Origin of the sequence: Hominiventricola aquisgranensis, assembly GCF_040096225.1 — a bacterium.
GTDB lineage: Bacteria > Bacillota > Clostridia > Lachnospirales > Lachnospiraceae > Hominiventricola > Hominiventricola aquisgranensis.
In genome coordinates this window covers 1-57,671 of sequence record NZ_JBBMFC010000018.1, presented here as the reverse complement: position 1 = coordinate 57,671, position 57,671 = coordinate 1, and the positions used below count along the sequence as shown (strand labels likewise).

At 44.9% G+C, this 57,671-nt stretch carries 49 protein-coding genes, 1 tRNA gene, 1 pseudogene and 1 riboswitch (1 of these 52 running past the window's edge); of the genes and pseudogenes, 5 read left to right on the top strand and 46 right to left on the bottom strand.

The genetic code is table 11. The features are described 5' to 3' along the window. Nucleotides 1-488 carry the 3' portion of an RNA polymerase sporulation sigma factor SigG gene (gene sigG, locus WMO62_RS10820; protein WP_118439368.1) on the top strand. Its footprint begins 289 nt before the window's first position, so the window shows 488 of its 777 coding nt (coding positions 290-777); the start codon falls outside the window, past its left edge; the stop codon is at nucleotides 486-488. 13 nt (nucleotides 489-501) lie between these two features. On the opposite strand, the gene sigE is transcribed toward sigG, so the two are convergent. From sigE to mraY, 10 genes are all read right to left on the bottom strand, one after another. Beyond that, entirely contained in the window at nucleotides 502-1,242 is a 741-nt protein-coding gene (sigE, locus tag WMO62_RS10815) for an RNA polymerase sporulation sigma factor SigE (protein ID WP_118509843.1), read from the bottom strand. Further along, on the bottom strand, nucleotides 1,239-2,033 hold the full coding sequence (locus WMO62_RS10810) for a sigma-E processing peptidase SpoIIGA (RefSeq protein WP_349144637.1): 795 nt from the start codon (nucleotides 2,031-2,033) through the stop codon (nucleotides 1,239-1,241). Before WMO62_RS10810 ends, sigE begins: the two co-directional genes overlap by 4 nt. 80 nt (nucleotides 2,034-2,113) lie before the next feature. Continuing rightward, on the bottom strand, nucleotides 2,114-2,872 hold the full coding sequence (gene aroD, locus WMO62_RS10805) for a type I 3-dehydroquinate dehydratase (RefSeq protein ID WP_118717495.1): 759 nt from the start codon (nucleotides 2,870-2,872) through the stop codon (nucleotides 2,114-2,116). Between the two features lie 10 nt (nucleotides 2,873-2,882). Next, nucleotides 2,883-3,752: a shikimate dehydrogenase gene (gene aroE / locus WMO62_RS10800; RefSeq protein WP_349144636.1), complete on the bottom strand. Its 870-nt coding sequence runs from the start codon at nucleotides 3,750-3,752 to the stop codon at nucleotides 2,883-2,885. Nucleotides 3,753-3,857: 105 nt separating this feature from the next. Then, a complete protein-coding gene (gene ftsZ, locus WMO62_RS10795) occupies nucleotides 3,858-5,012 on the bottom strand; it encodes a cell division protein FtsZ (RefSeq protein ID WP_349144640.1) in 1,155 nt (384 codons plus the stop codon). Nucleotides 5,013-5,137: 125 nt separating this feature from the next. After that, nucleotides 5,138-5,875, bottom strand: coding sequence for a cell division protein FtsQ/DivIB (locus WMO62_RS10790; RefSeq protein WP_117497144.1), 738 nt, complete (start codon nucleotides 5,873-5,875; stop codon nucleotides 5,138-5,140). A gap of 4 nt (nucleotides 5,876-5,879) precedes the next feature. Further along, the gene (murA, locus tag WMO62_RS10785) at nucleotides 5,880-7,130 is read right to left on the bottom strand and encodes a UDP-N-acetylglucosamine 1-carboxyvinyltransferase (RefSeq protein ID WP_349144635.1); all 1,251 of its coding nucleotides are present in this window, start codon (nucleotides 7,128-7,130) and stop codon (nucleotides 5,880-5,882) included. A 96-nt stretch (nucleotides 7,131-7,226) separates the two neighbouring features. Continuing rightward, the gene (locus WMO62_RS10780) at nucleotides 7,227-8,336 is read right to left on the bottom strand and encodes an FtsW/RodA/SpoVE family cell cycle protein (RefSeq protein ID WP_118596049.1); all 1,110 of its coding nucleotides are present in this window, start codon (nucleotides 8,334-8,336) and stop codon (nucleotides 7,227-7,229) included. After that, nucleotides 8,333-9,694, bottom strand: coding sequence for a UDP-N-acetylmuramoyl-L-alanine--D-glutamate ligase (gene murD / locus WMO62_RS10775; RefSeq protein WP_349144634.1), 1,362 nt, complete (start codon nucleotides 9,692-9,694; stop codon nucleotides 8,333-8,335). Before murD ends, WMO62_RS10780 begins: the two co-directional genes overlap by 4 nt. 9 nt (nucleotides 9,695-9,703) lie before the next feature. Then, a complete protein-coding gene (mraY, locus tag WMO62_RS10770) occupies nucleotides 9,704-10,663 on the bottom strand; it encodes a phospho-N-acetylmuramoyl-pentapeptide-transferase (RefSeq protein WP_435390484.1) in 960 nt (319 codons plus the stop codon). A 142-nt stretch (nucleotides 10,664-10,805) separates the two neighbouring features. Between mraY and WMO62_RS10765 the strand changes: the two genes are divergently transcribed. Then, nucleotides 10,806-10,876 (top strand) — tRNA-Gly (locus WMO62_RS10765). Nucleotide 10,877: 1 nt separating this feature from the next. Here WMO62_RS10765 and WMO62_RS10760 read toward each other — a convergent pair. From WMO62_RS10760 to WMO62_RS10660, 21 genes and pseudogenes are all read right to left on the bottom strand, one after another. Then, entirely contained in the window at nucleotides 10,878-12,605 is a 1,728-nt protein-coding gene (locus tag WMO62_RS10760) for a peptidoglycan D,D-transpeptidase FtsI family protein (RefSeq protein ID WP_349144633.1), read from the bottom strand. A 51-nt stretch (nucleotides 12,606-12,656) separates the two neighbouring features. Continuing rightward, nucleotides 12,657-14,837 (bottom strand): peptidoglycan D,D-transpeptidase FtsI family protein, encoded by a 2,181-nt coding sequence (locus WMO62_RS10755; RefSeq protein ID WP_349144632.1) that lies wholly within the window; start codon nucleotides 14,835-14,837, stop codon nucleotides 12,657-12,659. A 9-nt stretch (nucleotides 14,838-14,846) separates the two neighbouring features. Then, on the bottom strand, nucleotides 14,847-15,344 hold the full coding sequence (locus tag WMO62_RS10750; protein WP_118509853.1) for an FtsB family cell division protein: 498 nt from the start codon (nucleotides 15,342-15,344) through the stop codon (nucleotides 14,847-14,849). Between the two features lie 45 nt (nucleotides 15,345-15,389). Then, a complete protein-coding gene (gene rsmH / locus WMO62_RS10745; protein ID WP_349144631.1) occupies nucleotides 15,390-16,325 on the bottom strand; it encodes a 16S rRNA (cytosine(1402)-N(4))-methyltransferase RsmH in 936 nt (311 codons plus the stop codon). 11 nt (nucleotides 16,326-16,336) lie between these two features. Next, nucleotides 16,337-16,768 (bottom strand): division/cell wall cluster transcriptional repressor MraZ, encoded by a 432-nt coding sequence (mraZ, locus tag WMO62_RS10740; protein WP_117497160.1) that lies wholly within the window; start codon nucleotides 16,766-16,768, stop codon nucleotides 16,337-16,339. A gap of 191 nt (nucleotides 16,769-16,959) precedes the next feature. After that, nucleotides 16,960-17,100 carry a hypothetical protein gene (locus WMO62_RS10735; RefSeq protein WP_349144630.1) on the bottom strand — a complete coding sequence of 47 codons (141 nt, stop codon included), beginning with the start codon at nucleotides 17,098-17,100 and terminating at the stop codon, nucleotides 16,960-16,962. Further along, complete coding sequence (lgt, locus tag WMO62_RS10730; protein ID WP_147600923.1) at nucleotides 17,093-17,971, bottom strand: prolipoprotein diacylglyceryl transferase; 879 nt, start codon at nucleotides 17,969-17,971, stop codon at nucleotides 17,093-17,095. Before lgt ends, WMO62_RS10735 begins: the two co-directional genes overlap by 8 nt. 103 nt (nucleotides 17,972-18,074) lie before the next feature. Beyond that, complete coding sequence (gene ychF, locus WMO62_RS10725) at nucleotides 18,075-19,175, bottom strand: redox-regulated ATPase YchF (protein WP_117497164.1); 1,101 nt, start codon at nucleotides 19,173-19,175, stop codon at nucleotides 18,075-18,077. After that, nucleotides 19,123-19,623 carry a site-specific integrase gene (locus WMO62_RS10720; protein WP_349144629.1) on the bottom strand — a complete coding sequence of 167 codons (501 nt, stop codon included), beginning with the start codon at nucleotides 19,621-19,623 and terminating at the stop codon, nucleotides 19,123-19,125. The genes ychF and WMO62_RS10720 overlap by 53 nt, the downstream gene beginning before the upstream one ends. Nucleotides 19,624-19,799: 176 nt before the next feature. Beyond that, nucleotides 19,800-20,226 (bottom strand): annotated as a pseudogene (locus WMO62_RS10715) (P-loop NTPase family protein); the annotation flags it as partial. 507 nt (nucleotides 20,227-20,733) lie between these two features. After that, nucleotides 20,734-21,495: a nucleotidyltransferase domain-containing protein gene (locus WMO62_RS10710; protein WP_349144628.1), complete on the bottom strand. Its 762-nt coding sequence runs from the start codon at nucleotides 21,493-21,495 to the stop codon at nucleotides 20,734-20,736. Then, on the bottom strand, nucleotides 21,464-22,735 hold the full coding sequence (locus WMO62_RS10705) for an RtcB family protein (protein ID WP_349144627.1): 1,272 nt from the start codon (nucleotides 22,733-22,735) through the stop codon (nucleotides 21,464-21,466). The genes WMO62_RS10710 and WMO62_RS10705 overlap by 32 nt, the downstream gene beginning before the upstream one ends. 170 nt (nucleotides 22,736-22,905) lie before the next feature. Beyond that, nucleotides 22,906-23,817: a WYL domain-containing protein gene (locus WMO62_RS10700; protein ID WP_349144626.1), complete on the bottom strand. Its 912-nt coding sequence runs from the start codon at nucleotides 23,815-23,817 to the stop codon at nucleotides 22,906-22,908. A 2-nt stretch (nucleotides 23,818-23,819) separates the two neighbouring features. Beyond that, nucleotides 23,820-25,055, bottom strand: a complete 1,236-nt coding sequence (locus WMO62_RS10695) for a WYL domain-containing protein (RefSeq protein WP_147600929.1) — start codon at nucleotides 25,053-25,055, stop codon at nucleotides 23,820-23,822. A gap of 159 nt (nucleotides 25,056-25,214) precedes the next feature. Further along, the gene (locus WMO62_RS10690) at nucleotides 25,215-25,634 is read right to left on the bottom strand and encodes a hypothetical protein (protein WP_349144625.1); all 420 of its coding nucleotides are present in this window, start codon (nucleotides 25,632-25,634) and stop codon (nucleotides 25,215-25,217) included. Between the two features lie 367 nt (nucleotides 25,635-26,001). Further along, on the bottom strand, nucleotides 26,002-26,523 hold the full coding sequence (locus WMO62_RS10685; protein ID WP_349144624.1) for a nucleotidyl transferase AbiEii/AbiGii toxin family protein: 522 nt from the start codon (nucleotides 26,521-26,523) through the stop codon (nucleotides 26,002-26,004). A gap of 92 nt (nucleotides 26,524-26,615) precedes the next feature. Then, complete coding sequence (locus tag WMO62_RS10680; RefSeq protein WP_349144623.1) at nucleotides 26,616-26,897, bottom strand: nucleotidyl transferase AbiEii/AbiGii toxin family protein; 282 nt, start codon at nucleotides 26,895-26,897, stop codon at nucleotides 26,616-26,618. Beyond that, a complete protein-coding gene (locus WMO62_RS10675) occupies nucleotides 26,894-27,481 on the bottom strand; it encodes a hypothetical protein (protein ID WP_147600932.1) in 588 nt (195 codons plus the stop codon). The genes WMO62_RS10680 and WMO62_RS10675 overlap by 4 nt, the downstream gene beginning before the upstream one ends. 193 nt (nucleotides 27,482-27,674) lie before the next feature. Next, on the bottom strand, nucleotides 27,675-28,418 hold the full coding sequence (locus WMO62_RS10670) for a recombinase family protein (RefSeq protein WP_349144622.1): 744 nt from the start codon (nucleotides 28,416-28,418) through the stop codon (nucleotides 27,675-27,677). A gap of 797 nt (nucleotides 28,419-29,215) precedes the next feature. Further along, on the bottom strand, nucleotides 29,216-29,632 hold the full coding sequence (locus tag WMO62_RS10665) for a hypothetical protein (protein WP_349144621.1): 417 nt from the start codon (nucleotides 29,630-29,632) through the stop codon (nucleotides 29,216-29,218). 374 nt (nucleotides 29,633-30,006) lie between these two features. Next, complete coding sequence (locus tag WMO62_RS10660; RefSeq protein WP_349144620.1) at nucleotides 30,007-30,927, bottom strand: TIM barrel protein; 921 nt, start codon at nucleotides 30,925-30,927, stop codon at nucleotides 30,007-30,009. An 86-nt stretch (nucleotides 30,928-31,013) separates the two neighbouring features. Here WMO62_RS10660 and WMO62_RS10655 point away from each other — a divergent pair, with 86 nt between their 5' ends. The 3 genes from WMO62_RS10655 (at nucleotide 31,014) to WMO62_RS10645 (ending at nucleotide 34,247) form a co-directional block, all read left to right on the top strand. Beyond that, a complete protein-coding gene (locus WMO62_RS10655; RefSeq protein WP_349144619.1) occupies nucleotides 31,014-32,123 on the top strand; it encodes an adenosylcobinamide amidohydrolase in 1,110 nt (369 codons plus the stop codon). Between the two features lie 149 nt (nucleotides 32,124-32,272). Further along, nucleotides 32,273-33,406 (top strand): AAA family ATPase, encoded by a 1,134-nt coding sequence (locus WMO62_RS10650; protein WP_349144618.1) that lies wholly within the window; start codon nucleotides 32,273-32,275, stop codon nucleotides 33,404-33,406. Then, nucleotides 33,393-34,247 (top strand): hypothetical protein, encoded by an 855-nt coding sequence (locus WMO62_RS10645; RefSeq protein WP_349144617.1) that lies wholly within the window; start codon nucleotides 33,393-33,395, stop codon nucleotides 34,245-34,247. The genes WMO62_RS10650 and WMO62_RS10645 overlap by 14 nt, the downstream gene beginning before the upstream one ends. A gap of 165 nt (nucleotides 34,248-34,412) precedes the next feature. On the opposite strand, the gene WMO62_RS10640 is transcribed toward WMO62_RS10645, so the two are convergent. From WMO62_RS10640 to WMO62_RS10570, 15 genes are all read right to left on the bottom strand, one after another. Beyond that, on the bottom strand, nucleotides 34,413-34,559 hold the full coding sequence (locus tag WMO62_RS10640) for a DUF6548 family protein (protein WP_349144616.1): 147 nt from the start codon (nucleotides 34,557-34,559) through the stop codon (nucleotides 34,413-34,415). Between the two features lie 92 nt (nucleotides 34,560-34,651). Further along, nucleotides 34,652-35,518: a leucine-rich repeat domain-containing protein gene (locus tag WMO62_RS10635; RefSeq protein WP_349144615.1), complete on the bottom strand. Its 867-nt coding sequence runs from the start codon at nucleotides 35,516-35,518 to the stop codon at nucleotides 34,652-34,654. Then, a complete protein-coding gene (locus WMO62_RS10630) occupies nucleotides 35,508-36,353 on the bottom strand; it encodes a leucine-rich repeat domain-containing protein (RefSeq protein ID WP_349144614.1) in 846 nt (281 codons plus the stop codon). The genes WMO62_RS10635 and WMO62_RS10630 overlap by 11 nt, the downstream gene beginning before the upstream one ends. A 118-nt stretch (nucleotides 36,354-36,471) precedes the next feature. After that, entirely contained in the window at nucleotides 36,472-40,149 is a 3,678-nt protein-coding gene (locus WMO62_RS10625; RefSeq protein WP_349144613.1) for an SGBP N-terminal domain-containing protein, read from the bottom strand. Between the two features lie 21 nt (nucleotides 40,150-40,170). Further along, nucleotides 40,171-44,085, bottom strand: a complete 3,915-nt coding sequence (locus tag WMO62_RS10620) for an SGBP N-terminal domain-containing protein (protein WP_349144612.1) — start codon at nucleotides 44,083-44,085, stop codon at nucleotides 40,171-40,173. Between the two features lie 55 nt (nucleotides 44,086-44,140). After that, nucleotides 44,141-45,400, bottom strand: a complete 1,260-nt coding sequence (locus WMO62_RS10615; RefSeq protein ID WP_349144611.1) for a DUF4430 domain-containing protein — start codon at nucleotides 45,398-45,400, stop codon at nucleotides 44,141-44,143. Nucleotides 45,401-45,489: 89 nt separating this feature from the next. Further along, nucleotides 45,490-45,906 (bottom strand): hypothetical protein, encoded by a 417-nt coding sequence (locus tag WMO62_RS10610; RefSeq protein ID WP_349144610.1) that lies wholly within the window; start codon nucleotides 45,904-45,906, stop codon nucleotides 45,490-45,492. Between the two features lie 16 nt (nucleotides 45,907-45,922). Continuing rightward, nucleotides 45,923-47,590, bottom strand: a complete 1,668-nt coding sequence (locus WMO62_RS10605; RefSeq protein WP_349144609.1) for an ABC transporter permease — start codon at nucleotides 47,588-47,590, stop codon at nucleotides 45,923-45,925. A gap of 2 nt (nucleotides 47,591-47,592) precedes the next feature. Further along, nucleotides 47,593-49,608, bottom strand: a complete 2,016-nt coding sequence (locus WMO62_RS10600) for a COG1361 S-layer family protein (protein WP_349144608.1) — start codon at nucleotides 49,606-49,608, stop codon at nucleotides 47,593-47,595. A 147-nt stretch (nucleotides 49,609-49,755) separates the two neighbouring features. After that, nucleotides 49,756-50,439: an ABC transporter ATP-binding protein gene (locus WMO62_RS10595; protein ID WP_349144607.1), complete on the bottom strand. Its 684-nt coding sequence runs from the start codon at nucleotides 50,437-50,439 to the stop codon at nucleotides 49,756-49,758. Beyond that, the gene (locus WMO62_RS10590) at nucleotides 50,436-51,416 is read right to left on the bottom strand and encodes an ECF transporter S component (RefSeq protein ID WP_349144606.1); all 981 of its coding nucleotides are present in this window, start codon (nucleotides 51,414-51,416) and stop codon (nucleotides 50,436-50,438) included. The genes WMO62_RS10595 and WMO62_RS10590 overlap by 4 nt, the downstream gene beginning before the upstream one ends. Beyond that, nucleotides 51,386-53,092 (bottom strand): ABC transporter ATP-binding protein, encoded by a 1,707-nt coding sequence (locus tag WMO62_RS10585; RefSeq protein WP_349144605.1) that lies wholly within the window; start codon nucleotides 53,090-53,092, stop codon nucleotides 51,386-51,388. Before WMO62_RS10585 ends, WMO62_RS10590 begins: the two co-directional genes overlap by 31 nt. Further along, the gene (locus WMO62_RS10580) at nucleotides 53,065-53,943 is read right to left on the bottom strand and encodes an energy-coupling factor transporter transmembrane component T (RefSeq protein ID WP_349144604.1); all 879 of its coding nucleotides are present in this window, start codon (nucleotides 53,941-53,943) and stop codon (nucleotides 53,065-53,067) included. The genes WMO62_RS10585 and WMO62_RS10580 overlap by 28 nt, the downstream gene beginning before the upstream one ends. Nucleotides 53,944-53,960: 17 nt before the next feature. Beyond that, entirely contained in the window at nucleotides 53,961-54,890 is a 930-nt protein-coding gene (locus tag WMO62_RS10575) for a DUF4430 domain-containing protein (protein ID WP_349144603.1), read from the bottom strand. Nucleotides 54,891-55,209: 319 nt separating this feature from the next. After that, nucleotides 55,210-55,394: riboswitch (cobalamin riboswitch) on the bottom strand. Between the two features lie 112 nt (nucleotides 55,395-55,506). Continuing rightward, the gene (locus WMO62_RS10570) at nucleotides 55,507-56,613 is read right to left on the bottom strand and encodes a tyrosine-type recombinase/integrase (protein ID WP_349144602.1); all 1,107 of its coding nucleotides are present in this window, start codon (nucleotides 56,611-56,613) and stop codon (nucleotides 55,507-55,509) included. Nucleotides 56,614-57,671 lie beyond the last annotated feature (1,058 nt).

The following is a 57,671-nucleotide window of genomic DNA, read 5'->3' as shown; positions in this document are numbered from 1 at the left end:
TGATCGTGGGCGAGATCCGCCGGTATCTTCGGGACAACAACAGTATCCGGGTCAGCCGGTCTCTTCGGGATACAGCCTATAAGGCCATCTACGCCAGGGAAATGCTTATGAAAGAGCATGCTTCCGAACCGACCATTCAGGAAATCTCCGCTGCCACCGGCATCGCTGCCGAAGATATTGTATATGCACTGGATGCCATTCAAAGCCCGGTGAGCCTCTTTGATCCAGTCTATACAGAAGGCGGAGACACCCTCTATGTGATGGATCAGATCAGCGATAAAAAAAATAAAGAAGACAACTGGGTGGAAAATCTGTCCTTATCCGAGGCCATGAAGCGGCTGACCCCAAGAGAACATCACATCATCGATCTTCGCTTCTTTGAAGGGAAGACCCAGATGGAGGTGGCTGAGGAGATCCATATCTCCCAGGCTCAGGTCAGCCGTCTGGAAAAAAATGCACTGAAGACCATGCGGAACTATCTGAAATAATCCCCTATTCCATCTACTCGTATCTTACAATCTCTTTTTTCAGTCTTCCGATGATCTTCTTCTCCAGCCGTGAAATATAGGACTGGGAAATTCCCAGAAGATCCGCCACTTCCTTCTGGGTCATCTCCTGCCCGGAAGGATGATTAAGTCCAAACCGCAGTTCGATGATCATCCGCTCCCGTCTGGATAATTTTCCCAACGCTTTTCTTAGAAGCTTTCGTTCCACTTCATTTTCCAGATCTCGGTAAATAATGTCTTCATCCGTTCCCAGAATATCCGAAAGCAGCAGTTCATTTCCATCCCAGTCCACATTCAGCGGCTCATCAATAGATACTTCCATCCGAAGCTTGCTGTTTCTTCTCAGATACATCAGGATCTCATTTTCAATACAACGGGACGCATAGGTAGCAAGTTTGATATTCTTTCCACTGTTAAACGTATTGATTGCTTTGATAAGTCCTATGGTTCCAATGGAGATCAGATCCTCCACACCCACTCCGGTATTGTCAAATTTTTTCGCTATGTAGACTACCAGCCGCAGGTTATGTTCGATCAGCGTGGCTTTTGCCTGCTGTTCCTGTTCTGTTGAAAGATTGTGTATCGCTTCCGACTCCTCCACCGGATTCAAGGGCGGTGGAAGGATCTCGGAACCTCCTATATAATGGATTTCTCCTTTCTGAGCCAGAAACATACTTTTGAATCTGGGTACGACTTTCAATTGGATCTGATTGGGTATTGCTACCTTGATGATCATGTTGCCTCCTCCCGGGAGGACAGAAGCTCCTGATGAAGAATCAGCTCATACTGTCTGCTGGTCATAGGCATGCCTGCAAGGATCGGATGCCTGCACACACAGATTCCTGTATTTGTGGTAATTTCCATGCGATCCAGCACATACGCTTTTAAAAGTCCATGCTCCGCAACGGTCTGATAAGGAATGAGTCTCGGAAAAAGCTCTTTTCCAGACTTCTTCACAAGTGCCTGCAGCACCGGTTCCGTACAGACGCTGACCGGCCGACCGCTCACAGGATCCCGCAGGGAATTTCCTGTATCCACAAGTCCCTCGGTGCTGATCGATGCCTCCCCCAGATACAATGCCACCGGACAGATGATATCTTCTCGCTCCCGAAGCTTCACCAGCACCCACTCGACAGCCAGCAGGATACCTGCAAGCACCATCGAACCTCCTGCCATCATAAGCCCCGCCGGCACATAGAACTGTTCCAGATACCGGATCGTACCGCCAAGCAGCCATCCTTCCAGATATAACACGACCAGACACTTTATGTATGTGTTCCTTTTTCCGTATGCGGTCCGGATCATGACTGCCGCCGTAAGAATCGTCCCCAGAAACCATCCTGCTGTTGTCAGATAAGCCGAACCTGTTTCCAGCAGACAGGCTCCCATGCTTCCCAGTGCTGCTCCGGCTGCGATCCGTTTTCTGTCTGTCTGATACCCCATCAGTCTGGATGTGAGAAGCAAGAGACACACGTTGACCCACAGATTTTCCACAAACAGTACATCTACATAAACTTCATAATACACTTGCTGTCCTCTCTCTTATGATAGACAACATTATAAAAAAAGTAGGCCGCGAACCGTGTCAAACGGTGCAGCCTGCTTTTCTATTTCATAGACAAAAGCTGACAAAATACTCTCATCTGCTCGATGGGAATCTGACCCGGTGCGGATGCTTCTCCCACACTCGCAAAGGTCATAGCTGAACCTGTCAGGGTTCCTGCCAGACGACTTAAGACTCCCAGACGACCCATGGACATGGTCACTACCGGAATATCCAGAGAATGGTCTGCCTCCATGGTTGCTTCCATCAGTGTCATCACATCTTCCCGGCTCTGTGGCATCACTGCGATCTTCGCCACATCTGCTCCCATCTCCTGCATCCTGGTCAGACGGCGGATCAGTTCTTCTCTGTCCGGTGTCCGGTCAAAATTGTGAAAAGATGCGATCACATGAACACCTGCGCTTTGAAGTTTTCTGATCTCTTCTGATGTCCGTTCTTCCTCCCGGAATGCTTCCACATCTACCAGATCCACATAGCCGGATCTGGCAGCCCGTTCATTCAACTCATAGTAAGTATCTTTCATCACTGCAAGCTGTCCACCTTCATAGACTGTCCGGAGCGTGAAAAGCAGTGCTTTTTCTCTGATCCGTCCGCGGATTCCCTGTAGCACTTCGAGCAGTTCATCCCTGTCTTCCACACGGTCGAACCAGTCTCCCCGCCATTCCACCACATCCGCTTCTGTCTTTGCAATAACCTCTGCAGCCTTAAAAATATCTTCTTTTGTCCTGCCTACGATAGGCGCACAGATTTTCGGATCTCCTTCTCCAAAAACACCTGTACTTAATTTGAATGTCCGTTTCATCTCTTTATCCCTACTTAAAATACTTATTTTTTACCAGTTCTACCGGCATCGGTTTACCGGTCCACAGTTCAAACGCATAGGCTCCCTGATAGAGCAGCATATACATGCCGTTGAATGTCGGGCATCCAACTGATTCTGCCATCTGAAGAAGTCTGGTCTTCCTCGGCTGGTAGATCACATCCGATACGATCAGTTCCGGATGAAAGTAACTTACATCCGGCACCAGGCAGCCCTCTTCATGGGGACTCATGCCTACAGAGGACGCATTGATCAGAATGGCACTCTCATCGATGCTCTTTTTCATCTGCACCTCATCCTTCAGTTCATACATACAGACCTTACAGTCTGTCCGGCTGTTCACCCGATGGATGACCTGCTCCACTGCGTTCCATGAATTACCTTTTCTGGCAATCACATCGATTTTCGGCACTCCATCCAGCGCCGCCTGAGTAATGATCGAAGCCGCTGCCCCTCCGGTCCCCAGAAGCGTCATCTTCTTTCCGATAATATCGAAGCCTGCATCTGTTACCGCAGTCATATATCCTTTTCCATCCGTATTAAACCCGGTCAGAACACCATTTTCCTGCACTACCGTATTGACTGCCCCGATCAGTTCCGCTTCTTTGGAGAGCTTGTCTACCCGTTCAAACATCCGCCGCTTGTGAGGCATGGTACAGTTCCATCCTCTGGCATTAAAGGTAATGAGCCCATCCACTGCTGCCTCAAATTGTTCCGGTGCCACATCAAATGCCAGATATACATAGTCCAGTCCGTGATAACGGAAGGATTCATTGTGCATCTCAGGCGAAACGCTGTGTGCCACCGGCTGGCCCAGCAGACAGGTCAGTCCCGTATGTCCTGTAATCGGTATTGTTTCCATATAGTCTATCCTCTTCCCATATATCTATTCAAAGAAACACCCATTACATGCCCACGCCTCAGGCGTTTTCGGCACATAGTGGGTGTCTGATATATCCTTTATTATCTATCTGTTTTTCTGAAAGAACTGCGGAATCTTGATCTCCTGTTCTTCTATGGTACTCTCCGGCTTCTTAAACGTCTTCAGTCCCGGAAGCGGCTGTACCGGTTTGGTCTTGAACTCCGGTTTTACCGGATTCTGTGCTGCTGTTGAAGCGGCTGCAGTCGGCTGCGGAGTTTTCTGAGTTACCGGACGATAATTCGGCAGGACAGACTTGTTGGCATTATCCTGCAGACCTGTTGCAATTACAGTGATACTTACTTCATCAGAATTGGTGGAGTCATACATTGCACCAAAGATCACGTTTGCATCCTCGCCTACCTGCTCCTGTACATAGCTTGCTGCCTCGTTGGCATCAATCAGAGAAATATCTCCGGATACATTGATGATCACATGAGATGCTCCTGCGATAGTTGTCTCCAGAAGCGGACTGGTGATTGCCTGTTTTACTGCCTCCAGAGCCTTGTCGTCTCCTCTTGCAGTACCAATACCAATATGTGCGATACCCTTGTCTGTCATGACGGTCTGTACGTCTGCGAAATCCAGATTGATCAGTGCCGGCAGATTGATCAGATCAGTAATACCCTGTACTGCCTGCTGCAATACTTCATCTGCTTTCTTCAGTGCCTCCGGCATGGTAGTTCTGCGGTCCACAATCTCCAGAAGCTTATCGTTCGGGATCACGATCAGAGTATCTACGGAAGCTTTCAGCTTCTCGATACCTGCCAGTGCATTGTTCATTCTCTGCTTTGCTTCAAAACGGAACGGCTTGGTCACAACACCAACCGTCAGGATCCCCATCTCTTTAGCTGCTCTTGCCAGAACAGGAGTTGCACCGGTTCCGGTTCCGCCACCCATACCACAGGTTACAAATACCATGTCTGCACCCTGGATCGCTTCTTTGAGCTCTTCAATACTCTCTTCTGCCGCCTTTTCACCGATCTCAGGCTTTGCACCTGCTCCCAGTCCTTTGGTCAGCTTCTCGCCGATCTGGATCGCCGTCGGAGCCTTGCAGAGCTTCAGTGCCTGCTTGTCCGTGTTCACACCGATAAATTCTACTCCGCCGATCTGTTCCTCTACCATTCTATTTACAGCATTATTTCCTGCACCACCAACGCCGATCACAATGATCCGTGCAGCTGCTTCTGTTTCATTCGTCATGATTTCCAACAAGGCTATATCCTCCTTCAAATAGCGATTTCCCACGCCATCTTACATTACTTTATATCATAGCTTCTTTTCTTAAAATGCGCAACAAATTTTTGAAAAAAATCATAATTACTGCTTTACTTTGCCGACTCCAGGGAAATATGCGTTGTCTCGTCTGTATAGTTTTCCATATGAAGCGTACCGGACTTGTCCTTAAGATCTCCCTCCAGCTGTTTGAGTCTGGAAATCTTCTCATCCAGATTCTCCCCGGTTCCCAGTGCCACTTTCACATCTCCCAGTTGAAGGAACAGTTCACCTCCTGCTCCAAACCGGATCTCATCCGGATCCAGATCATATTTGGTCAGAAGCTTTGTAATGCTTAGAATCGTATCAAAAATCGTCGGATCTTCCACGCTTAATGGCTGATGTATGGCAAGACTGTCAAAGGTCACACCGCTGATCTGTGGGATTCCCTCCAGTTCCTGGGTAGAACTCTCCACCACGATGCCATCTTTGTCAAAATACACATCCTGCCCCAGATAGCGCACATAACCTACCATATTTTTCTCATAGACCCGGATCTTCAGGCTCTGCCAGGAATCCATGGTCACTTCAAAATCGTCGATAAACGGAATCTCCGGATGCTCCTGATATTTATACCGAAGATATACCAGAAGCGTATTCTGAAGACTTCCTTCATCCAGCAGCAGATCCACTACTTCTTCCTTGGTATAGTAGGCATTTCCGGTCACAGTCACCTGCCGCACCCGGAAAACACCTGCAAAAGATAATCCCAATATGAACAGTACTGCCAGTGCCGCCAGTACCACGATCAATTTTTTTACTGTCTTTGTTTTTGTTTCTTTTTTCCACATGCGTTCAGTATATCACGATTCCCAGTGATTTCAAATCCCCTTTTATATCTTCATAGCCCCGGCGCACATATTCCATGCCTTCCATAACAGTCTCCCCTTCTGCTGCCAGTGCCGCCATAATAAGACCCGCGCCTCCCCGCAGTTCTCTTGCCTGCACCTTCGCTCCCGAAAGTCCCCGGACTCCCTCGATCAGCGCAAAACTGTCCTGATTTACAATGGATGCCCCCATCTTCACAAGTTCCGGCACGATCTGAAACCGGGCTTCAAATATTTTTTCTTCTACAAAACTGATGCCATCCGCCGTGGACAACACTGCCATCAATGCCGACTGAAGATCGGTGGAAAATCCCGGAAACGGAGCTGTCACAATATTCGGGATCGGGCGGCAGCGTTTCTCCATCTGTACATGGATCCAGTCCTTCCCGCTCTCTACGACTGCTCCCATCTGTTCCAGCAGATGGGGCAGTGTCCCCAGATGCTGCACTGGCAGATGAAGAAGCTTTACGTCTCCTCTGGTGATCAGCGCACCAAGCAGATAGGTTCCTGCCACGATTCGGTCAGACGGAATGATATATTCCACTGCATCCAGCTTTTTCACTCCTTCAATGGTCACACAAGGTGTTCCATCTCCCCTCACTTTTGCTCCCATTTTCCGTAAGAATTCTGCCAGCACACAGATCTCCGGTTCCATGGCCGCCCCATGAATCACTGTCACACCCTCTGAGAGTACCGCCGCCAGCATCAGGTTCTCCGTAGCTCCCACACTTGGAAAATGAAGACAGATCTGCGCTCCGTGAAGCCGGTCCGCTGATCCGCACAGGGTATGTTCCTCCTGGCGAAAATCCGCGCCCAGCAGTCTAAGACCGCTTAGATGAAGATCAATGGGCCGCTTTCCAATGGTACAACCACCTGGATAAGGGATTTCTACCTGATGAAGCCTTCCCAGCATACTTCCAAGCAAGGTGATGGTGGAACGCATCTTTCCCGCTCCTGATCCTGTGATTCTGTGATTATCAAGACTTCTGGTGTCCAGAATCACCATATGACCTTCCCGTCTGACCCGGCAGCCCGCTGTCTGCAGCAGTTCCAGCATATGATCCACATCGGAGATTTCCGGGCAGTGATGCAGAACAAAGATTCCGTCAGCCAACACTGCTGCCGCCAGGATCGGAAGCGCCGCATTTTTGGAACCCTGTACCAGTAATTCTCCCTGCATTCTCTGTGGTCCGCTGATCACAATTCTGTTTTCGTCCACATCCCTCTCCTTTGGACCCGCCTTCAGGTCATCCGTTATATACCAGTATATGCAAAAAATGCCTGTCAGTGTTCCTGCTCTGTAACGCTGCCACTATCAGTGTTCCTTCCGCACACCCCTGGACACGCTTAAAGCAATCCCCATCTCCAGCAGCAAAAAAACGACAGATGTGCCACCATAGCTGACAAACGGAAGAGTGATTCCCGTATTCGGGATCGTATTGGTCACCACTGCTACATTCAGAATCACCTGGATCATAATATGCCCCATAACTCCTGCCGCCAGGAGAGCTCCAAACAAATCCTTCGTCCAAGTGGCGATCACCATGAGCCGCCAGATCAGAAGCCCGAAGATCACCAGCACTGCCACTGCACCTGTAAGCCCCAGTTCCTCACAGATGATTGAAAAGATCATATCGTTCTGTGCCTCTGGCACAAAGCCCAGCTTCTGCATGCTTTCTCCCAATCCCACACCGAAGAGTCCACCAGAACCGATAGCATAGAGTCCCTGCATGGTCTGATATCCTTTTTCGTATAATTCCGGATTCCGCCAGATGGCCAGCCGTTCCAGCCGGTAGGATTCCAGACTCAGGAAAATACCGATGAATCCCACTCCTGTGCCGCCGATCCATAGAAAAGGTAAAAACTGTGGATTTGCAACAAAGATCAGGATTACTGCGATTCCAAGAATAATAATTGCCGTACTCAAGTTGTTGGATCCTACCAGCCCCACAACCGGAAGGATCAGAAGGATCACAAGAAACATATATTTCCATGATTTCATATGAGATGCATTACGGCTTACAATAGCAGCCAGCAGAACGACCACCGCCAGTTTTGCGTACTCAGAAGGCTGGAAGGACAGAGGACCCAGTGCCAGCCACCGTTTGGATCCATTATATTCCCGTCCGACAAACAACACGGCTGTGGACAGCATCAGTGCAATTCCATATCCGATCCAGGCATAATTCTGAAGCCTCCGATAATCCATACAGGACACCAGATACATGGAAAAGAGTCCGATACTGGTCGCAAAAAACTGTTTACGTAAATAATAGGCAGGGTCAGCAAATTTGACCCTGCCATTGTAAGCACTGGTACTGTACAGCACCACAAGCCCGAACACCACAAGAAGCAATACCAGAATCAGAAGTACATAATCAATGGATTCTTTTGTATCACCATTTCTTTGATGCAGGTCTGTCATGCCATCAGATCCCTCACATATTTTTTAAATAATTCTCCGCGCTGCTCAAAGCTTTTGAACATATCCCAGCTTGCACAGGCCGGAGACAGAAGCACAGCGTCACCGGATCCGGCTCTTGCCGCACACTCTTTCACCGCATCTTCCAGAGAATCTGCAAACACAATATGCTCAAATCCGTGCTTTCTTGCACAGTCAGCAATCTTCTGCGCTGTCACACCGATCAGCACCAGTTCTTTCACTTTTCCATCAAATGCCTCGATCCACTCATCATACTCCGAACCCTTATCGTAACCTCCGCCGATCAGATAGGTAGGACGGTTCATGGCCTGAATCCCTTTGATCGCCGCATCCGGGTTGGTTCCCTTGGAATCATTATAATATGCCACACCAGCAATTTCTTCCACGAATTCGATCCGGTGTTCCACCGCACGGAACTCCAACAGTGTCTTACGGATCACGTCCACAGGCACGCCCATTCGATGGGTAATGGCGATGGCTGCCATGGCATTTTCATGATTGTGTCCACCGAGAATATGAAGCTCATCCACATGGCAGATCTGTTCTTTTCTTCCATCATCTTTCAGCACAAGATAACCATCTTCCAGGTCTACGCCCTGTTCCAGTTTATGCAGTCGGCTGAAAAACAGAACATCTGCCGGACAGTTTTCCCCATATGCCCGCAGCAATTCATCGTCATAGTTCAGCACGCAGGTATCTGCCTTCGTCTGATTCTCTGCGATCCGTTCCTTGGCCGCAATATAATTATCCATAGTATGATGACGGTTCAGATGATCCGGCGTAATATTAAGGATCGCACTGACTTTCGGATGAAACTCTACAATACTCTCCAGCATAAAGCTGCTGATCTCTGCTGCCGTCATAGCATCCGGCTCCATACCGTCCGCCACATCTGCATATGGCATGCCGATATTTCCCACCACATAGGTATGCGGATTATAATTTTTCAGGATCTGCCCCACAAGGGTTGTCGTCGTGGTCTTTCCATTCGTTCCGGTGATCGCTGCAATACTCCCCTGTCCGCAGCGATATCCAAGTTCGATCTCACCCCAGACTGGAATCTCACGCCTTCTGACCTCCAGCATCATTGGAATATCCATCGGGACTCCAGGACTTGGGATCACCAGATCCACCGTGTCCAGCAAGCCTTCCGGCAGAGTTCCGATCAAGATCTGTGCCTGACTGTCTGCTTTTAATTTTGCTTTTACATCTGCACATTTCAGTTTTTCATTGGCATCAAACAGGATCACCTGAGCACCTTTTCGTTCCAGCAGAGATACCGCTGACAATCCACTGATCCCGGTTCCAATGACCAGCGCCTTTGTGTCTGTAAATTCCATAGTGCCTCCTTACATTGCTGCCAGTGCGATCAGACAGCAAAATGCTTCTATAATAGAAAATACTGTTACCACACGAGTCTCAGACCATCCGCATTTTTCAAAATGATGATGGATCGGAGCCATCTTGAAAAACCGCTTACCATGAGTCGCTTTGAAATAAGTGACCTGAATGATCACAGATAGCACCTCAACCATATAGATCAGTCCAACCAGCAGAAGGAACAGTGGCATATTCAGCATATATGCCACCGATGCCACGAATCCGCCCAGTGCCAATGAACCGGTGTCTCCCATGAATACACTTGCCGGATATACATTAAACAGAAGAAATCCAAGAAGTCCACCTGCAACTGCCAGTGTCACCGGTGCAATGCCTGTTCCCGTTCCCAGTGCGACTACAGAGAAAAATACAGCAACGATCACCGTAACACTGGAAGCCAGGCCATCAAGTCCATCCGTAAAGTTGGTTCCATTGACTGTTCCGATCACGACAAAGAACAGAAGCGGAATGGAAAGCCAGCCAAGATCAATGGTCAGTCCCGGGCAGAACGGTACCAGCATCGTCAGCCCTGCTTCCGAATATTTCACCATATAATATGCAAATACAGCCGTCACCACCAGCTGTCCTGCCATCTTCTGTCCTGGTGTCAGCCCTTCGGAACGCTTCAGGACCACTTTAATATAGTCATCCAAAAATCCTACAATACCAAATCCTACAGTCATAAATAATACCGGAATGATCTTTGGATAATCTTTTACATAAAACAGGCAGGTCACCACCACACCCAGCAGGAAAATAATACCTCCCATGGTAGGAGTTCCATTCTTCTTCAGATGAGTCTGCGGACCATCGTCCCTCACCGTCTGTCCTGCTTTCAGCCTCCTAAGGATTCCGATGATCTTCGGACCTGCAGCCGCACTGATCACAAAAGAGATCAGCAATGGGGCAATCACACCAAAATTCAACATAATCAACACCTCATATTCATTTGTTTCTGTTCAGAGTCCCATTCCCACGACTCTGAACAGTAATCAGTATACGTCTTTCAGGCGAATTTATCAACCATCGGTCTTGCATTTTTATCAGTACAGGTGTAAAATAATCTTATATGCGGATATAGTTCATCGGTAGAATGTCAGCTTCCCAAGCTGAACAGGCGGGTTCGACTCCCGTTATCCGCTTTCAAAAAGTCTTCTCAATCCCCAGATAAGGTAAAATATTTTCAAATATTGTCCGCACCACAGGTGCACAGACAGTTCCACCGTAGTAGATGCCCTGAGGATCATGGACAATGCACACGGCCAGCACCTGTGGATCATTGGCTGGTGCAAATCCAAGAAATGAAGAAATATATTTATGGGCACTTCTGGGCAAGGTCTGAGAAGTTGCTGTCTTTCCACCGATCCGGTAGCCTTCCAGATAGGCTTTCTTTCCTGATCCTTCTGCTACTACTTTTTCCAATATTTCCCGCATCTGCTCAGACACCTTTTCTGTAACGATTCCTTTCTTCACTGGATAAGAAAATTCCTTCAAGATCTTTCCTTCCTGATCCTGTACTGCTACTCCAAAATGCGGTGTGATCCGACGTCCTCCATTGACCACCGAGCTTGCCATCACCGCCAGTTGTACCGGTGTGATCTGAAACGACTGTCCAAAGGTCATGGTCGCCAGTTCTACTTCGCCGATGTTATCAAGCTTATGCATAATGGTGCCTGCCTCGCCCGGAATATCAATGCCGGTCAATGACAGAAGTCCATAATCTGAAAAACACTGATAAAACCTGTCAACGCCCATGCGAAGCCCCATTTCCATCAAAGCCGGATTACAGCTGTTCTCCAAAGCTTTGGTAAAGTCCTCACTCCCATGTCCACCTGCTTTATGACAGCGGATCCGCCGGTCTTCCACGATCTTATAACCTGGACAGTAATACTGGTCTGTCAGCTTGGATGTACCCGTCAGCAAGGCCGCCGAAGAAGTAAATATTTTGAAAGTGGATCCCGGCTCATAGGTATCATTGACGCACTGATTTCTCCACATCTGGTTCAAGGCATCCTGCTTTTGCTGATCTGTCATGGCCGAAGCATCCACTCCCGTATTCAATGTAAAAGGATCATTCAGGTCAAATTCCGGCACATTGGCACAGGCATAGATTTCCCCATTCTGGGGGTTCAGTATCAGAATCGACACATAGTCTGCCCCTTTGGCTTCCATGACCTTCTCCGCCTCCTGCTGGGCATACATCTGAATATTATAATCCAGACTGATCACCAGATCGTTACCCGGCACCGGTTCTACCCGGTCTTCCTTTGTATTTTCAAGTTCAATCCCTCTTGCATCAGTCAGCGTAAGAATCGTGCCCGGGATTCCTTCCATATATTCGTCATACTTCACTTCCAGTCCGATGATTCCCTGATTATCGCTTCCCGTAAATCCAAGTACTTTGGACGCCAGTTCTCCATAAGGATAATATCGTTTGAAATCTTCATCTACTTTTACACCGTCATATCCACAGGCGCGAATAGCATCCCCTGTTTCCTTCTTCACATTGGATTTGATTCGTTCAATAGAACTGATCTTTTCCACCCGTTTGCGTACAGTCTCTTCCGGAAGCTTTAGTTCCTCACAGAGCATATCGATCACACCTTCCGGGTCTTTGATCTGACTGTGGATCACAGAAATGGTGCAGACTGTCTGGTTATCTGCAAGAACTGTCCCGTTCCGATCCAGGATCCGTCCTCTGGCCGCCTTAATACTTCGTTCTCTTTCGTGAAGATCCTTCGCCAGATTCTGATAATACTCTGCCTCAAAGATCATCAGATACACCAGTCTTCCTGCCAGGATCGACAACAGAAGCAGGCAGATGCCAAATACGATCACGATCTTTTTTCTATGAAAAGTCCTGCAATGCAAAAAAACACCCCATCATATGGTTTTCTCCATTTTATGAGGTGTTTTGCATTCTTATTCAGTAGGATTGGCGTCTGCCGTATCTTCCGTAGCATCTGCCGGTTCCACATTTTCCAGATTTTCATTAACCGGTGCGTCTCCCAGCACGGAGTCATCACTCTGATCCACACTGTCCGGGTCAGGCATCTGTACAGTCTCCCCTGTCTGCGGATCCACTACCGTTCCTTCCGGAAGGGCACTTTCCTCTTCCGAAGATTCCTCCTCAGAAGCTGCCGCCTCCGCAGCTGCTGCCTGTTCTGCCTCCACTTCAGCCTTCATATCCTCCGGAATCTCCTCTGTCGGATAGATATTCAGGTATGGAAGTGCCTGTTTCATAATATTTTTCCAGATCTCCTGTGCAAAGGAGCTGGTAGACTGCTTCGGTGCATTCGGTTCATCTACAACCACATAAAGCACCACCTGCGGGCTGTCCGCCGGTGCAAATCCAATAAAGGAAACCAGGTAGTTGGTCTTATCCCTCGGGATCTTCTCTGCGGTACCCGTTTTACCACCCATGGCATATCCTGCGATCCGGGCAGCACGACCAGTTGCATTATTTCCATTGGCATCCTGCGCACCATACATGGTTGCATACAGATACTGACGGATCAATGCAGAAGTCTTGGAAGAAATAGGACGTCTTAAAAGGATCGGCTCTACATTTTTTACCGTACCTCCATTACTGTCCATAATTTTCTTCACTACATGGGGCTGATAATAATAACCGCCGTTGATAGTCGCAGAAAATGCTGAGATCAACTGTACCATAGTCACATTAAAGTTCTGACCAAAGGAATTGGTTGCCAGGTCTGTGGCTCCCATGACCAGATTATCACTGGGTGCCAGATCCTTGGCATAGTAGATCAGACTGTCTGTACGTGCTTCACCTGGCAGGTCAATACCAGTACGAAGTCCCAGGTTGAACAGATTCTGATATTTAGAATACTCCTCTTCTCCAAGCTTTGCGGCAATCTGCATCAGGGCATCATTGCAGGAAAACTTCAAAGAACCTTCCAGGTCTATCACACCATGACCGATCTTCTTTGCACACCAGATCTCATGGCCGCCCACATTCTGACGTCCATCACACAGAAATGTATCGCCGTCATGAACCACACCACTTTCCAGCGCCGCTGCCACTGTGATTGGCTTTGCGGTGGAACCTGGCTCATAAGTATCACTGACACAGAAGTTACGCCACAGCTCATTGAGCTTATCCAGCCGTTCTTCCTCTGTCATGGCATCTGATTCTTCCTGTGTGGCGATTCCATTTGCCACCAAGTCATAAGGCTGGTTCAGATCATATTTCCGGTTGCTTGCCATGGCAAGGATCTCTCCTGTATTGGGATCCATCATAATGGCTGCTGCCGTCTTACTTCCAGCTTCTCCCTCACGAAAATTATTCGTATATTTTTCCTGGAAATCATTGATCGCTTTTTCCACGATTTCCTGCAGGGTCACATCAATCGTGGACATGACAGAATCTCCATCCACGGCTGCACGGACATTTTTTTCCTGCTCCAGGTCTTCATTCAGATAATTGTAGGTACGCCCATCCTCACCGTTCAGTGTATCAGAATACTGCTGCTCGATTCCGTACTGTCCCACATTTCCGGATACCGTGTATCCGATCACGTTACATGCCAGAGAATCATAAGGATACCTTCTGATGTAAGTATCTTCCAGCCACACACCTTCGATCCTGCTGTCCTTATCATCCATTGCTTCTTCAAAATCCTGCACTTCCGATTTGGTCAGTTGCTTTTTCAGCATGACATAATGACTGTCCTTTTTCTCCTGCATGATCGTATTCAATTCGCTCCGATCCAGATCGAAGTACTCCACCAACGCACTTAAGGTTGGCTCCACACAGTCCTTCTTGGCATCCTCGTCATAGTTTTTCCACAGGACACCCGGATCCAGGATCAGATTATATACTTTTTCACTGGTTGCCAGAACAGTTCCGTTCCGGTCATAAATATCTCCCCTTTTATAAGGAAGTGTCTGACTTTTGGTATCCTGCTGTGCAAGAACTCTCTTCTTATACTGCTCGCCGCTGACTCTGTTGATATAGACCAGTCGTACAATGATTCCCATAAGAAGCAGTACGATCACAACAAACAAAAGTGCCAGTTTTCGTTTCATCTTCAGAATGCCACGCTGTCTCCTGGACAGCCGTCTGCGATGTCTTGACATAGATTACTCCTACTTTCCATTTTTGCCAAGAAGCTGATCCATCAATGAAGTTTTACTGTCTTTCGGAACATCCTGACTCTGTCGTACATAGTCTTTGGTCCCTCCATCGTATAAGATCACCTGATCTTCATTTGCATAGACCATCCCCAGCTCATTGATTGCCACATCGCGGATATAATCAAGATCTACCGAAGTCATGATTCTCGTATAGTTATCATCGTTTTCTTTTTTCAGATCTTCCAGCTCCGTCTCCAGCGCAGCAATATTCTTCACTCTGCTGGTGGTCTCTGCCTGAAGCTGAAGGTAAGTTACACATGACCACAGAACCATAGCAGCCGCAATGGTCAGAAACAGCATATAGATCACAGTCGTATACTGTATTTTCTGATCACGTTCTACCCTGTATGCATGAGATTCTTCCTGTCTCCGGTAATGTCTTTCTTCCCTTACCTGGAGTTTCCGCACTGTATTTCCTTCAATCACTCGACGTTTTCTCCCTGTCGACATATGCGGTCTTCCTTTCTGCCATTTTATCGTCTCAAGCCGCTTCCCTTAGCTTCGTTCAAACACTCTGAGCTTCGCACTCTTGGAACGGCTGTTCTCTTCCAGTTCTCCCTCTCCCGGAAGGATGGGTTTTCTTGTCACCACTTTTCCTTTCGGTGTTTTTCCGCATACACAGACCGGAAAGTCCGGCGGACAAGTACACGGATGTTCATTTTTGCGAAATGCATTCTTTACGATCCGGTCTTCCAGTGAATGGAAGGTGATGATACAGAGTCTTCCGCCCGGATTCAAAAAATCGATCATATCGTCCAGGGAATCCCGAAGCACTTCCAGCTCCCGGTTCAGTTCGATCCGGATAGCCTGAAAGGTCTGCTTTGCCGGATGTCCTTTCTGCATGCGGATCTTTGCCGGGATCGACGCCTTGATAATCTCCACCAGTTCACCGGTGGTTTCGATCGGCTGTCTCTCGCGGGCCTGTACAATGTGTTTCGCGATATTTTTTGCAAATTTATCTTCTCCGTAATCACGTATGATCCGGTATAAGTCCATCTCACTGTAGCCATTGACAATATCTCTGGCTGTTTTCTCCTGGCGCTGATCCATCCGCATATCAAGAGCTGCATCTTCCCTGTAAGTGAAACCTCTGTCTGCTTCATCAAGCTGATAAGAGGATACTCCCAGATCCAGAACGATACCGTCCACACCGGTCACCCCTCGGTCCCGTAGCTCTTTACACATTTCGCAGTAATTGCTGCGGATAATCGTCACACGATCTCCAAATTCTGAGAGTCTCTGTGACGCTGCCGCAATGGCTGCCGCGTCCTGATCGATCCCATAAAAATGTCCCGCATCCGACAGTCTCTTACATACCTCATACGCATGTCCGCCGCCACCCAGCGTTCCATCCACATAGATTCCGTCCGACTTCACCTTAAGTTCTTCAATTGTCTCTTTCAGCATAACGGAATAATGGCTGAATTCCATGGGTTCTCTCCTCACTCTCTTCCGCTTACCTCATTCAGATGACTGGCTATGGTATCCATGTCCCCAAAATCAGCATTTTCTTTCCAGCGTTCTTCATTCCAGATCTCGATATGATCCAGCATACCTGCCAGCAATACATCCTTTTCCAATCCTGCAAATTCCCGAAGTGTTGCCGGAAGAAGAATTCGTCCCTGCTTGTCCAGTTCACAGGTGTTTGCTCCTGCAATCAGAAAACGCATGAAAAGACGGGCATTTTTATCTGTAAGTGGTAACTTCTTCAATTTGTCTACATAGGCCGTCCAGCTGTCCATAGGATACACGAAAAGGCAACCATCCAGTCCTCTTGTCACAACGAACTCTGTTCCCAGAAGCTCGCGGAATTTTGAGGGTACGATCAGCCTGCCTTTGGGATCTACCGTATGTCTGTATTCACCCATGAACATGCGTCTTCACCCTCTTTCGTTCTGTCAGTTCCTCCACTTTCTACCATTTCAGAACCACAATACGCCACTTTTTACCACTTATGCACTTATAATACCCCGAATAAGTAAAAAAAGCAATATCTGTCTTAAGAAATTCTTCAGATTTACACACAAAAAAACAGCCCACATCATCTCTGATGCAGGCTGTCGCTTTACAGTAACTGTTCCTGTTCCCAGACCTCAATAAGTCTGTCCATTTTCTGTGCTTCCGCGACCAGTGAAGTAAGATCACAAGTCTCTTCCGCCATACGATCCAGCTCTTTGCGCTGTTTCTCGATCAATTCCTTATTCATTTGTCTTCGCCTGTTCTTTCCTCTTTGCGTTACTTCTGCCCCATAGAATTGTTACTGCGGAAAAAATCACAAGTATACATGCCAGCATTTGGGATACCGGTATTCCGGTCATGCCAATCTGAAGCTGATCTGTACGGAGTCCTTCGATCCATGCTCTTCCAAGTCCATATCCAAGCAGATAAGTCAGAAAAAGTTCTCCCTGGAACTTTTTCCGTTTCCGATACCAGTACAGGAAACAGATCACACCCACATTCCACAAAGATTCGTACAGAAAAGTGGGATGTACCTGTATAAACTGTTCGCCGCCTATGATCTGTACATGTGCCCACATCTCATCTGTAATCTCATGGACACGCACTGCACTGACCGGAAGCTGCATAGCAAACAGATTGTCTGTATAACCGCCAAAGGCTTCTCTGTTGAAGAAATTACCCCACCGTCCCAGGATCTGACCTGCTACCAGTCCGATACAGGCCGTATCCAGCATAACCGGAAATGACAGCTTTTTCACCCTGCTATATACATAGACCGTAGCAACTGCCCCGATCACTGCTCCATAGATGGCAATTCCTCCCTGTCTCAGATTAAAAATGCTCAGAAGATCATTTTTATAACTGTCCCACGAGAAGATCACATAGTATGTCCTGGCACAGATGATCGATACGACGATGGCATAAATAACCAGATCTGTATAAGTGTCCGGATTCTGTCCAGTTCGTTTTGCCTCGCGCTCTGCCAGGTATAAGCCCAGCAGGATCGAGCATCCCATGATAATTCCATAATAGGCAATACTAAAGCCATGGATGGAAATGGATTTTCCCACATGTTCCAGATAAATTCCCAGATGTGGAAAGTTGATTGACATGTTCATCGATGAATATTTCCTTTCCGTCTCACAATCTCATTTTATGGTAGTTTCTGTCTTTTCGCAACTTGATTTCATCGACAGATTTCGACAAGCTCCAAGTCCTTCTTTATACATTAAAACGGAACAGGATCACATCGCCGTCTTTCACCACGTAATCTTTTCCTTCCATGCCGACGATTCCTTTTTCTTTTGCTGCGGAAAGGCTTCCATTGTCAAGCAGATCCTGATAATTAACTACCTCTGCTTTGATAAATCCACGTTCAAAATCCGTATGGATCTTACCTGCTGCCTGCGGAGCTTTCGTACCTTTCTTGATAGTCCATGCACGGCACTCATCCTCACCTGCAGTCAGGAAGCTGATCAGTCCTAACAGGCTGTAGCTTGCAGCCACCAGTTTGTCAAGTCCGCTGGATTCTACTCCCAGATCCTCCAGATATTCTTTCTTCTCATCCTCATCCAGTTCAGAGAGTTCCTGCTCGATCTGTGCACAGATTACAAATACCTCTGCACCTTCTTCTTTTGCCATCTCTCTGACTTTAGCCACATGCGGGTTGGATGCACCATCATCTGCCAGATCGTCTTCCGCTACATTTGCAGCGTAGATGGTCGGTTTTGCGGTCAGAAGATTGTAATTCTTAAACCACGCTTCATCATCTTCATCATCCGGGACTTCAAAGGTTCTGGCCATCTTTCCCTCTTCCAGATGTGCCTTGACAGCTTCAAGAAGCTCCAGCTCTTTGGCATAAGTCTTGTCCATCTTTGCCTGTTTTGCGATCTTAGAGATTCTTCTGTCCAGGATCTCAATATCAGAGAAGATCAGCTCCAGATTGATGGTCTCAATATCTCTTGCCGGATCAATGGAACCATCCACATGGATGATGTTCGGATCCTCAAAACAACGTACTACATGAACAATGGCATCTACTTCACGGATATTTGCAAGGAACTGGTTACCAAGTCCTTCTCCTTTGCTGGCTCCTTTTACAAGGCCTGCAATGTCCACGAATTCGATAGTTGCCGGTGTCACTTTCTTTGTATGATACAGTTCTCCCAGCTTCACGATCCGCTCATCCGGTACGGATACAATTCCTACGTTCGGATCAATGGTTGCAAACGGATAGTTTGCAGACAATGCTCCTGCCTTGGTCAGGGAGTTAAATAATGTACTTTTTCCAACATTTGGAAGTCCTACGATTCCTAATTTCATTTTCTCTATTTCCTCCTAAAATACCTTTGATTTCAAGGGATTTCAGCATACTTATTTTTGTATGTCTCAAGATATGCATCGAAAATCTTGGAATTTTTGCTTTATCACAGATTTTAAACAGCGCTGTATCATATGTACTGTTCTTGACCGGTGTTCCTTTTCGACACAGAAACACAAATTCTTCCCATTCTGTTGAAATTTCTGAAATCCTCTTATTCTTTTTTTGTTTTTTTAGTATAGCAACCGCTTCTTTTGTTAAGGGTATCGTACGGTAACCTGATTTATTCTTTGGTTCTCCAATACGCCACTCCTTTGCACTGTAACGATATTCCATACTTCTGCAAATCTGAATTGTTTTAGATTTAAAATCGACATCTTCCCATTTCAATCCTATCAATTCGCCTGGCTGAGTATAATCCCATACTTTCTTGGGATATTCCCCTGCCAAGTTCTTTGCCTTTTAAATCTTTTCCCATATTTCAGCTCCTCTCATAAGAAGCCTTAATACAGTATCTTGTATTATACCATAGCATCTTATTTTTGTGAATATTCATTTTCATCTCCTGTCATTCATTTATATTTCCATCCTTTCCGAAATGAATTTTTCAAATTCTTTTCTCTTTACAAGTTGAAAATAATTCCTAATGCATATTCTGAATTTCGTTCCACTCCAAGATCATCAATAATCAAAAGCTGATAGGAAACCAATGCATTGATATATTCTGTTTTGTCTGCCAGTGGAAATATATCGTCGATAATGGTATTAAAATTTGTCATATTTACCGTTACTTCCTGCCATCCCAGTATCAACATAGGTTTTTGTTCTATGCATGACTGCATCCGACATATCTGCGTTTTCAAATGTCCACTCTTCCATTCTGCTCTCGTCAAAACAGATGCTTGTATTTCTGCCGACTAATTCCCGGTGCTTTTTGTCTTTAAAATATTTTTATTCTTCTTCATACGCTTTTCTGTCACAGGCACATTGCCTGGAATGTTTCTTCATCCCCATAAAGCCACCCTTGGGAAAATAAGCTTCTTTCGCTTCCCCATAGTAATAATTTACTTCATGATATTTATTTCTTTTATATTTCTCAGTTACTTTACTAGGTGCCACATTTCCGACTCCTGCACAGCCATTTTTACGGCCAGATGATGGTTGCTTTTCCGACTCTGTTGCAGCTATCTTTTCAACCGCCTTATTCTCAACCGGCTGTGGCCCAATCTCATCCTATGCTTAGCACGGACCGAAGCGGAGCGAAGACCCGTAATCCCCATCAAGTCTGCTACTCGTACGTAATACAAAATTGTCAAAATGACAATACTGCATTACACGGGTGGACCTTGCTCTGGTTGTAACATATTAATTCATACAATAATAGGCCCAAATGGGCACTTTCACCATTTGAACCTATATATTACATGTCTTTTGGATAATAACTAAAAAAGTAGCTGTCTAGACGGTATGTTTTTATCGTAGAATTGATTTCAAAAAAGTTGAAGTGGATTTTTCTTTGCTGATACTTTGCCACTATTCTATTCCTGATGTCTGTGCAAATTACTCCCAATTTATCACTTCTTGCAAAAACAATTGATTCAGCTCATTCCATTCTGATGTATGACTATCGTCCAGTAATCTCACTGCACTTTTGATACTCGGAATACTTGTATCAAGATATTCATTTATTTCCGTAATTCTTTTAATCAATTTTACTTCGGATGAGTTCATCTTTAATTCCAGCAATTGATTCACTGCATTGATTAATTCTACCGGCAGTTCCTCTTTTATCAACTCCGAAAACAACATAGGCGGAGGCGTACCTCGGTCCAAGATCCATCGGCACGCCAGTACCGGACGTAAGACATAGAAATATTTCTTTGCTCTGACGAGCTCACCTTTTAGATATCCCCGATAGTTTTTTTCAGCCATGCTAATATAATGATACAACGTCTTCTTTGATGAAAAATAATGCATCATCAAATCACGAAGCTTGTCGGCAAATTCTGTTTCCTGATAAACAATTGGTGAAGAAAACCACTCAAATAGTGTTGGATTTGACTTATACAATAATCTTAATGTCTTTTGCAAATCCCATCCGTTAATATCCAAAATATCATCAATTGGCAGTTCGATCACATCTCGAACTGCATCCAGTCTCAGATAATCCTCTGTCCTTCTGATATAAACAAATCGCACATCATAATCACTATCCGGAGAGGCAAATCCCCATGCTCGACTTCCCGATTCAACAGCTAAAAGTATTTTTATATTTTCCGATTCTTCAATTCTACGAATCTGCTCCTGTATCTTTTCTCTCATTTGCGTCACCCTTCTTTTTCCAAGGCTCCTTTCCATCCGAAGCTTTGAAATTATATACTGGTTTCATAATATCAATAATCTCTACAGAATCTCTAATCACATCAATAATATCCGCAAGCGATTTATATGCCATTGGTGCCTCATCTAATGTATCCGCATTCACCGAGGTAGAATAAATACCTTGCATGGATGCTTTGTATTCCTCCAAATCAATGGACTGTTTTGCTTTTGTTCTGGACATGATTCTACCAGCTCCGTGTGGTGCTGAATTATTCCATTCCACATTTCCTTTGCCAACTGCAAGAACGGAACCATCTCTCATATTAATCGGAATCAATATTTTTTCACCGGCATGTGCGGCAATGGCACCTTTTCTAAGAATCATCTCATCGACGTCTATATAATTATGAACGGTATGAAAAGATTCTACCGCCGTCAGTTTGGTTCTCTCAATAATAATCTCCACCATGCGCTCTCTGCTCCTTCTTGCAAAACGCTGACAGATTTCAACATCATGCAGATAATCATCCATAAACGATCCATAAAGCCAACAGATGTCATCTGGTGCATCTAAATCCTGTGTCTCGTAGTCCTGTTTTAATTGCTTTAATGTTTCCTGAATTTCTGCCCTTCTCCCCTGCTCTTTGTAAGTACGAATAATCTCATCTCGCTCTTTGAAGTACTCTTCTTTTCCCGCATGCAAATCAATTGCCAGCTGTTGGTAAATCTCAGCTACCTGTTTTCCTAAATTCCTGCTTCCTGAATGAATGACCAGATAATATGTACCATCCTTTGCCCGATCAACCTCGATAAAATGGTTTCCTCCACCCAGCGTTCCAAGTGATCTTTCTAATCTCTTTGTATCTCGCAAAGCTCTATAGCATTTAAGCTGTGTCAAATCAAAACGCTCCATTCTCCCTTCCCATACATTCATTCCCGAAGGCACATAATGGCATGCTTCATCTATTTTTTCAAAATCTAATACCTGCTCCTGCAACTTTACAGTATACATTCCACAACCAATATCGACACCTACAATATTAGGACATATCTTATCTGTGATTGTCATAGTTGTCCCGATTGTACAACCTTTTCCGGCATGAACATCCGGCATAATTCGCACCTTACTTCCCTTTGTCAAATCATAGTCACACATTCTTCTAATCTGTTCGATCGCCTCATCTTCAACCACCTTCGCATAGCAAATCGCTGTTGCAACTTTTCCCTTTATTTCAAACATTTCATACGTCTCCTTTCTCAACAAACCACGCCTGACAGCTGTTACGACAACCATATCCTGCAAAGTGGATCTTAAGTCCACCTGCAAGAACTTGTCCCTCACGTGTTGTGCTATGATCCATAGTTTATCTCTTCCGTTTCTTTTTATCATGGAAAAAAAGTTGCGAACCTTTACAGTCCACAACTTTTTTGATCTGACAATCTGTCCTTTATTAAATGAATAAATGCCACGGGCTTTACAACGTAAAGCATTGGTCCAAATGAAAGTACACGAATTATAACCTCTGTTTCGTCCTCTTTGTCATAGTACAACGTAACTTGATACTTCTGCTCATCTATTTTCTCGACTTGTTTTTCAAAATGTGCGAAGTGCATCAGAACACGTTCCAAAGCATTCCTATCATCAACCAGTTCAAATATCACTTTTCGCGGCTGTGGCAGCTTTCTTTTCCCAATTTTTTCGCCTTGTTCATTCTCACACTTTTCACAAGAAGTGATTCTTCCAAGATTGATCGTATTTCCCAGTTTGCTTCCTGTTCCAATTAACCGGAATTTATCATCTTTCTCGGAATATTCCAGATATTCAGGAATCGTTCTGGTTGTTATTCGTTTTCCATGACGATTGGTAATGCTGATTTGTATCGGATATTGATGCTTGATCGCATCCAATATTAACCGAAAGTTCTGAATATATTCTGGATTCTCGTACGGATCACCATCTAAATACTTATCAAAGACATAAATATCTTCCGGAAGAAATAACGGTTCAACATCCGGAAATACAACTGGCTGATCCATAAACAAACGTATTCTCGGATCTAATGCAATTGCATTAATCCAGCGTTTCTGCAAAATTGTGAGTGGCATCGTTGGATTCTTTCTGAGAATGGTTGCTCCATCTTCTTTCAATAATTGCCAATGTGCCATTCCCAAAGCCTTCGGAATATTCAATATACTTTCTTCAAATGCATAATCCTGAATGATTGCGTTGATTTCTTCAGTCGTAAGCGGATGCTCTACCGCTTCTGTCAAGATTTTTGCAACGGTTTGAAAATATGTACTGTAAATTTCATGAAACAGCATAATCATTCCTCCTCTTTCAATCCATACATTTCATACATCGCCTGCAAGTCTTCTTTAAACTGTGTTTCCAACGCCTTATTAGAAATTGAAATATCTGTGATTCGGCAGATAAACGTACGTATCCATGGAATCAATTCGCTTGCATCATAAACATCAGCAGAAAAACGACATGTATGCTCATCCATGTACTCCAATTGACCGATTCGTTTCTCCCTCTCCAATCGCCTTGGTATATGCTGTTCTCCATCATCATATTGAACTGTAAATTCAATATGTTCTATTCGATTTCCTGATCGACTGTCTGTAGCGACTCCCCACATATGTTGCTGCATTTTACTCAGTTTATCTCTTAATTCATCAAACCGATCTGCAACGTCACCATTTTTAACAGTCACAATATTATCAAGACGATACGCTGTTATTCGTTTAAAATATGGAGCATAAGCCATCATATACTGTCTCCCATTCTGTACACTGATCATCACTTGAAGAGGAACAACATTCGTTTCCGTAATGCGATCTTTTTTACGATTAATCATCTCGACTGTTATATTTCTTTTTTCATGAATTGCTTTCAGTATCATGCACAAAACTTCGCAGTCCAATGCACTAGTTATATAATGATGTTTGAATACAAAATGATCAGCAATATCATTTGTTTTATCTTCCAAAAAAGATCCAAGCACACCACATGGTGCGGTTTCTGAAAAGAAATCCAAAACATCCCTACTTGGAATTTCAAACTCTTCTGCGCGACGGTATAACATTGTCTTACCGTTCTTTCTCGTTAGCAGCAATCCTTCTTTTACATATTCGTTGAGTTTTTTCCTGATCGTAGAAGCATCAAATACTCTTGCATGTCCAAAAACAGACAGATATTCGTCTACCTGATATGCGATCTCTCCAAGCGATAGTTCTTGTCTCGCAGAAAGAATATCCATAACAATAAAATGAAGAGTAATATCTCCATCTGTAAAACTCTTTGTCTTCCATGCCTTATAAAGTGGATTGTGTCTGGTTACTCTGCTATCAATTGACAAAAATACATTCTTACCATCAACGGTCTGATGGAATTTCATATAGTCACCAAGCCAGCTCTCTATCCGACGTTTCTCGTCGTCATAAGACCTGGTACTTTTTTTCGTATAATCATCCCGGCTCTTGAAACCATAGACATAAAAATCCCGCATGTAATCTCGTATCTTATTAAAATTTTTGATTAATTCGCTGTATGCCATGGTTTCGCCTCCTAACTTTTCCCGGATGCAATTTATCATTGTATCTGCATACCTTCAGCAAAAGAGCTATTATACTTTAGCATATTTTTTCGAGCAACCTTCATTGCCTCCACAGATTCTTCTGCCTTTTTTATAGATTCAGCAATAGCTTTTTTCTCTTTACCCTTTGTAACGTCTTTCTTTAATCTTAGTTCCACAAGACCTTTTCGTCCATTCCTGGAGCCATGTAGTTTTCAGTTCTTTAACACTTTCTCCAGTTATAGGAATATTGGTGTGTTCTATATCATCAAGTGTCTTGTAATATTCAAGATTATAAAGTATTTCCGTCTGCTCTAATGAGCGACCGAATTTATCCATCTGTATATCCATATCTGTTCCTATTCTTTTATAAATATCTACATCAGCTTTTCTGAATGTCTGATACCTTATGTTCTCATACACATCTCGAACCTTTTTAACGTTTCGAACTTTAAGTCCCCAACTCACATCAGAACCAATAGCAACCGCAAATCTTCCCACGCCAACATAATTTAATAGACACCCAATACTTTTTAGTTGCAATTGCCTCACCAACATCAAGTGCAGTAAATACTCCCGTTGAAACAATCAACATACGTGTAATTGTTGGATTATTGACAGGCTTAACAGAATTCCAATCAATCTTTTTCATGTCTGCAAGACAACTTACACTATTTTCTTTCATTTCCATTGCAAGATGCCTTATAAAATACGCGCACCATACACTCATTAGCAATTACTGGAACAGCCTGTTTACACAATTCCACAGCAACGCCAAGTTCACCGCGCAAATCAAATTTAATAACGGACTCCTTGATAATCTGTCCATTTTCATCACGTTGCATCATAAGTGTAACTTTAGCAAAAAGCAGAAACCAAAAAAGCAGAAGATATTTTTCACACGATTCCTATTGCTAATTTTATGTACTCACCTCCAGCTTTTTGTTTCTTTGCTCCATGTCTGCTCGAAGGAATTATTGTTATGAATTGAATCCACAATGGGCAGTAATAATTCTTTTAATAGTTGCATTGTTTCTTCAAATTCTACTTTCACCAGTGCTTTCTTCTTTTTGATAAAGGCTCTCCATCTCCGCTGCCTGGTCTCATCCTTGGTAAAATTATCATCAAAGGCTGCAATATCGTCAAAATTGGTTTCTCGATGAGTAAATGTCTCTACAATCGCCTTCATTAATTCCATGCCATCAAGATCATAGCTGTCGGCCAAAACATAAATATCATAGAAATCCTTATATCTGCCATTTACAAGCCCTAGCGAAACAAATGCTTCAAATTTTTCTGCTATGACAGAATAAATCGAATAAGCATATATCTCCGGAACTTCCATGTCCAACAGAACCGGGAACTTCATTTTCACTCTTTCTGGATACACCATATCCCCAAAACCAATATCTATTGATACCGGGACCTTGGTTCTGTCCAGATATCCCATAACGGATACATTTACTCCTTGATACTCCTTGAATTCAGTTATATTGATGACCTCAAGCGTATTCAGATCAAATCGTAACGCATCATCGCACTCTATAGAAAAATGTCATTAAATACTTTCTTCATTTCTTCTGCATCATTTGGAATTCGTTGTGCCAAAAGATCAATATCCATTGTTGCACGAGCATACTCTCCATCAAATAGTGCATACAAGAAAATACCGCCCTTTAGTGTAAATCTCTCCACATAATTTGAAACAGATAATCTATATATTGTTCTCTCCAAACCATAGGTGACCAGCTTATCCTGCATAGTCTTTCCATCTTCTATCGCTTGTTTCTTTAATCTGTCCTTTACCGATATAGCGTTTGTCATACCAGCACCTCCAGATACATTTTCATTACATCCCCACATTTAAGCATCTCCGCATATCTGATTAGTCTATTCAGATTACGGTCACTCCGATGAAGATAGGTTGTAAGAACTTCTTTCGTTTCTTCAATTCCGATTTTTTCTCTGTAGAAAACGATGTCAACAACAGTTTTCTCAATATCATATATACGAAATCGGTTATTTCCATCCTCTACGGTCACGATACCAACATCAAATCGGTTATCTGTAAAATAACATACATTCAGTTCCGGCCAATCCGGTAGAGTTGATACCTTTGCTTTTCTCGGAATTGCTACATCAATGGCATCCGGGCGATAAGTCGACAGATTATAATACACAGCTGCACTCAGCAGACAAACTACTCCATCTGGTACAAATGCATAGGCATAGTAGAAATCCGATTCCTCACCATCAAAATTTACATTTTCATAATATTTTTTATTTAGTTTTATTAGGATTCCCTTATCAACCATCTGATTAATTTTATAATATGAAAAACCTTTATCTTTCAGCTCTTGAACTGAAAAAATCATTTGGTCATTTGGAATCTGTACTGTATTTGTCATATTGCTCACCTCAATTCCAGTATATCCAAATCCATAGAAATAATTCAAATGTTATTCGGCATTTTATTCTTTTGCCGAATTTTATTTAAATTATAATAATCATTTCATGTCTTGTCAATAGATTTTCAGTGAGCAACAACTATAAACGAAAACTTCCTACTGTAATATACATACTGACGATGCTCCAATTGTATCAACATGAATCCTTTTGAGCACCCTCTTGCTTCACGAGCAATTCCTCTATAATCTCCTTCCGATATTTGTAAAATGTAGTTTCAGATATCCCAATCTGCCTTATCGTTTCAATATTGTTAAGAGGACCGCCAAATGTCTTATTGTATTTCTGAATCGCTCGTTTAGCCTCAATTGATTTCCGAGTCACAAGCTTAGTCCCCTTTTTCAGCCCGATCTGCTTTCCATTGAGCCGAGCCATTTCAATACCTTCTTTTGTACGCCGATGTAAATAATCGACTTCTTTTTCGGCTTGCTCAAAGGCACGGTATATATCTTTCTCAACTTTGCTCAGCGCAAAGCGTTTTACAGCTTTTACAATCGAATTGACCAGTTCATCCGCATCAGGATTCCCGGACTGAATTTCCATGTCAATAACGCTTTGCATCGATTCCCTATAGCTTTCCGTATTGATATGTGATTCCTTAAGATATATTAAATTGATTCCCCGTTCAAACATATCTTTATATATATCAAAACCTTCCGCAGCGTTTCGACCCATACGAGATACCTCATCAAATACGATTCCATCATCATCCTGTATAGTCCGCATTAACTTGTTCCATTCAGGTCTATCAAAACTGGTACCCGTATAAATCTCCTTTATAATTATAGCTTCCGGATAGACTCTTAAAATATTTCTCACCTGCCGCTCGATACTCTGGTTTCTTGTACTTATTCGACAGTACCCATATAGCTTTCCCATACTGCAACTACTCCATTCTCATCCCTAAAATGATCTGTAATATGTTATAGATTCATATGATACCATTAAAACAAACCACCGTTTCTTTTAATAATATTAACGTACCATAATTTTACATTTAATACAAGTAATTTTAATGGTATTCTATACAACGTTACTTCTAATGGTATATTCCACTGCTTGGATCTAAATACATCATCAGTTCTGAGGAAGATCGCAAATTACTTGATTTATTATTCAGACAAGAATAATTTTAAAAGAACCATTGAAATAAAAACTGGGCAGTATATCTTTCACTACCCAGTTTTTACTATTTAAAAAAATATAAGAAAAGAAGAATCGTGATTACACAACCAATAATATTGAGGTAATACGGAAATGAAGCTCCCTTCCGGTTTACCTTGCTTTTACAATACCATAAGGAAAATATTGCTTCTAATATAATTGCTATGCAAAAAATGATTTTTATTATGTCAAAATCATTCGGCATATATGTCCATGTATAAAACAAAAATTGTATATTACTTTGAACACAATTCGCACACAGAAAACCCGAGAGAAGAACTACACTGCCCATAGAATATTCTCTTTTTGGCTTTATTATAAAATAATAATTACATATATGCCACAACAGACGAATCATTATAACTACAATAATTATAAAATAAAACATACACAGTTATCTCACAAAATCAAATAATCATCAAACAACACAATGGGTACACTTCATCCAAGCATTTACAATCGTTGACATTTAATTCATTGCAGATACTCCCATGGGAAGTGTCTGCATCTGCTCAAACATACGATGTCTGTGCTAATCCTTGCCATACAATTGTCTGTTCTATATCTAACGTTGCATACGCATACGTATCTATAGAGGATCTGCGCTTATAATTTCCAATCACTTTCTCACTTGCACTAACAGGTGGTGCCTTTTTGATGGAGGTATTATTGAAATTAGATTTAATTCCATTAACATAAATTTGTGCTTCTTGTGTTTGCTTATTAAAAATCGCTTTAATAATATTTCCTTCAGCATCAGTCATTTCTGCCGTTCTTATGGAGTCCGATTCTGTTATTATAATATTTCCACTTGGTGTCTCAATAACAGAATTTCCTGTATCACCAGCCGCATAAACATTTATTGGTACCAGTATCATTGATAAGCAGAGAAATAATGATAATATAGATTTAAATAAATGCCGTTTCATATGTACCTCCTTCTCTCAAAATATTAAGTACTGATTTTTTCGCCTTCTTTCTTTAAGTACGCAATCCACCATCTGATTAGCCCACCGGTATCACCCCTCCCCCATATAAAATTCCATTTTGTTTATAAGAATAAAAAAGTTTGCAGACAAATACAATAAATAATACTTGTCTGCAAACTAATGTATGTGCGTAAACATTACCTGCAATTTCTATTTTAGGCTCTGACTCTAGTAATATGAACTACTATCACAGTGATGCACCGCTCCAGATTCCCACTGGATTCCTTTTCTTTATTTATAACAATTATTATCTGATTTGTCAATATATTATCTGATAATTTAATTCTCTGTTATATTATTCTTAAATCAAAAATTTATAACCGAAGCCTTCCCGCCTGAAGATATGCTGACAACTCTTCCCTGCTTCTGGTAATATACTCATACGTTACATATGAAGGATTGATCCGCCTCACCAGCTCTTCCACACCTTTAGCTGTAAATGGCTCATGTCGGTCGATCTGAAAGATATGTTCATATACTTTGCAGAACCGCTCCATGGGATCCTCTGGAAATTCGTGAGGCGACTGAATCCATCGTTTTACATACTCGCCGGTCAGAGACTGCTGAAGATGGATACCCTTTATATAAGGAATCATACTCTCATGCGCATCCAGCATCTTATGAAGATATTCCACGCCTTCTTCCTGTGTCTTCAACTCCAGATTTGTATGAAGGAAATGCCCAGTATCCAGCATAAAGCCTTTTTTCTCATAGTGTACTCTGTCAAGAAGTGCCTGTGTATCCTCTGGATGTAAGAATGTCAGTCCTGGCCACCATAGGTTTTCCATTAGAAACCAGAACGGATACTGCTGCCCATCCAGTAACGCATTGATAAAATCAGCCGCTTCTTCAATCACTTCCCGGTCCGTATGTTTGGTCTTGTAGGTAAGGCCCTCTTCATCATCCACCTGCACCACATGAAAGACTACATATTCCGCACCCATACGGACCGCATAATTAAGATCTTTGCGGTAATGCCAGATCAGCTCCTGTCGGTTACGCTTCATCCAGTCTCCACTGCAGCAGCAATGGATTCCTGTTACCATATCCGGTCGGATCAGCGGGCACTCTTCCGCTGGTAAATATACATCCGGAGCCTCTTTCGTAGAATAACCAAGCGGCATGACTTCCAGTCCTGTGCAGCCATGCTCCATATAAAAATGCTGCAAATCATCCGCCGAAGTAAAGCGGATCACATCATCATACGATGTGGTAAAATTCATCTGAAATTTCATACATCCATACCCTCTTTTCCTTGCATTCCCTATATTCCTGCTCTATGATAAGAACAGTATAACATATTTGGAGGGATCTCATCATCATGAAACTTATGGAGCTGCCCGGTGGCGATACACTGCATCATTACAAGAAATCTCTGGTTCTTTGCTTTGCCGGACCACGGGATGTTTTAAGTACCGGTCCCATCGGCGGCGGTTTCCGCACCGATCTGCAGGCAGTCTTTAACAATGACTGTAACCCAGGCGCCGGGATGTCCTGTGAACTCAGGGCTGATACTTACGAAGAACATATGAAGCTCCTGGCACTGGAGGACTTAGGGCTTGATCCCAAACACTGTACCGGGCTTGCCACTGCTGCCAGCATGCATAACGTTTCCATCAAGACCATGGATTACGAAGATTTTTCTGTAACTGCTATCGTCACCGGAGGCATCCGGATCAATGCCAGCCGCGTAGGTGACCCTGCTGTCTGGCATGAAAAAGCCGGAATCTCCGATCCAGTTAAACCAGGAACCATCAATATCATTCTCCATATCGATGCAGCACTCTCTCCAGGTGCCCTGGCACGGGCACTGGTAACCTGTACGGAAGCCAAGACCGCTACTATCCAGGAGCTGCTTGCTCCCAGCCGGTACTCCCGCGGCATCGCCACCGGATCCGGAACAGATGGAACGATCCTGATTGCAAATCCGTTTTCCTCTACTTATCTGACCAACGCCGGAAAACACTGTAAATTAGGGGAATATATTGGAAAAACTGTAAAAGAAGCTGTGAAGGAAGCTCTCGACCGTCAGTCCGGGCTCAATCCTGCTTTCCAGCATAATATATTGAACCGCATGGACCGCTTCGGCATCACAGAAGATGCCGTATGGAGAACCTATCTCCAGAGATTATCTGAAAAGGAAAAGAACCTGTCACCATTTGTACGTGCAGAATTTGAGGATCGTCTGTCTCAGATCTGCCGCGAAAATACTCTGGTAACCTACACCTCCCTCTACGCCCATCTGATGGATCAGCTGGACTGGAAATTATTATCTCCAGAAGAAGCCCTTCCGGCCGGAAAACAGCTTCTGAACCTTGCCAAGATTCCTACAGATGATCACTATTCCTGCTCAGATAATCAGGATCCAATAGCAAAGATGGCAGATTTCTATCTGCAGGGATTGGTGGAACTACTGATGATAAAACGGTAATATTATAGTAGAATAAGAAAACAGTTTCCTGCATATCATACTCTCAATATTAAATAAAAGTTTTTTACAATCTAAGTGTAATTTTTTTACACTTAATATTGACTAGAGAATGACTACCGCTTAAAATATAAATACAAGGAGGAATGACTATGCTGACTAAAATGTATCTCACAAATTTTCTTTCATTTAAAGAAAGAACTGAATTTGACTTCACTGCATCTAAATATTCTATTCTTGAAAAAACGAATATAACTGATAATGAAACCCTGAAAGGAGCTCTATTTATTGGTCCCAATGCATCAGGTAAATCAAATGCGTTAAAGGGACTTTCCTTCCTTATAAAAATGATAAAAGGAGAAGGTACCTCATTTTCCAGACATAGATGTATATTTTCTGCCAATCCCATTGTTATAGTGGAATATGAATTCATTTTTAATGGAAAAAAAGTATTTTATACAATTGAATATGATATTCAGACAAACAGTATATCAGAAAATTTAAAAATTGACGATATTACAGTTTTGCAGAGACATGGAAATACCGGGGAATTAAGAATCGGAGAGACTTTAACAAGAGATGAACAGCTCGACAGTGAAACCCTGTTTTTAAGAACAGCATCTTTTAACACTGGCCGTTTTCCACAGGAGCCTACTTTAAGAGAACTTATGGAGTTTTTACAGAACTCATACATCATTGATGGATATAATCTGGGAGCTACCTATGGAAAATCAATAACAAAGTATGCGGAGGAATTTGGCATAGAAAAAATAAATAAATATCTTGATGCATTCCATTATGACTTCTTTGTGGAATATGGATCAGAGAGTACAGGCGCTGGTTTAACAATATCCATAGGATCTGATAAAAAATCCGTCTTTTTTAAGAGAAAGACTTTCCCTATTCCTAATACTATTATCAATGAATCTCAGGGAAATCAGGTTTTTGCGGATCTTCTGCCTAATCTGATCAACGTTATTGAAAATCCTGGTATGTTGATTATTGATGAATTTGGGAACAGTCTTCATAATAAATTAGCCGAAAAAATCATCCGCTTCTTTATGGAGAATGCTGCTCATTCGCAACTTTTTATCACTTCACATCACACAAACCTGATTTCAAACTCTGTCTTCCGTCCTGATCAAATTGATTTGATTACTTTTAAAGGAGAGACTGGAAGTCAGGTAGAGAGACTTTCTCAATTTAAACCGAGGGCTGCTCAAAATATTGAAAAAATGTATCTCGGTGGCATGTTTGAGGGGTTACCGCTATATGAAGAAATATAGGATTGATAAAGATAAGAATATTGGTAATGTGATCTTTGTTGTTGAAGGAGGCAGACCGGCCACAGGTGGAACTGAACTTCGTTTATTGAAAAAATTATTTGCTGATATACTTGATTATGAAGTCCAGGAGCTGCGAAGAGGCTCTGATGAATTTATCGGGTATGGAAATAATCCCCAGTTCCGTGTATTTGCGTTGAATCTCCCGAAAAATCAGCTGACTCAATTAACAGAAGAATCCTTAGATGAGTTATTTTGCCGATTAAGAGAAGAATTTAAAATTAAACCTGAAGATTGTCCCATTTTCTTTTTATATGACAGAGATGTGCTTAGTTATAAACCCAATGAATTAAGGAGAAAGTATGTCAGAAAATACACGGATCCCTATGGTAATGACAATGGCGATCAAGGACAGTTACTGTTAAGTTATCCAGCTATAGAAAGCTACTTATTGTCCTGTCTGGAAGATAATACTTTCGAGCAAACATGTAAAATGGGCACAGAAGCAAAAGCTCTTCTTACCAATACAATCTGTCCGGATGACTGTTCCGATAAAGAAAATCTACACATGCAAACGACTGATCTCGTCTTTTCAGAAGAATCGGTCGAGGCCGAAAAACGGCTCATTCATTCAGTCACGGAAATGGATAACGGCTTAGAAGCAATGAATATCTCTGCATATGACCTGGATGTATTGGCACCAACACTTCTGGATGTTTATGATTACCAACAACAAAAATATGTTACCGAAAACACGTTTTCACTATTTTCATTTGTAGGAATGGCATTACTTGAGCTGGGAGTTATCGTAGAGTGTGACGAAGAAACTGTGGAAAACATATAGAAACTTCAAAATTTTACTAAATTAAATCATCATTTACGGCGGAGCGCATACTCCGCTGTCTTTTTTCACCAATATTCATATCACACTACAACTTCTTCACATTAGGCTTACAAAAGAATACAGTCCATAAAGTAGTGTAGCCATTATCGCAACCAGACAAACGAATCATCCAGTACCCCTCCCCAATACCTGATGGGATACCTCCATTTGCTGAATGTATTCACTAACACCATTTTTACAATTAAGAACATCTCTGCAAAGCACGTCAAGACGCTTATATGCTTCAAAAAATTCAATATCTTTCTGGTTCATAATTTTCTCCTGCAGATCTCAGAGGAAACGATTTGCATATGTCGTAATATCTGAAATATAGGCCATAGAATTTTACTATGACCCATTTTTTATTACTCTATGTATTCTATCGGATACCCGAACTCTTTTGCATATGCCTCCACCTTGGAATCTTTCTTACATCGGATCGTAACATTCCGATTCGTGATCAGTTCTCCCAGATACTCCGGCCCATGACGGATCTCCAATACCTTCAGACGGTTACAGCCTCGGAAGGCTCCATCTCCGATATACTGTACACTCTCCGGCAAGGACACCTGTTCCAGGAACGTCCATTTGCAGAATGCCCGTCTGCCGATAAATTCCACTTTTTTCGGAAGCTGCAGCTCGTTTGCTGCACAGAAATAAAAAGCTTCTTCCCCGATATCTTTCAGATTAGCCGGGAAATGAATGTCCGCAAGCATCTTACAGCGCCGGAAAGCTCTGTTTCCGATCTGCTGTATACTATCCGGCAGATCAATTTTTTCCAGTGTTTTACACTCCATAAAAGCCTCCACACCGATCCTTGTGAGACGGCTCCAGGCTGCAAACTCAACTTTCTGAAGTCTCCTGTCACAGAGAAATGTTGCATCTTTTATGGTATCCACATATGGCGGTATCTTCACATGACGAAGCTGCGGGCACTCGGCAAAGCAGCCTTCCCCGATCACTGCCAGATGACCCGGCAGCACTGCTTCTTTTAAAGCATTGCAACTACGAAATGCATCTGCCCCAAGTTCCAGAACAGAATCCGCCAACTCCATCTGTTCAATCTTAAGATTCCCTTTAAAGGCTTCTGCCTCAATCTTCCGATAATTGCCAGGCAGCCGCAGCATACGTTCAAATCCATAACGTTCGGCAGCCTTACGGGTCAGTGTCACACCATGATACCCTCTTCTGTCAACTGCTATAATTTTGGGTTTTCTTTCTTTATTCTCCATCTATATACTCCACTGTAAATCCTGACTCCTGACAGTACTTGTCCACCTTCGATCCCTGATAGCACCGGATACGCGCCGCACGATTGATAATCCACTCCCCAATATATTCCGGGTCATGCCGGATCTCCAGCACCTTCAGGCGGTTGCAGCCGTGGAATACCCACTTTTCTATGCGCCTGATATGGACCGGCAGACAGACTTCCGTAAGCCAGGTACACTTAAAAAATGCCTTTTCATCCAATATTTCCACTGATTCCGGTAACTTCAGCGTCTCCATGCTGCAGAAATAAAATGCTTCTCTTCCTATACGCTTTAACCCTTCCGGAAAATGGACGGATTTCAGGTCTTTACACCTGTAAAATGCCCGATCTTCGATCTCTGTTACCTTCGGTGGCAACAGGATCTCTTTTAGTTCCACACACTCTGAAAAAGCATCCTTTCCGATCCTGCTAAGAACAGAATCATCAGCAAATGTTACTTTGGATAAACGCCGGTCTTCCTTGAAAGCGCCTGACGGAATCTTCTCAAGCCGCTTCGGTATATATGCCTCCTTAAGCCTCGGACAATCAGCAAAACAGCCATCCCCGATCTTCTCAACAGACTCAGGCAGCCGGGCTTCTCTTAATGCTACGCTGTGACGAAAACCATCTTTCCCTATCCGTCGTAGTCCATTCTCCAAAGCCAGCCGTTCAATACGGATGTTGTCGCGGAATGCTGCATCCCCGATCGCTCCACAACGCTTCGGCAGCTTCAGTTCTTCTTTCTTCCGGTAAGTCTCCGCATATTTACGGGTCATTACCTCTCTGCTGTATGTCAGATGATCTCTATCACTCATGTATTCTCCTTCAAATGCGCCCATAAACAGTTATCCTTATGGACGCACCAAAACCCACTGGCAGATTTTGGCCTGCCAGCGGGTCTCATGCATCTTATGCACTATATTTGTTTGGTGCTTACCAGTAGGTCGGATAATTATTGTGTTTCTTCTTATCCTTTGCCTTCTCCCACCAGGTATTCTTGCCTGAATGGTCGGTGCTTCCACCTACATTGTCCAGCATGCCCTCCCAGAGCTTGTCTGAGGTAGACTGTGCTGCAACAGTGGCAGTCACCGTGTAAGTCTTGGTTGTTCCGTCCTCTGCAGTAACCGTATAAGTAACCGGGCCTGACAGATTTACTGCTGTGCCGCTTGCCGGGCTTACAGATACTGCATTTTGTAAAGTGATCTCCGGCTTCAGAGACGTCAGATCCGTGCCATAGGGCATGGTGATCTTGATCGTTCCTGCTGACTGGCTGATCGTTCCGCTTGTTCCGTTGATCACAAATCCTGTGATGGTCGGTCCATCCGTCTCGCTGGTCTTGGACCAGGTGCAGCCGATGGTAATATTTGCGGTTGGCATGTCAAATACATAGACGCCTTCGCTTACCTTCTTATCAAGGATCGATACCGGCGCACTGCCTGCCAGATCCGTTGAATAAGTCAGGGAATCCAGCTTCATACCTGTCTTCGGTGTTACGGTCACAGTGATCTTCTCACCTGCATCCGCTCTCGTCTTATCAACGGTAACGGTTCCGCCGCTTTCTGAACAGAAGTTTCCTACGGTATAGGTTCCAATCTTCGGTACAGCAATAGCTACCACATCACTTGGCATCGCTCCGTTCATGTTTCCTTTGACTACCAGATATACCTTGTAAGCAGTGTTGCTCAGATCCTTCAGGTTGATGGTCTGGCTGCTTCCGGCTCCGATCGAACCTTTCAGCGCACTTGCCAGCACCTCGTCCTGTGTCGGCTCCTCTGCATTGGCTTTCTTATACAGGTAGGAATAATTTCCCTTGGTGTCAGAGGTAAAGGTCACCTTCGCCTCCGTTTCTGAGGCACGCTCCACCGTCATATCAGAAATCACCGGCTTCTCGCTCTCATAAGTGATCTTGATGGTGTAGGTTTGCTGACACGTTGGATCCTCAGCGGTAACGACAAATTCTTCACCCAGACTGTTCACCTCGATCGGACAGGTTACATTACCCTTATTCCATGCAAGGTCTGGATTGGTCGGATGTGCGTCATCAAAAGATGAATGATATACCGTTGATTTCGGTGAATGGGTAATTCTCAGGAAATACTTTCCTTCCATCTTAAGACCTTCGGCATCCTCCGCACTCATGTCGGTCTTCGTCAGGGCGATGGTCAGTGTACGGCCATCCTTGTTGCTCATGCCGCGCACTACCTTTCCATCCTTGTCAAGCAGTTCCACGTTGGTGATCTCGCATTCCTTGCTCTTGTAAACCGGATCTACCTTAAAGACTGCCGTAACGGTCAGGTCTTTTCCGTCTCCTTCCGCTCTGGTCAAAGTCGCTGTTGGTCCGGCATCCTTCAAAAGATCCCGGGTAGTGTTATCCTCGTCCACAACGTCCCAGTGGTCAAAGAGATATCCTTCACTGGCAGTCGCTGTCAGGGCAACTTCTTCCCCTTCATAGACAGTTTCGAACGTGATTCCGGTGCTCTCCTTGTAGGTTCCGGTCACCGTACCCTGACTCTCATCCGCGGACTGCAGTGTCACAGAACCAAATGCCTTGGCTTTGAACTCTGCCACCCAGGTCTGGGGCTCACTGCCTATCATGATAACCGGCTGGCCGCCTTTCCAGGTTCCATTATCTTCCCATGCGGTTCCGTATGCATTCTTCCAGCCGTCAAAACGATAACCAGTACTGTTCGTACTCGTCAGATTCAGTTTTATCTGTGCACCCGGCTTAAAGATATCCGTGTATCCCTGACCCTCTGTTCTTACATAAAAAGTATGTCCCTGGTTGTCCATATATCCCTGGAACCATCCACCATTGGCACCTTTCAGCTGGAAGGTCATCTGCGTTCCGGTCTTTTTGTAGACTGCTTTGACTGCAACTTCCTGATCCGGCATGGTAAAGGTCAGTGCATGTGTTGTCTCATCCCGCCGTGCATCTTTCAATACAGATGCATCATAATCCCAGTGATCTAACTCATACTGATAGTAGGGATGCTGCTCTGTCTTAGGCAGCAGAGTCACGGTATCCTTCATAGCGGCTACTGTATCTTCCACATCGCCAACCTTGATGGTCGCTGTGCAATACTGGCTGTCCAGCTCCTTGCCATCCGTATCTTCTGCACTGACACTGACATTGTGATACCTTCCATCTTTCCATGAAATGGATTCAATGGTAACTACATCACTCGGCATCACAAAAGAAAAGCTTCCGTTCTTGTATGTAACACCATCTACAGTGCTTCCATCGCCCTTTTTCAGAACAACCTTATCCAGTACTTTTCCCTTCGGTGCAGTCAGCTGTACCTCTACATTGCTGCCTGCATCCAGTGTTTCGACTGTGTATGTAGCAGCACCTGTACGCTCCTGTACCACGCCATCCTTCAACACGTTCTTAATCTGGCTGTTATCGCTGCCTTTCCACTGCAAAGCCCATGGAGTTACTACCTGAATGGAGTAGGGCTTCTGGTCTCCCATGGCGTTCTGAATCCTAAAGCTTAATCCCTTGTTTAAATTCTCCGGAGTGATCGATCCATCTTTATTCAAAGTTCCGCCTGTTATGCTGTCAGCAACCATAAATGCTCCAGCTGCATAATGCGGTTTTACCGGCAACCCAGACAACCCAGACAGATATTTCCTAGTCTTAATGGTCATGACGCCATCTACTTCATTATCTACACGAGATTCAATATTCGTCGTCAATCCTAAAATTCCATCTATATCCAGAAATGACCTATCACTAAGTGTATATAAATATCCAGCAATATTCAGATTTACCTTATATCGAAATGTCTGCTCCAAATTATTCTTATTTGTTGCCAATAAATCCAAATACACTATATGTGTTCGTGAATCCCAAAGAAGATCTTTCGTCAAAACACTTGCTGTCTGATATGTTATATCAGGGCATCCTGATTTTACAGAATAATATGTCTTCCCCAAACGTACTTGACGGAAAGCTCCTATAGCTTCTGCTAATGTTATATTGATGCTACCAGCATCTAATATATTATTAGATGCAAGTTCTTCCGCTGTCAGGTGTTTTTGTACGATATCAACTGTTGCGTTATTTGTCGATATACCTGCAATTTCATTTCCAGCCAAGAGATCAAATGAAGTAATTTGTGGATATTCTCCATCAAATTTATCTCCACCTATTGTCGGTCGATCAGTATCAGATTTAAGAACAAATGTTGTAGTTGTTATATCTCTTCTTGTTCCTACTTTTACAGTAGCCTTCGTCGGATCACCCTCTATACTCTTACTATTCACTGCAATTGTAAATTGATAAACTTTCGTACTTGATGGATCACTTTCTATAGCAACATCATTTTTACATATGAACTGTATAGTATCACCATCAGGTCTTTCCGGAATAGATTTATAAATAATATAAATTATATCGTTTTTTTCATCTACCATTACAGGATTCGTATCCGCCAGCTGCATTGTATATTGTCCTGTAGAATCTGTAAATGTTGTTTTATTAAAAGTTACATTTTTGACTCTATATGTTACTGCCGTTGCAGCCTCAACATCACCTCCAGGTATCTGGCATAGTCCCAGTATCAAAACAGCCGCCAGGAGCAAAGCTCCCAGCCGCTTGTACCATCTCATATCCCATTCCCTCCTTCTTTCTTAATCCTTCACGACCTGATGATCAGTGATTGTGTTATTATCGTCTTTTTCCATTTCGTTCCACAGACGCTCTGCCTTGTACTTATCTGTACTGGAACCGCTGTTCTGATTATTATCGGAATCGCTGTCTCCGCCCGGTGTCGGAGTTGGAGTAGGCATCGGATCCGGATCAGTATCCTTATCACCTGTAGCTGCTCCGTTCTTCACAACGATGACCTGATAGTTCTTACTCTTGACATCACGTCCGGACACGATATATTCCACCGGATTGGTGAAATCCTGTACCAGTCCATCCAGTGGACTTAATCCTGTGGTATACTCGTTGACTTTGATCTCCGGCGTCAGTGCTGTAATATCTGCATCCGACGGTACCCCTGAGATCGTGATCGTCGTTCCCGAGATGGTTCCCGAATAGGTCTTGTCTCCTATGGTCACGTAGAATCCGGTAATGGCCGCTACCTTCTCATACTGTGCCCGGATACGGTAGACTTTCTTCGTACCATTCTCTGCTGTCACGGTGATCTCTTTCCAGTCGCTGAGATCCAACGTTTCTTTTCCGTCCACGGATGCACTTGCCTCTGCCTTATAGTCCAGCACGGCATTCAGCAGGATGCTGGTCAGATCCGTTCCTTCCGGTACCGTCAACAGGATGTTGGTTCCTTCATCAGTCTCGGTGACCGTCTTGTCCAGAATCGTGATTGCCCTCTGGTACTTATCTGTAATGGACAGGCTCTCCGTCTTCAGCTCCGTACCCGCTGCCTCCACATCCTCATCATAGACCAGTGTTACCGTCCAGGTCTTCACTGTCACACCATCTTCCGCCACAACCGTAAATGGCTGTCCGATCCCTTCCACAAAAGTAACAGGCAGGCTTGGTGCTTTCAGTTTGGCCTTTCTTGACAGTTCGATCTCCGGACTCAGATTATCCAGCGGTGTTCCACTTGGCATCTTCACTGTAACGGTTGCGTTCTCCGTATCAATCTCTCCCTGCTGCCCCTGGATCTGGAAGGACAGGATCTCTGCCTCTTCACTCAGCGGTGTTGCAAAGTCATGTACATGGTACCAGAGATAATAGGGATGCCCGGCTCCGCCGTTGTCCAGGAAGCCCAGATACCATTCCAGGTTATAACATGCCTCATAGGTAGCCAGCGCATTGTTCTGTGTCTCTGACAGGATGTGCTTGAATCCATCTTTGGTCGCAAACTGCAGCCACTGACTCAGGGCACTTTTCTCCCCATCTGAAAATCTTGGATCTGTGTGCCAGTCGATTCCCATACTGCACAGTCCCATGTTGACCCAGGATGCACTCTCCGAGTTCAGTGCCCCAAAGCAGTAGAACATATAGTCATCCGTCATAGGATCACAGCTCTTGGCAGTCTGTTCTCCCAGAATAATGGAGAGACCTTCCTGCATCTTGGCTCTTACCCGTTCACCATAGACTGGATCGTCCTGATACGGTCCAATGGCGTACATAATGCCGCCTACCATATCAATGGCATAGTTATCGCTGCCGTATTTATGATCCAGAATAGTCTCCAGCAGCTTCTCCCGGGTCCAGTTCGCATCCTCCGGCACGGTATAGTTACCCATATCCAGTGCAATCAGCGCATAGGTCAAATGGTTAATGGTCCAGGAGCCGTCATAACTGTAAAGCTCAGCCACCAGATTCGATACTTCCTTCCCTGTAGACAGCACAAAGGGCTGATTGTCCACCCGATACTGATCCAGATCAGACGCATTGTATCCCATGGCAGTCAGCAACATGATCTTCTTGGCCATGGCTGACATGGCGTAGCTGTCCAGATTCAGATTCTTGATCTGATCGTAGAGGTTAAAGTCCTTCGGAAAATCTGCCGAAGAAGGATCTGGCCGTTTTGCCATAGCATAATCGATCCACTCCCAGTCATCCTTGGAGGAACTCTTCTCATAACGGTTCACGATAGCGCTCAGAAGCTGCCGCAGCTGCGGAATATAGGTATTCTCCGCCGGGCCATCCGTCTGTGCTGTCACCTTATAAGTGGTGGATACACCAGATTGTGAGGTGACTGTATAACGGACTGTCTTTGATAAGTTCACCTGTTCTCCCGATGCCGGACTGACCGTTGCGAATTCCGATACCTCAAGGGTCGGTCTGATCTTCGTCAGATCCGTTCCGGCCGGTACCGTTAAGGAAATGGTTCCTTCACTTTCGTTGATCTGTGCCACTGAGGAACCATAGCTGAACTTCAGGATCTTAGATCCTGTCGCCGCTTCTTTTTCCTTCAGTGTGATGGTGTAGGTCGTCGTACTTTCCCCATCTTCCGCCTGTACCACATAGGTCAGGGGCTGGTTCCAGCTTAACGCATTGGGCTGTGACTGCATGGTCGCTCCGTCGGATAACGTCCAGGAGACTTCCGCCGTACTTAGGTCTGTTCCATGGGGCAGTGTCAGTTCCAGGGTTCCATCACTCTTCGGAGTTCCGGTCACACCTGCCACCTGATAGGTCAGGAGACTGCTTTCCGCCGACTTGCCTTCGGTCACTTCCACCGTGTAGGTCTTCGTGTATTCCTGACTGCCGCTGTTCAGCGTCAATGTCAGCCTTGTCTCTTTGGTAAAATTAATGGTCTTTCCGTCCATGTTGGTACTCTGGGCCGTGTGGGTGATCGTAGGCTTCAAAGCCGTCAGATCTGTCCCCTCCGGGAGCAACAGCTTAATATTGTCTTCCTGGATCTTTGCGTGATAGACAGTTCCATCTACGGTAACGGAGAAATCCGTCACTTCCAGACGGGGCTCTCCCCGCTTAATCTGGATGGTCCAGGTCTTGCCCAGGTCAATACCCATGCCCTGACCATTCTCACAGATCGTTCCATCCTGATCAATGCCATCATAGGTGACGCCTGTGGTCGGTTCATAGGGAACCAGATAATAAGAAAGCTTTCCATTCTCCACCGAGCCAGCCTGCTTGTTGGCATGCACCCAGCCCTCGCACTCGATGACCGGATCTTCCAGCGAAGACAGATCTGCTTCCTCCGGAATGCTCACTGTCACATGACCATCCCTGTCGATCACGCCATAGTAATCCCCTATAGATACAGTACTGATCTCCGGCGCGCTGATTCTGGTATCTTCGACCAGCTGCAGATAGCCCTCACAGATAGCTTCCATCCATACTTTCGTATATCTGGGTGGAAGAAGCCTGCTCTCCTCTCCCTTATCCAACAATTTCTGCATATCGGCCCGCAGAGTTTCCTCCGTGTACGGAACGATCTCATCTGTCCAGCTTCCACCCTCCGGAATACTCTCTAGGCATCCGGTTACACGTTCCATATAATAGGATTTGAGCTGAGAAAGCATATAGCTCTGCGCCACATTCAGGCTTCCTATTGAAAGAGTTTTACTATTCCTCTGTGCCTCAATCTCATTTATTTTTTCAACGATCCGATCCCGGTATTCCAGAACTTCCGGAATCAGGGCGAACCATTCCTCTTTATCTGCTTCTGTCCATACAGGTTTTTCTTTCCATGGTGCCGCCATCAGATAATACGGATGAGTTCTTCCTGTATCCGTCTCTGTCGCCCAGAAACAGACCGGGGTTGTCAGATCATATGTTTTTCCTGCTTCTATGTTTTCAAAAATTGTTGGATGTTTATATGAAGTGCTAAATGAATAATCTTTTATTGTAAAACTCTTGGCTACATCCTCTGGAATATCAATCCAGGCTCCATATCCATAGGTTTGATGTAATACATTATTGTATATTTCACTTTCATTACTAATACTGTCAAGATATTCATAGTTTTTTGCGCCTGACATAATTCCCAGTCCAGGCCATTGCACCCCGGTCCAGGCTGCCTGGACCGGAAGTGCCGGAAGGACAGTGCCTACCAGCAGAGCTGCTGACAACACCCCTGCCAATAGCTGTTTCCACCTTTTCATTCCTGCCTCCTTTTAAGGGGAGGAGGGAGCCAAAAGGCTCCCTGCCCGTCATTACCTACTGATAGATTGCCATGTAGTTCGTGGTATAGAACCAGGTGATCTTGGTGTCTTTGGTCATGGTGTATGCGTTAGACATAACATTCGGCATGCTGCAACCCTTGTTGAAAGCACCATCTTTCCAAACACCATTTGGATCATCGCTGTACATCCAGCCTGCATACCGATTTACCTGACGGTAGCTCAGACCATTGATATAATCAATGTAACTTACATCTGCACCTCTGCTGGAATCACCCATTGTGAAGTATTTTACAGTATTGTCCTTATGCTCTCCATATGCGAAGTTCAGGAAATCCTGCATAACATCCATAACAGTAGTACCAGCGCTGAAAGTACGAGCACCATTTGCAAAGTATTCATTCTGCGCTATCTGAATCTGCTGGAACATATGAAGAAGATCTTCTTTGCTTGCTACGGTTTCCTCTTCGGAAGATAAATATTTAGCCAACTCATGTAAATCAATGTAATAATTATCTTTGCTGACAACAATCACATCTCCAAAGGATGCTGTTACCTGATAGGTCGCTCCATTAATAGTTACTTCTTTCTGACCACTGGTAAGGTCTACAGTTACCTGATTAGCCTTTTTATATGGACTATAGGAGAGTACCACTGCAGCTCTGTTTGTATCATTCGGAAGTGTAACATCAGAAATAAGGTAAGTAACACTGGTCCAATCGTATCCCATCTCGCCAAAGTACGGGTTGCCCATGAAATCGCTCTGAATAACATCGCGTGCCATAGTTGCTGCTACGCCGCCCAGTCTTGCGCCAGTGATAACACCTGTCTCGCCTGCCGGAACAGAGGTTTTTCCTCCTTCAATACCAGCTGCAAGAATGTAATCTACACCGCCAAAGGACAATGTATATGATTTGTTATACAAATCTGCGGAATTGCAAGTATAAGTATTTCCGCTCTTTGAAAATACCAATGAATCACATGTCAACGCTGTATTTGTAGTAATAGTAAATTTCAAGTTCTTAAGTGTATCAACCGTAGCTGTTTTCGGTAACAGAATACGAATAAATGCATCATCGTCATCATTGTCATCCATCTGATAAGAAACAGTTTCGTCTGTTACATTTGCTACTGTTACATCTGTGATCTCATCATGTGCTACGTCAGTTGCTACTGTTGGTGCAGCGGTTGCTGCCTTTGCTTCTTTTGCCGGTGCTGCGATCAGCATAGATGCTGTCATTGCCAGTACAAGCATAATGCCTAATACGGACTGATTGAGTTTTTTGAAAGCTTTCATCTCATTCTCCTTTTCTCTTAAAATAATTGTTTACGAGTTTCCATATTTTCTCTCCCGTTTACCTCCTTTCCTGTATCTTTTGCCGGGATTTATGTTAAATTGATTCTGAAAAGGTAATCTCTCGACACCTCCCCATTCGTGATTGTCAGGGCTGCATCCTGCACACCCAGATTTACCAAGTACTGACCACCTAACTCCGTAATCAGACAATTGGTATCTTCGGAGACATACGCTCCTTCCGGCAGTTCTACCTGGATGGAGGCCCGCTGGAATGAAAAGTCCTCATCCACCGTCAGGTCAATGTACCAGACTCCATCCTCTTCTGTAGTCGTGCCCTCGTAAGAACCGACCAGTATCCGCTCAATTCCCAGCGGATCTGTCTTTCCAAATTTCGGAAACTTCAGGTTCCTGCTCTGTACCATACCATAGATGGCAACACCTATAATTAAAATGATCAGAATTATGATCACTGACTTTATCTTTTTATCAGTTTTCTTACTTCCCATCAGTTGCGCCTCCTGCTTATTCGCTTCGGATCGCCTCATTCGGGCTGATATTCATGGCTTTTCTCGCCGGGATCCATGCTGCGATCAGGGCTACCACACCTGCGAACAGAACACTTCCCAGTATCAGCCACCAGGTGAAGACACAGCGGATATCCATATCCGCAAACATCCTTGGAATAATCTGCCCCATCAACAGGCTCAGAATCAGACCTGTAATTCCTCCTGCCAGTCCCAGAAGGAATGCTTCGGTCAGGAAGAGTTTTGCAATATCAGAAAACTCTGTTCCCAGCACTTTCAGGATTCCGACCTCGCGGGTCCGCTCATTGATGGACATCATCATGGTATTTGCCACACCGATACCGGCTACTAAGAGGGATACCAGTCCAATAGCTCCCAATACACCCTGGATCTGTCTGGACTGCTTCTTGACGGTCTCCAGCATGTCATTTAAGGAGTATGTCTCAAAGCCTGCCTGCTTGATCAGGTTGGAGATCCGCTGTACATCGCTGACCTTTTCGGCTTTGACCCAGACAAGATCATAAGTATCAGACGTGGCTACATTCGTACCATTTGACCGGGAATTTGAGGAACTTCCGCTGGTACTGCTATTCACTGCCGCACGCTCTGTGTCTTTGTTCGTGGCAGAACTGCTTGTACCGCCTCCCTGTGCAGATCCTGCACTGGTCTGGGTTCCGGATGTGCTGTTGCTGCTGTTATTTGTCGTTCCGGTATTTGTTGTATTGCCCGTATTAGCACTCGTATCAGTACTATTCGAGTTCGTACCGGATGTGGTATTTCCCGTGGTACTGTTATTGTTCGTATTTGTATCGGTGCTTCCGCTGCCGGTACTGCTAACGGAAGAAGAACTGCTGCTGGAAGAAGAACTGCTGCTGTCACTGCTCTTCTGTGCTGCCTGATCCGCCTGTACTTTCTTCCATTCCTGGAGTCTGGTGATATCCAGAAAACCGGAAGTGGAATAGGTATTGTTCTGGCTGGAACAGATGCCCGATACATCCAGGTTATAGAAAGTACCGGTGGTGGTAGCTCTACCTTCTTTATCTGACTTCTGATTGCCATTTAACTGGTCATAGTCAAAGGTCAGCTTGATGGGAGAGTTCATCACATCCACATACGGGTTGCCGTCTTCATCCACCGCGTCTGCCCAGTTGTTGTTGGGGTCTCCAAAGGAGGCTGCCAGATCATCACTGACCATCACTTCCGGATGAAGCCTCAGTCCTTCTGTGGGTGCTTCTCCCTCAACGGGAGTAAGCTGGAAGCTCTCTACGGTGTTTAAGTCAATCCCATAAAGCTTGATCATGCCGATGTAGCTTCCGCTCTTAAGGTAACCGGTCAACTGTTCCACCGGGGTGACTGCTTCCACCCCATCCAGCTTCCGGATACTCTCCACAGCTTTATCATTCAGCAAAGCGGTCTTCTGCTTGTCATCCATCTTCTGGGCTGCAGATACATCGATCTTGGTCAGACTTCCCATGGCTTCCACCGTCTCCTGATAGGACTGACCGTAGCCAAGTCCTACAGAGATCAGTACCACGATACACATGACTCCGATAGTCATGGATACTGCCGTCAGAATGGTACGGGTCTTGCGTCGCCAGAGATTGACGCAGCCGGTGCGCAGAAGATCAGATGTCCTCATCCCCTGCCGCGTAACTTGTCTCTTCATCATCATTCTTCCTCGTATCCGTCGGACTGCTCTGCTGCTTCTCCGTCTTCTGCCTCAATTTCTGCTGTCTGCTGTTTCTTCTTATATATAAGAAGGTACCAGCCAACAACTGCTGCCAGGATCAGGATCAGAAGGATCAGGATCCATACCCACAAGTGAGAACCGGACTTTTTATTGGTCTCTACATCGGTACTCAATGCCTCTGTGGAGATGGCATCTGCATCTGCTGCATCCAGCGGAAGGTCTACGCTCTGGGTATACTGCTCGCCGTCCGCATCTTCATACTGGACCACGATGGTTCCGGTGTAATTGCCGGATTTGTTCGGGATCACCTGGAAGTCTGCATTGAGGGTTCCTGCTGCCAGGATGTCTCCGCCGAAGTAGGAATCCTGCAAGGAGATACCATCCATGCCGACTACCCGCACGTTATAGGCACGGGAGCGTCCCAGGTTTACGATATTCAGGGATACTGCCAACGGCTCATCCTGTACCGGGGTACCATAGACTACCGGAGTATCGATCTGCAGATCCATCTGCTGCTTGATCGGGATCTGAATCGTAGAGGTGGCACTTCCTGCCACAGCTCCGTCTTTCTCGGAAATCTCATAGGTCAGTCCGATGGTAGCGGTGCTCGGCCCCACTGCTGCGGAAGCTCTTGCACTGATATGGTACTCGATCTCTGCGGTCTGTCCTGCCGGGATGCTGCGCACATAGGCTGCGTCCGCATAACCCGGTGACAGGATCAGGCTGGTGGAATCTGCAAGCTTCAGGGTCGCTACGGTTTTATAGACTGCATTCTTTGCTGCATTATTTTTCAAGGTTACTTTCAGTACTGCCTCATTGCCTGCCTCCAGGTTGTCCACCTGGTTATCATTGATATACATGGTGTAATTTTCCACCATCAGGGAAGCTGCGGTATTCTGGGTATATCCGTTCTTTACATAGATGTATCCGGTAAAGGTACATTCGCCGTAGACACCATTTTCTTCATAGGTGGCACGGAAGGTAATGATCTTGTTTCCCGTGGTCGCATACGGGGAGATGGTGAAGATCCAGTCAACCTGCTGACGGGTTCCATTTTCCATGCGTCCCAGCTCTCTGCCGTAATTGATGTCCTGCGCCACGAACGGGAAGGTCTCCAGATCACCGGTCACTACCGGGGATACGGTAACATTTTCCAGAGTTCCGCCCTTATTGACGATGGGCATGCTCACAACGATGGTCTCGCCCGGGCTTCCGGTCGGGGATGAGATGGCGGTGTTCTCTCGTCCTGCCACGTTCAGCGGTCCGATCTTGCTGACAACGCCGGACATATCACCGTTGTCCGTCACGGTCAGGAACACGTTCAGGGTAAATGCTACATCTTCAGTGATATCGGTTCCGTTGACGCTGTCCTGTCTCCAGACAGTTGCATTTACCTTGAAGTTGATGGGGTAGACACCTTCCTTTGCAAACTGGGAAACAGAGAACTTGTACCACACCTCGGCGGTGCTGTTGTAGCTCATGTCATCCAGGTGTCTTACCTTGCTGGCATCGATGATGTCAAAGGGCCAGTTGTCCTTGGTGGATTCCTTGGGGATATCCGGCTGGATCGTGATGTTGCGGAGTACATATTTCTCACTGGGGAGATATTCCCGGTTCACAGCCAGAGTCAGTACCACTTCTACTTCCTGACCCGGAACTGCTTTCGGTGACTGTGCTCCCGCATCCATCAGAAGCAGTGCATTGGCATTACTTGGGGTGACTATTACCTTGGTACTGTCCGTGCTGCTTCCACTGGTGGAAGTACTGCCACTGGTGGTAGTGCTTCCGGATGTTCCGGTGCTGGTGGTCTCCCGCGTTGCGGTCTGGGTATTCTCCTGTGCCACAGCCCCGTCTGCATTCTCTTCGGTTGTCTGTGTCTCTTCTGTCTGTGCTGCTGCAGATGCTTCTGTGGCAGACACATTCAGGCCGCTGCCACAGGTCAGGCACAGTGCCAGTGCCAGAGGAAGCAGACGCTTGATGACTGGTGATTTCATTCTTAACTTTCCTCCCTTTAGGTGTTTTTGAATTGCAATTCCTTGCTGCCTGAAACGCTTTCTGCTGAAAGTGTAAGAAAGTGATCCAGGAGTACAAAACCCTGTCAATAAAACTAAGTTGGTATGATTCTGTAAGTAACCGTTCTATTACTGAACAATTACCTTTTCTATTTTGCCGTCCTTAAGCCGGATCTCCCGGTCTGTGTAACGGTGCATATCTTCATCATGGCTGACTACAAGAAATGTAGTGCCCCATCTTCTAAATAAATCTGTCAGAAGGCTCATGATCTCTGTACCAGTCCTGGTATCCAGGTTTCCGGTTGGCTCATCTGCAAAGACGATATCCGGTCTTGTGATGATGGCCCTTGCAATACTGATACGCTGCTGCTGACCTCCGGACATCTCTGTAGGCCGATGCTCTGCATGATCGGTAAGCCCTACCATCTCCAAAGCTTCCATGGACTTCTCTTTTCGTTCCTGCAGCGGGATCCCACGGATCTCCAGAGGGACTGCCACATTTTCCCAGGCATTGAACTGAGGCAACAGGTTGTATGCCTGGAAGATAAATCCGATGTGTGCTCTGCGGAACCGTCCCCGTTCCTGCTCGTTCATCTCTTCCAGATGCTGTCCCAGCAGCCGTACCTCTCCGCCAGTGGGACTCTCAAGCCCCGCCAAGAGACTCAGAAGCGTTGACTTTCCGGAACCGCTTCGTCCGCTGATACAGACGAACTCGCCTTCCTTCACATTCAGATCAATGCCGTCCACTGCAAGGACGCTGTTGTCACCAATCTGGTAATGCTTCTGCAGATTGATCGTTTCAATTACATTCATGGTTCTCCCTCCGGACCGAATCTGGAAGGCGGCAGCTCATAGCGCCTTGCTTCTCCTGTCAGCCCAAATTTTTTCTTGATCCGCAATAACTTCCGTACCCATGCTTCCCCTACCAGCCATAACACCATGGCCGTACAGGTCCCATGTCCCAGCTCGAAGAAGAAGCTGGACACATAGGCCGCGGCTACCGTATGCCAGTTGACCGGCCGGATATATCCGGTAATGTAGAACAGATTCATGATCCATCCATACAGGAATCCCATAGCCATCCCAAAGACGCTCAATGTTATGGAATGTCTCCGCCTGCCATGGTCATTGGCATTCTCCTGTCCCACCGGACCGAACATTCCCATCCGGTTGAAGACGCCTGCCAGAAATCCGATGAGTCCCCAGCAGAACATCTGCCATGGTGTCCATGGTCCCTGACCGAACAGGAAATTGCTTAAGATCGCCGCCAGTGCTCCGGTCAGATATCCTGCCTCCGGGCCAAATGCCAGAGCTGTGATAATAATGATGGCACTGACCGGCTTAAAGTTTGGAAACGGTACAATGGAAAATGCCGCCCTTCCCACTACACACAAGGCTGCCATCAGGGCAATGGGTGTCAATTCTCTTGGCTTCACCTGCTTCTTTTTGTCAAATACCAGATAGAAAGGCAATGCCGATACAATCAGGAACACGAAGGACAGGAAAAGATCCGAGTTCTGGATCAGCGTATCCCGGAACGTCCACTCACTTTTCACATGAAGAGGTGGACGGACATTCATAAACCAGGCATAAGCCATAAGGAGTACCGGAAGTACCACCGTAATAACCAGGGCTGCTTTCCGGGTTCCCGGACTTACAAAGACATCGCGAAGCCGTTTCTTTTCACTCTTTACTTCTGAAACGACAGTGGCGTCAACTGTCTCTACATCTTTTCTGTCTTCCTGCTGTGCGGAGGATCTTACATCTTCTTCGCGTATGCTTTTTCGCATCCGGCGATCACCTCCCCACAAGTGATGGCTCCCGGCAAATATCCTTCTGCAATCAATCCTGCCGTAGTCGTATAGAACCGGTTGCCTGTAAAGAACGCATGCGGCTCTTCTTCTGATGTGATACGACCATCAAAGAGAAGCGCACATCGGTCTGCGTATGATGCCGCAAACTCCAGGTCATGTGTCACCATCAGCATGGTGATCCCTTCTTCCGTCAGCTTCTTTAAGATCCCCGCCAGTTCCTGTTTCAGATACGCATCCAGTCCTTTGGTCGGTTCATCCAAGAGAAGGATATCTGCATCCTGCAGAAGAAGCTTTCCGATTGCAGCCCTTTGCAATTCTCCGCCGCTTAAATCAAACGGGTGGGAGGTAAGCTTGTCCGTCAGTTCCAGCTTCGCTGCAACTTCCCTTGCCCGTTCCGCCGCGGCCTCTGCATTTCCCTGTACTTTATCTACAAATCTTGCTCCCCGTCCCTGCTTGGCTGCATCCAGGAGATCTTCCCAGACACTGTCATAGACGAATAACGCCTGGGGACTCTGGGGAAGCATGGCAAGACGCATCTCCTTGTCCTTCTTCACTTTCCCCCGCAAAGGCTTTTTAAGCCCACACAAGATCCGAAGTAATGTACTCTTTCCGGTTCCGTTTCCACCGAGCAGGGCTAAGAGTTCTCCTCGCTGTACGGACAGGTTCAGTCCCCGTAGGATGTCTTTTCCTTTTTCATCATAGCGGAACCAAAGTTCCTTACCTTCCAGAGCGGGTTTCTCTTTGTTGGATTTTGCTGCTTCTGTTCTCTTCTCCGGTTCAGCTTTCACTTTTTCAAAGGGCAGATCCAGTTCTTTTAACACATGTCTGGCATCCCGGATACTTAATGGAAGTTTTTGGTTCACCGGACAGACACCTTTCTGCTGCAGTTCCCCGAAGATCCGTGCAGCCCCCGGAAGTCCTAAATAGATACGGGATGCGGTCGGATCCTTCTGTAAAGTGAAGGTCAGGTTCTCCGGCGTATCGTCTGTCAGTACCGTTCCCTGCTTCATCAAGAGCACCCGGTCTGCCCGCTGGAACACATCTTCCAGCCGATGCTCGCACAGGAGCACTGCCACTCCCAGCTCCCGGTTGATCCGGGCAACTGTATCCAGCAGGTTTCTCGCCGCCAGGGGATCCAGCATAGAAGTTGGTTCATCTAATATAAGAAGCTTTGGGTTCATGGCCATAATCGATGCCAGGTTCAGCATCTGCTTCTGGCCGCCGGAAAGCTCCGAAGTCTTCTTCCGGAACCACTCTTCCATTCCGAAGAAGCTCGCCATCTCACTGACCTTTCTCTGGATCACACTGGTGGGCAGCGCCATATTTTCCAGACCAAATGCCAGCTCATGCCACACATAATCTGTGACGATCTGGTTATCCGGGTTCTGCTGTACATAACCGATCTCCATGGCTGATGTAAGCTCCGGCACTTCACTAAGCGGCTGCTCCCGGTAGTAGACGGTTCCATCTCCTGCACCTGCCGGAGTGATCTCTGGCTTGGCCTGCCGAAGCAGGGTTGTCTTGCCGCATCCGGATTCACCACAGACGACGATGTATTCTCCCTCTTCCATGGAAAAGGAGACCTGATCCAATGCTCGTTTTCCGGCATCGGGATATGCGAAGCTTACTTTGTCAAACCGTAATAACGCCATACCAGAGCCTCCTTTCCTTCTAAGATCGCCGGCAGATATGCCAGCACGCCAAACAGGATGTAGAGCACGATACCGCTCTGTCCTGTGATCACCGCATCCATCCGCGGATAAAATTCCATGGTTCCATGTCCGAATGCTCTGGCGATCACACAGATTCCAAAGAGGATCAGAACCCCGCACAGGAACCGGAAGTCTCTGGATTCAAAATGGAACAGATGAAAGGTTGTTCTTCGTTTCAACCCATATCCTCTTGCCTTCATGGAATCGGTCTGTTCCACCGCTCCCTCCAGGCTCCATCCAACCAGTGTGGATGTATGCCGGATAGCCGTTCCTACTTTTCCGCCGAAATTTTTCTTTGCCGGGCGGAGCATCTCCTGGCTCTCCCGGATCTCTCCCAACTGCCGGTTGAGCTTCGGCACCAGCTGCAGCGCCATACTGATAAGCAGTGCACTTGCCGGAGCGATCTTGCCAAAGAGATACAGGAACTTCTCACTGGTCATGACTTCGCTGTAGCAGCCGAACCACAGGATCAGTGCCGCCAGCGACATGCCTGCGGTAAGTCCGTAGGCAATGGCTTCCAGTGTGATCCACTGATTGAGGAACATGCCAAGAAGCGTTACCCCTCTGTGGTTCACCAGTGGATTTGCCACCGCAATGAACAGGAAGATGGATGATACAAACCACAACTGCATCCCGGCTCCCTTGCCTCCCTTTATCCGCATCAGAAAAAAGAATGCACCGGTCAGTGACAGGAGCAGCATGATCGGATGAAAGCATGCAAGCGTCATGCCGATCACTGCCACAAAATAAATGAATATGCAGATGGGATGTAAATTTTCAAAGTATCTCATGTATCCAAATCTTCCTTTTATTTGTGATTATCCTTCCAGTCTTTTCCATAACCATTCGGATCACCGTTCTCCAGGTCACAGCCCAGGTCACAAGTGTAGTTCCATTCGATGACATCGCCATCCTTTACCTGATAAGCACCGCAGTAGTAGTTGGGATACCAGCCATTTACACAGTACATCCAGCCGCTCCAGCGGCCGCCGTCAAATTCATACAGGTTGTTGATACCGGATATATACTGTCCACCATCGGAACCTCGATACTCCATCTGAAGCTTGTAGGTATCACGGATCCGGCAGAGTAGATCAAATACGGTCTCGCCCGGCTCAAACTCCATGGTGATCACCGGCAGGATCACTCCACTTGCCGGTACGATGCCCGCCCACTTGGGATCCTGCGCCATACCATTTGCCACTGCGGTATCACAGCGGATGGTATAGGTAACGGTATGTTTCTGAGTAGTATTGTTATTTTTATTACTGTTACTATCACTGCCGGAATTATCCTCCAGCGGCAGATCCACAGTTCCCTTCTTGTTATCCTTCTGGTCGATCTGGATCGTATCCTGATTCTGTTCTGACTCATCGATACTGTCTGCTGTCTTTGCCACATCATTGCCAGACTGTGTATCAGAATCATCCTTGAGGCCGTATAGCTGCTGCACACTGGCGTCATCGCTGAACCGGGAGATGTCCTCACGGCCATTGACACCGGCTTTTTTCTTGTCTCCGGACAACTTCTTCTTCAGCCACTCCATGGGGCTTTCATTCTTGGCAGTGACTTCGTCTTCTGTGATCTCTCCGTCTCCACCCACGTAGTCAATATCCAATGACTGAGATCCACCGATAGCGGCCGCCTGATCACATCCTGTTACGGACAATCCCATAGCCAGAAGTAACATCCAGACTGTAACAGTACGTATAAACTTTTTATGTATCATCTGTTTCATGATCTTTCTTCCTTTCTTATTTATCAGAATTTTCTGAAAATTTAGACATATAAAAAGGTAACAGAACGAGACCCTTTCCTGAGCCTGTTTTCTGTTACCTGATAGTGTTTATATGCGACACATGACTGCCTGCTGCAGTCCTATCATGTATCACTGCCTTTCCCTTGCCGACTTTAACGACACCGCAATAAATGTCCGGGAGTTATCACCCGATTTGGGTCCGTGCAGTGGACTAATTATGTACTTAATTTTTGTGCTCACCATCCCTTTCTTCATGGATACAACAAAAAAAGACTTTCCGTATGCCTCCGGACAGTAAACACCTCGTCATGTAAATGCCGTATTCTGACTTAGATCTTCAAGCCTACTCGCCGCCCTTCTCGGTTGCCCAATGGTTCTTGCGGTTTTTGTAGATCATCACAGCAGGGATTAACTATCGCAGATTCTCACTGCATTCCTAATCATTTACATATGACTACGTTTTCAATTTTTTGGCCATACTATCAATAGATCTATGACCGGTGAAGTTTTCGTGGAACACTCTCTTCCAAGAAAAAATGGATCTGAGCATGAGATTATAAGGATAAATGAGAAATTTGACAAAAATTTTGACGGCTTAAAAAATTCTGTTCTTTTCCGGAAATTGCAGAATTGTGATCTGGTTCTGTTTAAATCGCATGGTAAGATGTACGTACTTATCCATGGTTATTTTCACAGAAGAATGCCCAAGTATTTCACTTAAAGCTTTTACATCAATTCCTGACTCAATACACTGAGTTGCAAAAGTATGTCGCAATACATGAAAATGTACTTCACGGATTCCGTAATTTTTCAGGACTTTTTTAAAACGATTTTCCATTGTTCGTGGTTCGACCGGAATTGATGTGCCAGATAACAGATAATCTGACGGCGCATAATTTCCCTGAATCTTCTGAAGCAATCCAAGGAGATAGTCATGCAGAGGGATTACTCGCTGTTTTCCATTTTTAGGCAATCCAATATGCAAGCAGGTCTTTGGCTCATCAGGTTTTCTGTCAGGATTCTGGATACGCTGCAATGTATGATGGACATGGCAGACACGATCTTCCAGATCAAGGTCTTCCCACTTCAACGCGCATAATTCACCTAACCGGACACCTGTGTACAATGCAAATAGTATTCCAACGGTATTAAGATCGACACGGTTTCTCAATCTATACAATAGATTTGAGATTTCAGCAGCAGTAAGTATTTCGACCGGATTAGCATTGATGGATAGTGTTTTAAAATCTATAGGCACACTTTTCAGGGTATATTTCAGGCAGCTTTTTAAAATGGTGTTGATCACACGCAGGGAACTGTCAGACAGAATTTTCTCAAGATATGAGAATAGCAGGTCATATGTTTCCTGGGTAATCCTTCCGGCAGGAGTATCCTTCCAGCAGGGATAGATATAACTTTCGAGATAATTTTTGTATTTATTATAAGTAGAAGGTTTCCAGTTTTTCCGGTTATGTTCCAACCAGTCTTTTGCGGCAATGGAAAAGAGGACAGTATTACCCATGGAAACAGGTGCGTTAAAATGTACATTATTTTGAAAATCTTTTTTTGCAAGGCTTACATCACGGTAAGACCGAGCATACAAAGATTTATACTGTGGTTTCCCATCCGCTCTTTTCCCAATCATTATCCGTGCTTCCCAGCGCCCATCCTGTCGTTTGTAAATATTGGGTCCGATTCTCATAGAGTACCTCCTGTCTGTTATTCTTGACCATGTTTCTGACGGCGGATAGCAGTATAAATATCTACATTGCATAGATTTTATAATTGAATCTGCCTTCCGATGTGCATTTTAAAGACAAATGCCGATCTTTTATACGATAATTTTCATCAAAAAGATTGACAAAAGTGTAATCAGCATCTAATATTATACATGAAGGGAATCTTAGAAGAGAGTGCTCTACGAAAAATTGAACGCTTTTTTCGGAAAAACTAAGCATTACTGTTCCTTCAACTCCAACTCATCTAATGAAATGAAAATTGTAATTCACAACATAACAATAAGGGACAGGATAAACACGTTTTACCTGCCCCTTTCTCTATGGGAACATGATAGAATTTGAACCACCATTTTCAGCACATATATAATTATATAATAAGGAAAGAATTCTTTCATTTCCATAATATTTCTATGATTCTTAATGAAAAGTTCCATTATCAGCACACAAAACAATACATAATATGCAGATAACCCATCAGTATCTGCATATAAACCAGTCAATAATATGCAGATACTATCTCTTATTTAAGCAGATATCCCCTCATCTCTTCAGGTTTCAGAAGCAAAAGCGATCAGAATACGTGTCCTTCCATCTTTTTCCTGTAGCCTCCCGTATTGAACGTGAAATTCAATTCCATATGTCCTCTACAAAAAATTTTGATCCGATTCCTGCAGCAGAGGCGTCTCCAGATCCTCACCAGTTGGATGGACCAGTCAATGAAACACCTTGGCTTTCCCTTCCGGGCTTTTCTAGAGAGAAATGACACTTTTCCATCAAATGGTGGAATATGGTCCCCATTGTTGATTCCAAACACTGTCACTTCCTGAAAATACTTATTCCGCACCCCTAAAGTCAGTGGGCCACAAAGTGGGCCATTTTTCAAAAACCTACATGAATTTATCACCCCCTGATTCACTGACACAAAAAAGACTGACACATCCATCTGTACCGACCCCCAAAAGTTAGACCTAAAAATCTAACGATTGGAGGTCGGTATTTTTATGGCTAAATATTCTTTTGA

Excerpts from the sequence above, each read along its gene's own strand:
- sigE (WP_118509843.1), bottom strand. The coding sequence starts at position 1,242 with ATGATCATCAAGGTAGCAATACCCAATCAGATCCAATTGAAAGTCGTA.
- aroD (WP_118717495.1), bottom strand. The coding sequence starts at position 2,872 with ATGAAACGGACATTCAAATTAAGTACAGGTGTTTTTGGAGAAGGAGAT.
- aroE (WP_349144636.1), bottom strand. The coding sequence starts at position 3,752 with ATGGAAACAATACCGATTACAGGACATACGGGACTGACCTGTCTGCTG.
- ftsZ (WP_349144640.1), bottom strand. The coding sequence starts at position 5,012 with ATGACGAATGAAACAGAAGCAGCTGCACGGATCATTGTGATCGGCGTT.
- WMO62_RS10790 (WP_117497144.1), bottom strand. The coding sequence starts at position 5,875 with ATGTGGAAAAAAGAAACAAAAACAAAGACAGTAAAAAAATTGATCGTG.
- WMO62_RS10780 (WP_118596049.1), bottom strand. The coding sequence starts at position 8,336 with ATGACAGACCTGCATCAAAGAAATGGTGATACAAAAGAATCCATTGAT.
- murD (WP_349144634.1), bottom strand. The coding sequence starts at position 9,694 with ATGGAATTTACAGACACAAAGGCGCTGGTCATTGGAACCGGGATCAGT.
- mraY (WP_435390484.1), bottom strand. The coding sequence starts at position 10,663 with ATGTTGAATTTTGGTGTGATTGCCCCATTGCTGATCTCTTTTGTGATC.
- WMO62_RS10755 (WP_349144632.1), bottom strand. The coding sequence starts at position 14,837 with ATGTCAAGACATCGCAGACGGCTGTCCAGGAGACAGCGTGGCATTCTG.
- WMO62_RS10750 (WP_118509853.1), bottom strand. The coding sequence starts at position 15,344 with ATGTCGACAGGGAGAAAACGTCGAGTGATTGAAGGAAATACAGTGCGG.
- rsmH (WP_349144631.1), bottom strand. The coding sequence starts at position 16,325 with ATGGAATTCAGCCATTATTCCGTTATGCTGAAAGAGACAATTGAAGAA.
- mraZ (WP_117497160.1), bottom strand. The coding sequence starts at position 16,768 with ATGTTCATGGGTGAATACAGACATACGGTAGATCCCAAAGGCAGGCTG.
- WMO62_RS10735 (WP_349144630.1), bottom strand. The coding sequence starts at position 17,100 with ATGAATAAGGAATTGATCGAGAAACAGCGCAAAGAGCTGGATCGTATG.
- lgt (WP_147600923.1), bottom strand. The coding sequence starts at position 17,971 with ATGAACATGTCAATCAACTTTCCACATCTGGGAATTTATCTGGAACAT.
- ychF (WP_117497164.1), bottom strand. The coding sequence starts at position 19,175 with ATGAAATTAGGAATCGTAGGACTTCCAAATGTTGGAAAAAGTACATTA.
- WMO62_RS10710 (WP_349144628.1), bottom strand. The coding sequence starts at position 21,495 with ATGAGAGAAAAGATACAGGAGCAGATTCGTAGAATTGAAGAATCGGAA.
- WMO62_RS10705 (WP_349144627.1), bottom strand. The coding sequence starts at position 22,735 with ATGTTTGAAATAAAGGGAAAAGTTGCAACAGCGATTTGCTATGCGAAG.
- WMO62_RS10700 (WP_349144626.1), bottom strand. The coding sequence starts at position 23,817 with ATGCTGTTTCATGAAATTTACAGTACATATTTTCAAACCGTTGCAAAA.
- WMO62_RS10695 (WP_147600929.1), bottom strand. The coding sequence starts at position 25,055 with ATGGCATACAGCGAATTAATCAAAAATTTTAATAAGATACGAGATTAC.
- WMO62_RS10685 (WP_349144624.1), bottom strand. The coding sequence starts at position 26,523 with ATGGGATATCTGGACAGAACCAAGGTCCCGGTATCAATAGATATTGGT.
- WMO62_RS10680 (WP_349144623.1), bottom strand. The coding sequence starts at position 26,897 with ATGACAAACGCTATATCGGTAAAGGACAGATTAAAGAAACAAGCGATA.
- WMO62_RS10675 (WP_147600932.1), bottom strand. The coding sequence starts at position 27,481 with ATGACAAATACAGTACAGATTCCAAATGACCAAATGATTTTTTCAGTT.
- WMO62_RS10670 (WP_349144622.1), bottom strand. The coding sequence starts at position 28,418 with ATGGGAAAGCTATATGGGTACTGTCGAATAAGTACAAGAAACCAGAGT.
- WMO62_RS10665 (WP_349144621.1), bottom strand. The coding sequence starts at position 29,632 with ATGAAACGGCATTTATTTAAATCTATATTATCATTATTTCTCTGCTTA.
- WMO62_RS10660 (WP_349144620.1), bottom strand. The coding sequence starts at position 30,927 with ATGAAATTTCAGATGAATTTTACCACATCGTATGATGATGTGATCCGC.
- WMO62_RS10655 (WP_349144619.1), top strand. The coding sequence starts at position 31,014 with ATGAAACTTATGGAGCTGCCCGGTGGCGATACACTGCATCATTACAAG.
- WMO62_RS10650 (WP_349144618.1), top strand. The coding sequence starts at position 32,273 with ATGCTGACTAAAATGTATCTCACAAATTTTCTTTCATTTAAAGAAAGA.
- WMO62_RS10645 (WP_349144617.1), top strand. The coding sequence starts at position 33,393 with ATGAAGAAATATAGGATTGATAAAGATAAGAATATTGGTAATGTGATC.
- WMO62_RS10640 (WP_349144616.1), bottom strand. The coding sequence starts at position 34,559 with ATGAACCAGAAAGATATTGAATTTTTTGAAGCATATAAGCGTCTTGAC.
- WMO62_RS10635 (WP_349144615.1), bottom strand. The coding sequence starts at position 35,518 with ATGGAGAATAAAGAAAGAAAACCCAAAATTATAGCAGTTGACAGAAGA.
- WMO62_RS10630 (WP_349144614.1), bottom strand. The coding sequence starts at position 36,353 with ATGAGTGATAGAGATCATCTGACATACAGCAGAGAGGTAATGACCCGT.
- WMO62_RS10625 (WP_349144613.1), bottom strand. The coding sequence starts at position 40,149 with ATGAGATGGTACAAGCGGCTGGGAGCTTTGCTCCTGGCGGCTGTTTTG.
- WMO62_RS10620 (WP_349144612.1), bottom strand. The coding sequence starts at position 44,085 with ATGAAAAGGTGGAAACAGCTATTGGCAGGGGTGTTGTCAGCAGCTCTG.
- WMO62_RS10615 (WP_349144611.1), bottom strand. The coding sequence starts at position 45,400 with ATGAAAGCTTTCAAAAAACTCAATCAGTCCGTATTAGGCATTATGCTT.
- WMO62_RS10610 (WP_349144610.1), bottom strand. The coding sequence starts at position 45,906 with ATGGGAAGTAAGAAAACTGATAAAAAGATAAAGTCAGTGATCATAATT.
- WMO62_RS10605 (WP_349144609.1), bottom strand. The coding sequence starts at position 47,590 with ATGAAGAGACAAGTTACGCGGCAGGGGATGAGGACATCTGATCTTCTG.
- WMO62_RS10600 (WP_349144608.1), bottom strand. The coding sequence starts at position 49,608 with ATGAAATCACCAGTCATCAAGCGTCTGCTTCCTCTGGCACTGGCACTG.
- WMO62_RS10595 (WP_349144607.1), bottom strand. The coding sequence starts at position 50,439 with ATGAATGTAATTGAAACGATCAATCTGCAGAAGCATTACCAGATTGGT.
- WMO62_RS10590 (WP_349144606.1), bottom strand. The coding sequence starts at position 51,416 with ATGCGAAAAAGCATACGCGAAGAAGATGTAAGATCCTCCGCACAGCAG.
- WMO62_RS10585 (WP_349144605.1), bottom strand. The coding sequence starts at position 53,092 with ATGGCGTTATTACGGTTTGACAAAGTAAGCTTCGCATATCCCGATGCC.
- WMO62_RS10580 (WP_349144604.1), bottom strand. The coding sequence starts at position 53,943 with ATGAGATACTTTGAAAATTTACATCCCATCTGCATATTCATTTATTTT.
- WMO62_RS10575 (WP_349144603.1), bottom strand. The coding sequence starts at position 54,890 with ATGAAACAGATGATACATAAAAAGTTTATACGTACTGTTACAGTCTGG.
- WMO62_RS10570 (WP_349144602.1), bottom strand. The coding sequence starts at position 56,613 with ATGAGAATCGGACCCAATATTTACAAACGACAGGATGGGCGCTGGGAA.